Annotated in this window: 62 protein-coding genes, 1 tRNA gene, 1 pseudogene and 1 riboswitch (1 of these 65 running past the window's edge); of the genes and pseudogenes, 36 read left to right on the top strand and 28 right to left on the bottom strand. The window is 68.4% G+C overall.

Annotated features, from left to right (window positions below):
- The 6 genes in view from ACFSKW_RS14470 to ACFSKW_RS14445 are tightly spaced (at most 30 nt apart) and all read right to left on the bottom strand, a layout consistent with a single transcriptional unit that may run on beyond the window.
- Positions 1 to 1,220, bottom strand: partial view of a protein kinase domain-containing protein gene (locus ACFSKW_RS14470; protein WP_379572737.1) — the 5' portion only. 238 nt of this gene lie to the left of the window's left edge; only the first 1,220 of its 1,458 coding nucleotides appear in the window; it begins with the start codon at positions 1,218 to 1,220; the stop codon falls past the left edge of the window.
- On the bottom strand, positions 1,217 to 2,674 hold the full coding sequence (locus ACFSKW_RS14465; RefSeq protein WP_379572736.1) for a peptidoglycan D,D-transpeptidase FtsI family protein: 1,458 nt from the start codon (positions 2,672 to 2,674) through the stop codon (positions 1,217 to 1,219). Before ACFSKW_RS14465 ends, ACFSKW_RS14470 begins: the two co-directional genes overlap by 4 nt.
- Positions 2,671 to 4,020, bottom strand: a complete 1,350-nt coding sequence (locus ACFSKW_RS14460) for an FtsW/RodA/SpoVE family cell cycle protein (protein WP_379573034.1) — start codon at positions 4,018 to 4,020, stop codon at positions 2,671 to 2,673. The genes ACFSKW_RS14465 and ACFSKW_RS14460 overlap by 4 nt, the downstream gene beginning before the upstream one ends.
- A 30-nt stretch (positions 4,021 to 4,050) precedes the next feature.
- The gene (locus tag ACFSKW_RS14455) at positions 4,051 to 5,337 is read right to left on the bottom strand and encodes a Stp1/IreP family PP2C-type Ser/Thr phosphatase (RefSeq protein ID WP_379572735.1); all 1,287 of its coding nucleotides are present in this window, start codon (positions 5,335 to 5,337) and stop codon (positions 4,051 to 4,053) included.
- Positions 5,334 to 5,804, bottom strand: a complete 471-nt coding sequence (locus ACFSKW_RS14450; protein ID WP_379572734.1) for an FHA domain-containing protein FhaB/FipA — start codon at positions 5,802 to 5,804, stop codon at positions 5,334 to 5,336. The genes ACFSKW_RS14455 and ACFSKW_RS14450 overlap by 4 nt, the downstream gene beginning before the upstream one ends.
- A gap of 17 nt (positions 5,805 to 5,821) precedes the next feature.
- A complete protein-coding gene (locus ACFSKW_RS14445) occupies positions 5,822 to 6,562 on the bottom strand; it encodes a DUF3662 and FHA domain-containing protein (protein WP_358143740.1) in 741 nt (246 codons plus the stop codon).
- A gap of 162 nt (positions 6,563 to 6,724) precedes the next feature.
- Between ACFSKW_RS14445 and ACFSKW_RS14440 the strand changes: the two genes are divergently transcribed.
- Positions 6,725 to 6,807, top strand: a tRNA-Leu gene (locus ACFSKW_RS14440).
- Positions 6,808 to 7,162: 355 nt separating this feature from the next.
- Here the strand turns inward: ACFSKW_RS14440 and ACFSKW_RS14435 are convergent.
- Together ACFSKW_RS14435 and ACFSKW_RS14430 are read right to left on the bottom strand one after the other, a co-directional pair.
- Complete coding sequence (locus ACFSKW_RS14435; protein WP_379572733.1) at positions 7,163 to 8,182, bottom strand: hemolysin family protein; 1,020 nt, start codon at positions 8,180 to 8,182, stop codon at positions 7,163 to 7,165.
- The gene (locus tag ACFSKW_RS14430) at positions 8,179 to 9,510 is read right to left on the bottom strand and encodes a hemolysin family protein (RefSeq protein WP_379572732.1); all 1,332 of its coding nucleotides are present in this window, start codon (positions 9,508 to 9,510) and stop codon (positions 8,179 to 8,181) included. Before ACFSKW_RS14430 ends, ACFSKW_RS14435 begins: the two co-directional genes overlap by 4 nt.
- A gap of 244 nt (positions 9,511 to 9,754) precedes the next feature.
- Here ACFSKW_RS14430 and ACFSKW_RS14425 point away from each other — a divergent pair, with 244 nt between their 5' ends.
- Positions 9,755 to 10,999 (top strand): LCP family protein, encoded by a 1,245-nt coding sequence (locus ACFSKW_RS14425; protein ID WP_379572731.1) that lies wholly within the window; start codon positions 9,755 to 9,757, stop codon positions 10,997 to 10,999.
- Positions 11,000 to 11,044: 45 nt separating this feature from the next.
- On the opposite strand, the gene ACFSKW_RS14420 is transcribed toward ACFSKW_RS14425, so the two are convergent.
- Positions 11,045 to 11,704 (bottom strand): GOLPH3/VPS74 family protein, encoded by a 660-nt coding sequence (locus ACFSKW_RS14420; RefSeq protein ID WP_379572730.1) that lies wholly within the window; start codon positions 11,702 to 11,704, stop codon positions 11,045 to 11,047.
- A gap of 66 nt (positions 11,705 to 11,770) precedes the next feature.
- Between ACFSKW_RS14420 and ACFSKW_RS14415 the strand changes: the two genes are divergently transcribed.
- The 3 genes from ACFSKW_RS14415 (at position 11,771) to ACFSKW_RS14405 (ending at position 13,940) form a co-directional block, all read left to right on the top strand.
- Positions 11,771 to 12,379, top strand: coding sequence for a DM13 domain-containing protein (locus ACFSKW_RS14415; protein WP_379572729.1), 609 nt, complete (start codon positions 11,771 to 11,773; stop codon positions 12,377 to 12,379).
- 10 nt (positions 12,380 to 12,389) lie between these two features.
- On the top strand, positions 12,390 to 12,995 hold the full coding sequence (locus ACFSKW_RS14410) for a TenA family protein (protein WP_379572728.1): 606 nt from the start codon (positions 12,390 to 12,392) through the stop codon (positions 12,993 to 12,995).
- 66 nt (positions 12,996 to 13,061) lie between these two features.
- A complete protein-coding gene (locus tag ACFSKW_RS14405; protein WP_379572727.1) occupies positions 13,062 to 13,940 on the top strand; it encodes an Fpg/Nei family DNA glycosylase in 879 nt (292 codons plus the stop codon).
- 7 nt (positions 13,941 to 13,947) lie between these two features.
- Here the strand turns inward: ACFSKW_RS14405 and ACFSKW_RS14400 are convergent, their stop codons facing one another.
- The gene (locus ACFSKW_RS14400) at positions 13,948 to 14,268 is read right to left on the bottom strand and encodes a rhodanese-like domain-containing protein (protein WP_379572726.1); all 321 of its coding nucleotides are present in this window, start codon (positions 14,266 to 14,268) and stop codon (positions 13,948 to 13,950) included.
- 179 nt (positions 14,269 to 14,447) lie between these two features.
- Between ACFSKW_RS14400 and ACFSKW_RS14395 the strand changes: the two genes are divergently transcribed.
- Together ACFSKW_RS14395 and ACFSKW_RS14390 are read left to right on the top strand one after the other, a co-directional pair.
- A complete protein-coding gene (locus tag ACFSKW_RS14395; RefSeq protein ID WP_379572725.1) occupies positions 14,448 to 15,332 on the top strand; it encodes a hypothetical protein in 885 nt (294 codons plus the stop codon).
- Between the two features lie 340 nt (positions 15,333 to 15,672).
- A riboswitch (TPP riboswitch) is annotated at positions 15,673 to 15,783 on the top strand.
- On the top strand, positions 15,773 to 17,113 hold the full coding sequence (locus ACFSKW_RS14390) for a purine-cytosine permease family protein (protein WP_379572724.1): 1,341 nt from the start codon (positions 15,773 to 15,775) through the stop codon (positions 17,111 to 17,113). Its footprint overlaps the riboswitch before it by 11 nt.
- On the opposite strand, the gene ACFSKW_RS14385 is transcribed toward ACFSKW_RS14390, so the two are convergent.
- A complete protein-coding gene (locus tag ACFSKW_RS14385) occupies positions 17,110 to 17,652 on the bottom strand; it encodes a methylated-DNA--[protein]-cysteine S-methyltransferase (RefSeq protein ID WP_379572723.1) in 543 nt (180 codons plus the stop codon). The two genes, ACFSKW_RS14390 and ACFSKW_RS14385, sit on opposite strands and share 4 nt — an antisense overlap.
- A 62-nt stretch (positions 17,653 to 17,714) precedes the next feature.
- Here ACFSKW_RS14385 and ACFSKW_RS14380 point away from each other — a divergent pair, with 62 nt between their 5' ends.
- Positions 17,715 to 19,553, top strand: coding sequence for a PAS domain S-box protein (locus ACFSKW_RS14380; protein WP_379572722.1), 1,839 nt, complete (start codon positions 17,715 to 17,717; stop codon positions 19,551 to 19,553).
- Positions 19,554 to 19,694: 141 nt separating this feature from the next.
- Positions 19,695 to 20,123 carry an ATP-binding protein gene (locus ACFSKW_RS14375; RefSeq protein ID WP_379572721.1) on the top strand — a complete coding sequence of 143 codons (429 nt, stop codon included), beginning with the start codon at positions 19,695 to 19,697 and terminating at the stop codon, positions 20,121 to 20,123.
- Here ACFSKW_RS14375 and ACFSKW_RS14370 read toward each other — a convergent pair.
- From ACFSKW_RS14370 to ACFSKW_RS14360, 3 genes are read right to left on the bottom strand one after another with little or no spacing between them, the layout of a single operon-like run.
- Positions 20,093 to 20,707 (bottom strand): YidC/Oxa1 family membrane protein insertase, encoded by a 615-nt coding sequence (locus ACFSKW_RS14370; protein WP_379572720.1) that lies wholly within the window; start codon positions 20,705 to 20,707, stop codon positions 20,093 to 20,095. The two genes, ACFSKW_RS14375 and ACFSKW_RS14370, sit on opposite strands and share 31 nt — an antisense overlap.
- A 30-nt stretch (positions 20,708 to 20,737) precedes the next feature.
- Entirely contained in the window at positions 20,738 to 20,959 is a 222-nt protein-coding gene (locus tag ACFSKW_RS14365; protein ID WP_379572719.1) for a DUF6412 domain-containing protein, read from the bottom strand.
- The gene (locus ACFSKW_RS14360; RefSeq protein ID WP_379572718.1) at positions 20,960 to 21,127 is read right to left on the bottom strand and encodes a hypothetical protein; all 168 of its coding nucleotides are present in this window, start codon (positions 21,125 to 21,127) and stop codon (positions 20,960 to 20,962) included.
- A gap of 59 nt (positions 21,128 to 21,186) precedes the next feature.
- Here ACFSKW_RS14360 and ACFSKW_RS14355 point away from each other — a divergent pair, with 59 nt between their 5' ends.
- From ACFSKW_RS14355 to ACFSKW_RS14290, 14 genes are all read left to right on the top strand, one after another.
- Positions 21,187 to 21,879 carry a response regulator transcription factor gene (locus ACFSKW_RS14355; RefSeq protein ID WP_379572717.1) on the top strand — a complete coding sequence of 231 codons (693 nt, stop codon included), beginning with the start codon at positions 21,187 to 21,189 and terminating at the stop codon, positions 21,877 to 21,879.
- Positions 21,876 to 22,940, top strand: a complete 1,065-nt coding sequence (locus ACFSKW_RS14350; protein WP_379572716.1) for a sensor histidine kinase — start codon at positions 21,876 to 21,878, stop codon at positions 22,938 to 22,940. The genes ACFSKW_RS14355 and ACFSKW_RS14350 overlap by 4 nt, the downstream gene beginning before the upstream one ends.
- Positions 22,941 to 23,126: 186 nt before the next feature.
- Positions 23,127 to 23,462, top strand: coding sequence for a YciI family protein (locus ACFSKW_RS14345; protein WP_379572715.1), 336 nt, complete (start codon positions 23,127 to 23,129; stop codon positions 23,460 to 23,462).
- 4 nt (positions 23,463 to 23,466) lie between these two features.
- Positions 23,467 to 24,726 carry an RNA polymerase sigma factor gene (locus ACFSKW_RS14340; RefSeq protein ID WP_379572714.1) on the top strand — a complete coding sequence of 420 codons (1,260 nt, stop codon included), beginning with the start codon at positions 23,467 to 23,469 and terminating at the stop codon, positions 24,724 to 24,726.
- 239 nt (positions 24,727 to 24,965) lie between these two features.
- Positions 24,966 to 25,457 (top strand): hypothetical protein, encoded by a 492-nt coding sequence (locus tag ACFSKW_RS14335; RefSeq protein ID WP_379572713.1) that lies wholly within the window; start codon positions 24,966 to 24,968, stop codon positions 25,455 to 25,457.
- 5 nt (positions 25,458 to 25,462) lie between these two features.
- Positions 25,463 to 26,659 (top strand): SRPBCC family protein, encoded by a 1,197-nt coding sequence (locus tag ACFSKW_RS14330; RefSeq protein ID WP_379572712.1) that lies wholly within the window; start codon positions 25,463 to 25,465, stop codon positions 26,657 to 26,659.
- Between the two features lie 38 nt (positions 26,660 to 26,697).
- A complete protein-coding gene (gvpJ, locus tag ACFSKW_RS54990) occupies positions 26,698 to 27,126 on the top strand; it encodes a gas vesicle protein GvpJ (protein ID WP_431897265.1) in 429 nt (142 codons plus the stop codon).
- Position 27,127: 1 nt separating this feature from the next.
- Positions 27,128 to 27,907 (top strand): GvpL/GvpF family gas vesicle protein, encoded by a 780-nt coding sequence (locus ACFSKW_RS14320; RefSeq protein WP_379572711.1) that lies wholly within the window; start codon positions 27,128 to 27,130, stop codon positions 27,905 to 27,907.
- On the top strand, positions 27,907 to 28,209 hold the full coding sequence (locus ACFSKW_RS14315; protein ID WP_379572710.1) for a gas vesicle protein GvpG: 303 nt from the start codon (positions 27,907 to 27,909) through the stop codon (positions 28,207 to 28,209). The genes ACFSKW_RS14320 and ACFSKW_RS14315 overlap by 1 nt, the downstream gene beginning before the upstream one ends.
- Positions 28,210 to 28,213: 4 nt before the next feature.
- Entirely contained in the window at positions 28,214 to 28,555 is a 342-nt protein-coding gene (gene gvpO, locus ACFSKW_RS14310; RefSeq protein WP_379572709.1) for a gas vesicle protein GvpO, read from the top strand.
- Position 28,556: 1 nt separating this feature from the next.
- The gene (gvpJ, locus tag ACFSKW_RS14305; RefSeq protein ID WP_379572708.1) at positions 28,557 to 28,919 is read left to right on the top strand and encodes a gas vesicle protein GvpJ; all 363 of its coding nucleotides are present in this window, start codon (positions 28,557 to 28,559) and stop codon (positions 28,917 to 28,919) included.
- Positions 28,912 to 29,700, top strand: coding sequence for a GvpL/GvpF family gas vesicle protein (locus ACFSKW_RS14300; protein ID WP_379572707.1), 789 nt, complete (start codon positions 28,912 to 28,914; stop codon positions 29,698 to 29,700). Before gvpJ (ACFSKW_RS14305) ends, ACFSKW_RS14300 begins: the two co-directional genes overlap by 8 nt.
- Positions 29,693 to 29,920 (top strand): gas vesicle protein, encoded by a 228-nt coding sequence (locus ACFSKW_RS14295; protein ID WP_379572706.1) that lies wholly within the window; start codon positions 29,693 to 29,695, stop codon positions 29,918 to 29,920. The genes ACFSKW_RS14300 and ACFSKW_RS14295 overlap by 8 nt, the downstream gene beginning before the upstream one ends.
- 7 nt (positions 29,921 to 29,927) lie before the next feature.
- Positions 29,928 to 30,230, top strand: a complete 303-nt coding sequence (locus ACFSKW_RS14290) for a gas vesicle protein K (RefSeq protein ID WP_379572705.1) — start codon at positions 29,928 to 29,930, stop codon at positions 30,228 to 30,230.
- A gap of 208 nt (positions 30,231 to 30,438) precedes the next feature.
- Here ACFSKW_RS14290 and ACFSKW_RS14285 read toward each other — a convergent pair whose 3' ends face one another.
- From ACFSKW_RS14285 to ACFSKW_RS14275, 3 genes are all read right to left on the bottom strand, one after another.
- Positions 30,439 to 30,726 carry a hypothetical protein gene (locus ACFSKW_RS14285; RefSeq protein WP_379572704.1) on the bottom strand — a complete coding sequence of 96 codons (288 nt, stop codon included), beginning with the start codon at positions 30,724 to 30,726 and terminating at the stop codon, positions 30,439 to 30,441.
- Between the two features lie 370 nt (positions 30,727 to 31,096).
- The gene (locus tag ACFSKW_RS14280) at positions 31,097 to 31,528 is read right to left on the bottom strand and encodes a PPOX class F420-dependent oxidoreductase (protein WP_379573033.1); all 432 of its coding nucleotides are present in this window, start codon (positions 31,526 to 31,528) and stop codon (positions 31,097 to 31,099) included.
- Positions 31,529 to 31,563: 35 nt separating this feature from the next.
- Positions 31,564 to 32,481, bottom strand: a complete 918-nt coding sequence (locus tag ACFSKW_RS14275; protein ID WP_379572703.1) for an NAD(P)-dependent oxidoreductase — start codon at positions 32,479 to 32,481, stop codon at positions 31,564 to 31,566.
- 50 nt (positions 32,482 to 32,531) lie between these two features.
- Here ACFSKW_RS14275 and ACFSKW_RS14270 point away from each other — a divergent pair, with 50 nt between their 5' ends.
- The 3 genes from ACFSKW_RS14270 (at position 32,532) to ACFSKW_RS14260 (ending at position 34,577) form a co-directional block, all read left to right on the top strand.
- Positions 32,532 to 32,939: a MerR family transcriptional regulator gene (locus ACFSKW_RS14270; RefSeq protein ID WP_379572702.1), complete on the top strand. Its 408-nt coding sequence runs from the start codon at positions 32,532 to 32,534 to the stop codon at positions 32,937 to 32,939.
- Between the two features lie 119 nt (positions 32,940 to 33,058).
- Positions 33,059 to 33,559 (top strand): GNAT family N-acetyltransferase, encoded by a 501-nt coding sequence (locus ACFSKW_RS14265; protein ID WP_379572701.1) that lies wholly within the window; start codon positions 33,059 to 33,061, stop codon positions 33,557 to 33,559.
- 526 nt (positions 33,560 to 34,085) lie between these two features.
- A complete protein-coding gene (locus ACFSKW_RS14260) occupies positions 34,086 to 34,577 on the top strand; it encodes a hypothetical protein (protein ID WP_379572700.1) in 492 nt (163 codons plus the stop codon).
- Positions 34,578 to 34,940: 363 nt separating this feature from the next.
- Here ACFSKW_RS14260 and ACFSKW_RS14255 read toward each other — a convergent pair whose 3' ends face one another.
- A complete protein-coding gene (locus ACFSKW_RS14255; RefSeq protein WP_379572699.1) occupies positions 34,941 to 35,198 on the bottom strand; it encodes a hypothetical protein in 258 nt (85 codons plus the stop codon).
- Between the two features lie 278 nt (positions 35,199 to 35,476).
- On the opposite strand from ACFSKW_RS14255, the gene ACFSKW_RS14250 reads away from it, so the two are divergent.
- A complete protein-coding gene (locus ACFSKW_RS14250) occupies positions 35,477 to 35,809 on the top strand; it encodes a hypothetical protein (RefSeq protein WP_379572698.1) in 333 nt (110 codons plus the stop codon).
- The gene (locus ACFSKW_RS14245) at positions 35,806 to 37,929 is read left to right on the top strand and encodes a carbon starvation CstA family protein (protein ID WP_379572697.1); all 2,124 of its coding nucleotides are present in this window, start codon (positions 35,806 to 35,808) and stop codon (positions 37,927 to 37,929) included. Before ACFSKW_RS14250 ends, ACFSKW_RS14245 begins: the two co-directional genes overlap by 4 nt.
- Before the next feature lie 54 nt (positions 37,930 to 37,983).
- Here the strand turns inward: ACFSKW_RS14245 and ACFSKW_RS14240 are convergent, their stop codons facing one another.
- Complete coding sequence (locus ACFSKW_RS14240) at positions 37,984 to 38,343, bottom strand: PRC-barrel domain-containing protein (protein WP_379572696.1); 360 nt, start codon at positions 38,341 to 38,343, stop codon at positions 37,984 to 37,986.
- A gap of 580 nt (positions 38,344 to 38,923) precedes the next feature.
- Between ACFSKW_RS14240 and ACFSKW_RS14235 the strand changes: the two genes are divergently transcribed.
- From ACFSKW_RS14235 to ACFSKW_RS14220, 4 genes are all read left to right on the top strand, one after another.
- Positions 38,924 to 39,322: an STAS domain-containing protein gene (locus ACFSKW_RS14235; RefSeq protein ID WP_379572695.1), complete on the top strand. Its 399-nt coding sequence runs from the start codon at positions 38,924 to 38,926 to the stop codon at positions 39,320 to 39,322.
- 529 nt (positions 39,323 to 39,851) lie between these two features.
- The gene (locus ACFSKW_RS14230) at positions 39,852 to 40,373 is read left to right on the top strand and encodes an RNA polymerase sigma factor (protein WP_379572694.1); all 522 of its coding nucleotides are present in this window, start codon (positions 39,852 to 39,854) and stop codon (positions 40,371 to 40,373) included.
- Positions 40,370 to 41,374: a hypothetical protein gene (locus ACFSKW_RS14225; protein WP_379572693.1), complete on the top strand. Its 1,005-nt coding sequence runs from the start codon at positions 40,370 to 40,372 to the stop codon at positions 41,372 to 41,374. Before ACFSKW_RS14230 ends, ACFSKW_RS14225 begins: the two co-directional genes overlap by 4 nt.
- 170 nt (positions 41,375 to 41,544) lie before the next feature.
- Positions 41,545 to 41,763, top strand: a complete 219-nt coding sequence (locus ACFSKW_RS14220) for a hypothetical protein (RefSeq protein WP_379572692.1) — start codon at positions 41,545 to 41,547, stop codon at positions 41,761 to 41,763.
- Here the strand turns inward: ACFSKW_RS14220 and ACFSKW_RS14215 are convergent.
- From ACFSKW_RS14215 to ACFSKW_RS14200, 4 genes are all read right to left on the bottom strand, one after another.
- Entirely contained in the window at positions 41,742 to 42,290 is a 549-nt protein-coding gene (locus tag ACFSKW_RS14215) for a hypothetical protein (protein ID WP_379572691.1), read from the bottom strand. The two genes, ACFSKW_RS14220 and ACFSKW_RS14215, sit on opposite strands and share 22 nt — an antisense overlap.
- A gap of 109 nt (positions 42,291 to 42,399) precedes the next feature.
- The gene (locus tag ACFSKW_RS14210; protein WP_379572690.1) at positions 42,400 to 42,936 is read right to left on the bottom strand and encodes a DUF6461 domain-containing protein; all 537 of its coding nucleotides are present in this window, start codon (positions 42,934 to 42,936) and stop codon (positions 42,400 to 42,402) included.
- A 528-nt stretch (positions 42,937 to 43,464) separates the two neighbouring features.
- A complete protein-coding gene (locus ACFSKW_RS14205; RefSeq protein WP_379572689.1) occupies positions 43,465 to 43,824 on the bottom strand; it encodes a hypothetical protein in 360 nt (119 codons plus the stop codon).
- On the bottom strand, positions 43,784 to 44,287 hold the full coding sequence (locus ACFSKW_RS14200) for a DUF998 domain-containing protein (protein WP_379572688.1): 504 nt from the start codon (positions 44,285 to 44,287) through the stop codon (positions 43,784 to 43,786). Before ACFSKW_RS14200 ends, ACFSKW_RS14205 begins: the two co-directional genes overlap by 41 nt.
- Positions 44,288 to 44,299: 12 nt before the next feature.
- Between ACFSKW_RS14200 and ACFSKW_RS14195 the strand changes: the two genes are divergently transcribed.
- Entirely contained in the window at positions 44,300 to 44,590 is a 291-nt protein-coding gene (locus tag ACFSKW_RS14195; RefSeq protein WP_379573032.1) for a tyrosine-type recombinase/integrase, read from the top strand.
- 1,351 nt (positions 44,591 to 45,941) lie between these two features.
- Positions 45,942 to 46,283, top strand: coding sequence for an NBR1-Ig-like domain-containing protein (locus tag ACFSKW_RS14190; RefSeq protein WP_379572687.1), 342 nt, complete (start codon positions 45,942 to 45,944; stop codon positions 46,281 to 46,283).
- Positions 46,284 to 46,337: 54 nt separating this feature from the next.
- On the opposite strand, the gene ACFSKW_RS14185 is transcribed toward ACFSKW_RS14190, so the two are convergent.
- The 5 genes and pseudogenes from ACFSKW_RS14185 to ACFSKW_RS14165 all read right to left on the bottom strand — a co-directional run bounded on the left by ACFSKW_RS14185 (position 46,338) and on the right by ACFSKW_RS14165 (position 50,485).
- A complete protein-coding gene (locus tag ACFSKW_RS14185; protein WP_379572686.1) occupies positions 46,338 to 47,291 on the bottom strand; it encodes a SpoIID/LytB domain-containing protein in 954 nt (317 codons plus the stop codon).
- Between the two features lie 36 nt (positions 47,292 to 47,327).
- Entirely contained in the window at positions 47,328 to 48,218 is an 891-nt protein-coding gene (locus ACFSKW_RS14180) for a peptidase inhibitor family I36 protein (RefSeq protein WP_379572685.1), read from the bottom strand.
- A gap of 70 nt (positions 48,219 to 48,288) precedes the next feature.
- Complete coding sequence (locus ACFSKW_RS14175; protein ID WP_379572684.1) at positions 48,289 to 49,134, bottom strand: peptidoglycan-binding domain-containing protein; 846 nt, start codon at positions 49,132 to 49,134, stop codon at positions 48,289 to 48,291.
- Positions 49,135 to 49,665: 531 nt separating this feature from the next.
- Positions 49,666 to 50,237: pseudogene (locus ACFSKW_RS14170) on the bottom strand (response regulator).
- Between the two features lie 41 nt (positions 50,238 to 50,278).
- Complete coding sequence (locus ACFSKW_RS14165) at positions 50,279 to 50,485, bottom strand: ATP-binding protein (protein WP_379573031.1); 207 nt, start codon at positions 50,483 to 50,485, stop codon at positions 50,279 to 50,281.
- 47 nt (positions 50,486 to 50,532) lie between these two features.
- Between ACFSKW_RS14165 and ACFSKW_RS14160 the strand changes: the two genes are divergently transcribed.
- Together ACFSKW_RS14160 and ACFSKW_RS14155 are read left to right on the top strand one after the other, a co-directional pair.
- Positions 50,533 to 50,826 (top strand): tyrosine-type recombinase/integrase, encoded by a 294-nt coding sequence (locus ACFSKW_RS14160; protein WP_379572683.1) that lies wholly within the window; start codon positions 50,533 to 50,535, stop codon positions 50,824 to 50,826.
- 377 nt (positions 50,827 to 51,203) lie between these two features.
- On the top strand, positions 51,204 to 51,992 hold the full coding sequence (locus tag ACFSKW_RS14155) for a hypothetical protein (protein WP_379572682.1): 789 nt from the start codon (positions 51,204 to 51,206) through the stop codon (positions 51,990 to 51,992).
- Positions 51,993 to 53,204 lie beyond the last annotated feature (1,212 nt).

The following is a 53,204-nucleotide window of genomic DNA, read 5'->3' as shown; positions in this document are numbered from 1 at the left end:
GGTGTCTTGGTCCTGCTCGGCTTCACGGACGGCGGGGTTTCGATGGTTTGTGTGGGTTCCGTCACGTTGGGGGTTTGGCTAGGGCCGTAATTGGCAATAGCAAATGTCCCGAGTCCGACGGCCGCGGCGCAGCCCGCCGTCGCGACCAGCACCGTGGTGCGCCGCCTGCGCCGCCGCGCGGGCGCGGAGACCCGTGTCATCGCCCCCTCGTCACCGTACGGCCCGGCCGCGGCGAGAGGCACGGGCGTGGGCGTGCCGCCGTACGGCCTGGCCGGGTCGGGGGTCGTGTCGGGCGTGCCGTACCCCGGATCCGTGCGGTCCCCGTCACCGAGCCGCGGGTTGACGCGGAACCCGGCGGGGTCGGTCAGCGTGCGCAGCTCGGTGCCGTAGTCGTCGGCGCTCAGCAGCGACTGGCGCAGCACGGCGGCCCTGTCCGCCAGTTCCCGCGCGCTCGCGGGACGCATCGACGGCTCCTTCGACAGCAGCGCCATCACCAGGCCGCGCACCGGCGCGGGGATCGAGGGGTCCAGCGGCGGGGGAGTCGCGCTGAGGTGCTGGAGCGCGATCGCCACCTGGTTGTCGGCGTGGAAGGGCGTGCTGCCCGCCAGGCACTCGTACGCCACCACGCCGAGCGAGTAGAGGTCGGTCGAGGGCGTCAGCGGCAGGCCCTGCGCCTGCTCGGGGCTGACGTACTGGGCCGTGCCCAGCACGGTGCCCGTCTGGGTGACGGACGCGGCCTCCACCGCGCGGGCGATGCCGAAGTCGGTCACCTTGATCGTGCCCTCGCGGGTCACGAGCAGGTTGCCCGGCTTGATGTCGCGGTGGATGACGCCCGCCGTGTGCGCCGCCTGCAGCGCCTTGGCGGTCTGGTGGATCACGTCGAGCGCCACTTCGGGCCCGAGCGCGCCGTTGCGCGCCAGGATGGCCGACAACGGCTCGCCGGGCACCAGCTCCATCACGAGGTAGGCGACATCGCTCTGCTCGCCGTAGTCGAAGACCTGGGCGATGCCGGGATCGGCCAGGCCGGCGGTGATCCTCGCCTCGTTGCGGAAGCGGGCCAGGAAGGACGGGTCGGCCGCCACCCCGCCCCTCATGATCTTGACGGCGACCTCGCGGCCGAGCAGTTCGTCCTTGCCTCGCCAGACCTCGCCCATGCCGCCGACGGCGATGCGCGACACCAGGAGGTAGCGCTCGCCGAGCCTGCGGCTGGGGGAGGTCACTTCGCGAGCACCGCCTCCATCACGGCCTTGGCGATCGGGGCCGCGGTGTGCCCGCCAGAGGCCTCGGTGCCCGCGCTGCCCGACTCCACGATGACCGCCACCGCGACCTGCGGGTCCGTGGCGGGCGCGAAGGAGATGAACCAGGCGTGCGGCGCCTTGCCCTGGACGGTCTGCGCGGTGCCCGTCTTGCCGCCGACCTCGACACCGGGGATCTGCGCCAGGTTGGCGGTGCCGTTGTTGACCACGCTGACCATCATCTGCCTGAGCTTGGCGGCGGTGTCAGCGCTGACGGCCTCCGTGAGCTCCTCGGGCTCGGCCTCGTCGACGGTGTCGTTCTTGGCGTCGGTGATCTTCTGCACCAGGTAGGGCTTCATGACCTTGCCGTCGTTGGCGATGCCTGCGGCGATCATGGCCATCTCCAGCGGCGTCATCTGGTTGCTGCGCTGGCCGATGGAGGCCTGCGCGAGAGCCGCGTCGTCCTCCTTGGGACCGATGTTGCTGTCGGACACGCCCATCGGGATCGAGAGCGGCTCGCCGACACCGAACTTCTTGGCCTGCTCGGCCATCCGGTCGTAGCCGAGGTCCATGCCGATCTTGCCGAACGGCGTGTTGCACGAGCGCTCCAGCGCGTACACCAGCGGCACCTGGCCGCCGCCGCAGGCCGCGCCGCCCGAGTTGGGCAGGTCGGCCGTGGTGTTGGGCAGATCGAGCACCTGGGGGGCGGGCACGATGGTCTGCCCGTCGCGGCTGGAGTCGTCCTCGAGGAACGCCGCCGCCGTCACCACCTTGTAGGTGGAGCCCGGCGGGTAGGTCCGGTTGATGGCCCTGTTGACGAGCGGGCCGTTGGCCTTGTCCTTGTCGAGCTTGTTGTAGGCGGAGAAGACCTTGCCGGGGTCGGTGCCCGACAGCACGTTCGGGTCGTACGTGGGCAGGGAGACCATGGTCAGGATCGCGCCCGTCTTCGGGTTCAGCGCGACGACCGCGCCCCTCTTGCCGCTCGCCGACAGCGCCTCGTGGGCCGCCTTCTGCGCCTTGGGGTTGATCGTGACCTCGACGTTGGCGCCGCGCGTGGGCTCGCCGGTGAACAGGTCGATGCTCCTGCGCAGCAGCAGGTCGGGATGGGACGAGTCGAGGTAGCCGTTCTCGCTGCGCTCGATCGCGGACGTGCTCTCCGGCGAGAAGTAGCCGGTGACGTGCGCGAACACCTTGCCATCCGGGTACTCGCGGATGAAGCGGAAATCGCCCTTCTTCTGCTCGACCGACTGGGCGAGGATCGTGCCGCCGGCCGTGATGCGGCCGCGCTGCACCTCGTAGCGGTCGAAGAAGTTGCGCTTGTTCCTGGCGTCGGAGCTCAGGCTCTCGGCCTTGAGCGCCTGCACATAGTTCACGTTCAGCATGAGCAGCCCGAACATGACCAGGCATGCCACGGCCGCGCGCTTGAGAGGCCCGTTCATCGCTGGAACACCTGCGTCAGTCCTTCGTCCTGGATCGCCTGGGGCGGGGGGCGTCGGGCGGCATCAGACATGCGTACCAAAAGGGCGATAAGGATCCAGTTAGCGAGCAGCGCCGAACCGCCCTGCGACATGAACGGCGTGACGAGGCCGGTCAGCGGGATGAGATTGGTGACGCCGCCGACGATGATGAAGACCTGCCAGGCGAGGATGAACGACAGGCCGCCCGCCAGCAGCTTGGAGAACGGGTCGCGGGCCGCGATCGAGGTGCGCAGGCCGCGCTCCACGATGAGCGCGTAGATGAGCAGCAGCGCCATCAGACCCGTGAGGCCGAGCTCCTCGCCCGTGGCGGCGAAGATGAAGTCGGAGAAGGCCAGCGGGATCAGCTCGGGGTGGCCCTGGCCGAGCCCGGTGCCGAGGATGCCGCCCGCGCTCATGCCGAACAGTCCCTGCATGAGCTGGAAGCTGCCGCCGAACGGCCGGTCGTAGAACTCCGTGCTGCCCGGGTTCAGCCACACGTCGAACCTGTCGCCCACGTGGCTGAAGAGCTGGCCCGCGATGAACGCGCCGCCCACGAACAGCAGGATGCCGATCAGCACCCACGAGGTGCGCTGCGTGGCGATGTAGAGCATCACGACGAAGCCGCCGAACAGCAGCAGCGAGGAGCCCAGGTCGCGCTGCAACACCAGGACGCCGATCGCGACGGCCCAGGTGATGAGGATGGGCCCGAGGTCGCGGGCGCGCGGCAGGTCGATGAACAGCAGCCGCCGCCCTGCCAGCGCCAGCACGTCGCGCTTGGCCACCAGGTAGCCGGCGAAGAAGACCACCAGGGCCAGTTTGGCGAACTCGGCGGGCTGGATGCTGAAGCCGCCGATGCCGATCCAGATGCGGGCGCCGTTGATGGTGCGTCCGAGGCCGGGAGTGAGCGGCGAGATCAGCAGGACCAGGCCGACGAAGCCCGCGGTGTAGGTGAGGCGCTGCAGCGCGCGATGGTCGCGCAGCACGATCAGTGTCACGGTGAAGAGCACGACACCGACGCCGGTCATGACGATCTGGTTGGTGGCCGAGGCGCCGTCCTGCCCCGCGGCTTCCAGCCGGTAGATCATCACCAGGCCGAGGCCGTTGACCAGCGTGACGAGCGGGAGGATCAGCGGGTCCGCCCATGGGGCGAACTTGGCCAGGACGAGGTAGGCGGCCAGCATGATGCCGCCGAGGCTCAGTCCGTACGTCAGCATGCCTGCGGGGATGGCGCCGTCGACGGCCAGGCCGACGTTGGCGTAGGCCCCCATGACGATCGCCACGGCGCCGGCCAGCATGAACAGCTGTGCCGCGCGCCGTTTGGCGGGCATGGGGACGGGGGTCGCGACCACTTCGCTCACCTACTGGGACCTCGTCTTGGTCGGGGAGGAGGACGGGGTGGCCGAGGCTTTGGGCTCGCTGGCCTTCTGCTGCTCGGTGGCGTTGAACTTCAAGCTGTTGATCTTGGTGACGCCTTCGAGCTCGCTGGCGACCTTGATGCCGTCCTTCACCAGCGCCTGCTCGGTGGAGGACAGCTCGGAGAGCTTGCGGCCGGTGGGCTTGATCACCTCGAAGAACTGGATCGGGCCCACCTCCTGCTGCACTCCGCGAAAAACGACCACCTCGTCGCCCCTGGCTCCGACGAAGTACTGGTCCTGAACCCACTGCCAGCCGAAGTAGCCGCCGGCACCGGCGGCAACAGCGGCCACACCAAGCACGGAGACCAGCACGGGCCACACGCGACGACGTTTGACGCGACGCCCTGACGCCTCGGCGCCCGGGTAGTCGTCATCGTCGTCGGTGATCACCGGCTGGGGTGCGGTCACCGCGCTCACTCGCCCCGCCGGTTCTCCTGGGGAGCTCGATCGGCGGCTCATGCCCGCCGCGCCGACCACCGCCGCCTCGGTGGGCACCTGAGGGCTCTCGGCGAGATCGACCACGTCCGCGAGCACGCACGTGATGTTGTCGGGGCCACCGCCCCTGTTCGCCAGGTCGATGAGCTGGCGAACGACCTCTTCAGGGTCGTCGATGTTGGTGAGCGTCGCGTGCAACGTCTCGGCGCTCACCACCCCCGACAGCCCGTCGGAGCAGAGCAGATATCGGTCGCCGAGCTGGGCCTCGCGCAGCGTGAGGTCGGGATCGACCTCACCGCTCCCGTCGAGCGCTCGCAGGAGGATGGACCGCTGCGGATGCGTCGCCGCTTCCTCAGGGGTGATCCGCCCGTCGTCCACCAGCTGCTGGACGAGCGTGTGGTCGTGGGTGATCTGGTAGAGCTCCCCGCGTCTGAGCAGGTAGGCGCGCGAGTCGCCGACGTGCACCAGCGCGACCTGGGTGCCGTTCCAGAGCATCGCGGTGAGAGTGGTGCCCATGCCCTTGAGGCTGGGATCCCGCCCGACCATCTCGTGGAGCTTGCGGTTGGCTTCGCGCACCGCTGCCTCGATGGCGTTGAGCAGGTCACCCCCCTGTTGGCTCTCTTCCAGAGAGGCCATTGCGGCGATGGCGACGGAGCTCGCCACCTCGCCGTGTGCGTGCCCGCCCATGCCGTCGGCGACGGCGAGCAGGCGGCCGCTAGCGTACGCCGAGTCCTCGTTCCCTTCGCGAAGGAGGCCGACGTCCGAGCGGGCGGCGTAGCGGAGTGCGATGGTCATTTGCGCAATTCAATGACTGTCTTGCCGACACGGATCGGAACACCGAGCGGTACCGGAGTCGGGCGGGTGACTTTCGAGCGGTCGAGATACGTGCCGTTGGTTGAGCCAAGATCTTCCACGATCCACTGACCGTCCTGAGGGAAGAGTCGGGCATGCCGGCTGGAAGCGTAGTCGTCGGTCACGACCAGCGTGGCGTCGTTGGCCCTGCCGATGGTGATGGGCGTCTCCGTGAGATTGATGGTGGTGCCCTGCAGGGGGCCGCCCGTGACGACCAGCTGGCGCGGCTCCCCCTTCTTGCTCTTGGGTTTGGCGACCGGTTTGGGACTCGCCGCCTTGGCCCGTGGAGCCGCGGGAGCGGTGCGTGAACCGAACAGGTCTGTCCGGATCACCCCTACTGCGGCAATGACAAAGAACCACAGCACCGCCAGGAAGGCGAGCCGGATCAGCAGCAGCGTGAGCTCGGACATGGACCGTTTGTCTACCCCTAATCGCGCCGGAACACCAGAGTCGTGCGCCCCAGGGTGACACGAGTGCCGTTCTGGAGCTCGATCCTGCGTACCGGCTGGCCGTTGACGAAAGTGCCGTTCGTGGACCCGAGGTCGACGAGAACGACCTGCGGACCCTCGACGCGCAGCTCCGCGTGGTGCCTGGAGACGCCTGGATCGACAAGACGAAGATCGCAGTCGGTGCCCCTTCCTAGCAAGGTCACCGGAGTGGTCAGCTCGTAGGAGCGGTCGCCCTGCGGGTCGTCCTGCGTCGAGACGAGCAGTCTCGGCCTGCCCCCGAACGCCCCCGGCCTCGAGGCCGGCAGGTCGCTCTTGGGCTGGCGGATCTCGTCCTGCTCGACCGTCGCCCCCCTGATGACCCCCGAGCGGATGCGGAACAGCCCGACCGCGAGGTCGTTGGCCGTTTCGAAACGAACCCGGACCGGTCCCACGAAGGAGTAGCCCTGTTCCTTGGCGTACTCCCTGGCGAGGTTGGCCAGCTCGTGGCTGATGCTGTCGGCGTAGACCTCGAGCCTCTCGGCGTCGGTCGTCGACAGCTCCACCACGAAGTCGTTGGGCACGAGCGTCCGGCCCTGAGCCACGATGGCGGCCCGCTCGTCCATCTCCCGCTGTACGGCGCTGGCGACCTCGACCGGCTGAAGGTCAGATTTGAACGCCCGCGCAAAGGCCCCCTCAACCAAGCCTTCGAGCCTTCGCTCGAAGCGCTGAAGGACTCCCACCGGGTACCTCCCTTCCTCCGTGCATATCGTCGCGGTCGCTGGGGTGCCGGTGGCTCCTGAGTCGCTCTCTTGCACCCAGCTCTTCTTTCCGCGTCTTGATGCGATCGTATCCGGGTTCGGTACCAGCGTCTGATCCGTGCTACTGTTTCTCCGCACCCACAAGGGCGGGTGGCGGAACGGCAGACGCGCACGGTTCAGGTCCGTGTGTCCGAAAGGACGTGAGGGTTCAAATCCCTCCTCGCCCACTCCGGTCACCGAGGTAATTCGGTGGACCCACATTGACGAAGCAGAGCCCCGGTTCGCAAGAGCCGGGGCTTCTTTTTTGGTCGCGGCCTGCGCCTGCGTGGGAAACAGTACCTGACGCCCCTTGCAGCCCGCTTTCATGTCGCTTACAAGACCATTTCGCGGTTTTCGCTGTTTCGCTGAGAGCTGAGCGATTGGTGTGATCCGCGCGTCGCGAGGGTGGCAAGCCTCACTTCTCTCGCATGTGCCATGTATCCGACACTCTTCGCTGATCGGTCATGTCAGTGTGTAGCCATCCAGAGGTGCGGGCAACGGACACCCTCCGGCCTCCCGCTTCGGGAGGCCGGAGGGCTCACGTCATGCCGCTCTGGTGTCCAGCAGCTCGCCGAGCAGGTCGCTGAGGCTCACCATGCCGATGACCGACCCGTCGGCGGCGGTGACCAGTCCCAGGTGCGCCCTGGCGTCCTGAAGGGCGGCCACGGCCTCCGGCACCTGCGTGACGCACGGCAGGCGCGGCAGCGGCCTGGCCAGCTCCCCGGCCGTCGCGTCGGAACGGAGCACGGCGTCGCGCGCGTGCAGCGCGCCCTTGACGTCGGACGGCGTGCCGACCGGCAGCCGCAGGTGCCCGCTCTGGCCCGCGACCCGCTTGATCTGGTCGGAACGCGCGCCGGCCGGCACCATGACGACCCTGTCGATCGGCACCATGAGGCGCTCGATGCCCTCGGCCTCCAGCCGCAGCGCCCTGGTCAGCAGGTCGTGCTCGTCACGGTCGAGCAGGCCCATCCGGCCCGACTCGCCGACCAGCAGGGCCAGCTGGCGGGGCGTCCTGGTGGTGGCCAGCTCGTCGCGGGCGTGCACCCCGAACAGGCGCAGGATCACGTTGGTGAGCCCGTTCAGCGCCCACAGCAGCGGGCGCATCAGCCACGTGAAGGCGCGGAAGGGCGCTGCCAGCAGCATCGCGGCCGCCTCGGGGTGGGTCAGCGCCCACGACTTGGGCGCCATCTCGCCGACGACCATGTGCAGGAACGTGATCAGGGCCAGCGCGATGGTCAGCGAGATCGGCACCCGCAGGCCCGCGGGCATGCCCATCCAGCCGAAGACCGGCTCCAGGTAGTGCTCGATCGCCGGCTCGGTCACCATGCCGAGGCCGAGCGTGCAGAGCGTGATGCCGAGCTGCGCGCCCGCCAGCATGAGCGACAGCTGCTTGGCGCCGGCGACCGCCGACTTGGCGACGAACCTGGTCAGCCTGCCGCTGCCGGAGGCGATCTCCTCCAGGCGGTGCCGGCGCAGCGACACGAAGGCGAACTCGGCGGCCACGAACAGCGCGTTGAAGACCAGCAGCGCGACGCTGACGACGATCATGGTGAGCGGGTTCACTTGCCCACCTCCGCCGGGTGCGGGGCAGGGGCGAGCCGTACCCACTCGGGAACGCGGCGCTGCAGGGACAGCACGGTGAGGACGGCCTTCGACTCGGGCGTGTCGTCCTCGAACGGGTCGGGGTCGTTGACCAGCTCCACGGTCACCCTGTCGCCGGGCTCGGCCATTCTGCCCAGCCGCGCGAGCACGAGGCCCGCGACGGTGTCGTAGTCGTCGCTCTCGGGAAGGGCGATGCCCGTGGCCCGCTCGACCTCGTCCAGTCTGAGCGTGCCGGGCACGTCCCAGACGCCGCCGGGGCGCTCGATCGCGCCGACGGGCTCGGGGTCGTTCTCGTCGACGAGTTCGCCGACCAGCTCCTCGGCCAGGTCCTCGATGGTCATGACACCGGCGAGCCCGCCGTACTCGTCGATGACGCAGACGAGGTCGTCCTTGGCGGCGCGCATCTGCTCCAGCACGAGCGGCAGGGGCAGCGAGTCGGGGACGAGCAGCGCGGGCCGGGTGATGGCGCTGATGAGGCCGTCCTCCAGGCCGGAGGCCAGCAGCTCGCGCACGCCCGTCACACCCACCACGTCGCCTTCGGGGCCGAGCACCGGGTAGCGCGAGTGGCCGTACGCCCTCATCGTCCGGATGAGGTCGGCGATCGTGTGGTCGTCGCGCAGCACGATCACGCGGGGCCTGGGGACCATCGCCTCCTCCGCGATGCGGTCGCCGAACTCCAGCGCCCGCTCCAGCAGGTCGGACAGCCGCGGCGGCAGCTCGCCCGCCTGGGTCGACTCGGCGATGATCCTGGACAGCTCCTCGGGGGTCGCGCCGTGCTCCACCTCTTCCACCGGCTCGACACCGACGCGGCGCAACAGGCCGGTGGCGGCGGAGTCGAACAGCTTGATGACCGGGCCCGCGATCGTCAGGTAGATCAACGTCGAACGGCTGAGGAACTTGGCCACGGGTTCGGGCCTGGCGATGCCCAGGTTCTTCGGGGTGAGCTCGCCCAGCACCATCTGGACGACGGTCGCAACGAAGACGCCGATGGCCACGGAGACGGCCACGGGCAGGTCGCCGAGCAGCGGCCGGACGAGGGTCGCGATCGCGGGTTCGGCGAGGAAACCGACGAGCAGGGCCGTGACGGTGATGCCGAGCTGCGCGCCGGAGAGCATGAACGACAGACGTGAGGTGACCCGCAGCGCCCGTTCGGCGGCCGCGTCACCGGCGTTGGCCTGCTCGCGCAGCTGCGCCCTGTCGGCGGCGACGAAGGCGAATTCCTGGGCGACGAAGTAACCGGTCGCGGCGGTGAGGAGAAACAGGGCAAGAAGGCCGAGATAAGCGCTCATTTCGAGCTCTCAGAGGGTCCCGTGCGGATGCACGGGCTAGTACTCCACGGGTCCGGAGCGGACACGATCATCCTTTCGGTCGAGGTCGTCCATGAAACCGTAACGACCGAGGTGGCGTCAGATGTTTCCGGAGGGACTCAGGCTCTTGTCTGCGTACTTTTCCATGGGAAAACCTTGGTGAGCAGTCTGCACTGGTGAGAGCTACGAAGTACCGTCGAATCCATAGCGAGGGGGAGAAAACGACGTGACCGAGGACGATCGCACCAGGGCCATGCGCTCGCCAGGTGATGCCCGCCCGCTTCCCAGACGGCAGGACGGCCCGCTGCGCTCGGGCGGCGCTCCCGCACACCAGATGCCCGGCTCGGAGCCCACCAGGGTCAACGAGCAGCCGCCCACGCCCGAGCAGCCGCGCCCCTCCTCCTCCCGCGTGTACGGCAAGCCCCGCTCGGGCGGCGGCCCTGTCCGGCCCCTCGGCAAGCCGCCGAAGGAGCCCCGTGAGCCGCGTGAGCCACGAGGACCCCGGCTGCGCGGCAGGATCAGGGGCGCGACGATCCTGAAGATCATCGCTGCCCTGGTCGCCGTCCTGCTCGTGCTGGCCGTGGTCGGGTTCTTCTGGATCAACGGGCGGATCAAGACCGTCGACCGCGTGCTCGACGATTACACGGGCCGCCCCGCCGACACCCCGGGCACCAACTGGCTGCTCGTCGGCTCCGACAGCCGCGAGGGCCTGTCGGCGGCCGACCGCAGGAAGCTCGCCACCGGTCGAGCCGTCGGCCGGCGCACCGACTCGATGATGCTGCTGCACATCCCCGACGGCGGCGACCGGCCCACCCTGGTCAGCCTGCCCCGCGACTCCGCCGTCAGCATCCCGGGCCAGGGGCGCAACAAGCTCAACGCGGCCTTCGCCATCGGCGGGCCGCAACTGCTGACCCGCACGGTCGAGAACGTCACCGGCATCAGGATCGACAACTACATGGAGGTCGGCTTCGCCGGGTTCGTCGGCATCGTCGACGCGGTGGGCGGCGTGGAGATCTGCGTCAAGAACGCGATCAACGACCCCAAGGCGGGACTCAAGCTGAAGAAGGGCTGCCAGGAGATGGACGGCGGCACGGCGCTCGGCTACGTCCGCACCAGGAAGGGCGGAGCGCTGCCCGACTTCGAGCGGACCAAGCGGCAGCGGCAGTTCCTCAGTGCGGTCGTGAAGAAGGCGGCCAGCCCCGGCGTGCTGATCAACCCGTTCACCTCGATCCCGCTGGCGATCGGCGCCACGGACGCGGTGCAGGTCGACGGGTCGACCGGCGCGTTCGACCTGCTGTCGCTCGGGCTGGCGATGGGGGGCGACCCTGTGACGACCGTGGTGCCGTTCGGCGGCAACGAGAGCGTCGCGGGCGGGCAGGCGGTCAAGTGGGACAGCGCACGGGCCACCCAGCTGTTCGACGCCCTGAAGGAGGACAAGCCGGTCCCGAAGGACGCCCTCGACAAGGGCTGAGCGAGCCCGCCCCGGCGACCTCGCGGGGCGGGTGCGCCATCGGGGTCAGCCCGAGGCGGCGCTCGTGGCGGCGCTGATGGCGGCTGTGGTCGCGGCGATCATGATGACCGCGTTGATGTCGGCGATGGTCTTGGCGACCGCCTCGCCGGCCCACTCGCCCTCGGTGATCTCCTTGATCCGTTCCTTGCTCGCCCCCGGGAAGGCCTTGCGGTCCAGCTTGCAGGCGTGCATGACCGCGATCAGCACCGCCGTACGCGCGTCGGGGTCGGCGCCGGCCAGCGCGCTCGCCACCCGCCCGCGGACCTCGGCCTCCACGCTGCCGTCGGCCTCGGGCCAGCGCGTCGTGGGGAAGACGCCGAGCACCTTGCCGCGCTCCTGCGTCAGGACGCCGGTGTCGGCCAGCTTGGTCAGCAGGCGGTTCTTCAGCTTGCTGGTGCCGATCTTGGCGACCCACCAGGCGGGCTTGCGCTCCTTGCCGTCCTCCGCGATGCGGGCCAGCGCGGCGTCGAGATCGGTGTCGCCGCCTCCGGCGGCCTCCTTCACGACGACCTTCTTCTGCGACAGCTCGATCCTGCCCTCGACGGCCAGTTCGGCCAGTACGGCACCGCCCAGCGCGGCCCCCAGCTCGGTGGAGCCGATCAGCTGCCTGCCGTCTTCCTCGCGGTAGGCGAGCAGAAGGATCTCTTCGGCGATGGTGACGGTCATGGCTCGACCCTACGTCGTAAGGGGTCCGTAAGCGTTGCGAGCGCCGTCGCGTGGTCATGTGGATACATGAAACTCCTGCGCAATCCGCTGACCTGGACCGCCGTGGCGGTGGTCTTCGGGGTCGCGATGTATCTGTTCCAGCCGTGGCGGCTCTTCACCACCGTCGAGGTGAACGAGCCCTTCCCCGTCGGGGGCGCCGTACCGTCGGCGGGCTCGCCACCGGCGGCGTCGAGCCGGCCGTCCCAGGGAGCGCGACCGTCCCAGGGATCGGGGCCAGAGGGGCAGGCGAGCCTGAGCCCCGGCCAGGCCGGCGCGGCTCCCGAGGCGACCGTGCTCCGGTCCGGAGCCTTCGTCACCCATGAGCACAGGACCTCGGGTGTCGCCAAGGTGCTCAGGCTCCCTGACGGGAGGCGGGTGCTGCGCATCGAGCGCCTGGCCACCTCCGACGGCCCCGACCTGCGCGTGTGGCTGAGCGACCAGCCCGTCACCGACTCGTGGCGCAACTTCGACGACGGCCGGTACCTGGAGCTCGGCCATCTCAAGGGCAACAAGGGCAACGCCAACTACGCGATCCCCGCCGGCGCCGACCTGGACAGGCTCACCAGCGTGTCGATCTGGTGCAAGCGGTTCAGCGTGTCGTTCGGCGCCGCCGCTCTCACCGTGGAAAACCGGTAGCTTGCGCCATATGTCGATTTCTGCGGAACTGCACGCCATTGGCCGGCCCCTGCTCGAGGCGCAGCTCGCGCATCCCACCGTCGTGGGCATCGGCAGGGGAGACCTCGAGGAGAAGGTCTTCAGGTCATGGCTCGAACAGGACTGGCTGTTCCTGCACGACTACGTGCGCGTGTTCGCCAGGCTGGCCTGGCAGGCGCCCGCCGCGCACCTCGGAGACCTGGTGGACCTGGCCCACACGACCTTCCACGACGAGCTTTCGCTGCACAGGTCGCTGTCGGCCGGGTTCGGCGCCGACCTGGACGGCGCGGTGAAGGGGCCGGCCTGCGCCGCGTACACGGCGTTCCTGCTGGAGTCGGCCGCCGACTACGCCGAGGGTCTCGCCGCGCTCTACCCGTGCATGTGGGGGTATTCCACGCTCGGCCGGATCCTCGCGGAGAACAAGCCGGAGGAGCCCCGCTACCGTGCCTGGGTCGACACCTACGCCGACCCCGGTTTCGCGGCCCTGACCGGGCGGATCGCCGAGATGATCGACGAGGCGGCCCCGGACCTCTCCAGGGCGACGGCCCTGTTCGCCGAGGGCATGCGCCACGAACTGGCCTTCTGGGACGTCCCCTGAGCGCCGCCCTTCGTTGATCAACCGTTTGGTTGCCCGCCAGGGGAGGGCGCGCCTTAATCTGGACGCATGCCGGAACTTCCCGAAGTGGAGTCGCTCGCCGAGTTCCTGCGCGAGCGGGCGGTCGGCCGCACGGTCCTGGCCGTCGACGTGGTCGCCTTCCAGGCGCTCAAGACCTTCGATCCGCCCGTCACCGCGCTCGGCGGGCTGACGGTGACCGGCGTGGCGAGGCACGGCAAGTTCCTCGACCTCGACTGCGACGGTCTCCACCTGGTCACGCACCTGTCCAGGGCCGGCTGGCTGCGCTGGCGCGAGGATCTGTCAGGCGCCAAGCCCGTCCGTCCTGGCAAGGGCCCGCTCGCCGCCCGGGTACGGCTGGCGCCCGGCGACGACGGCGCGGCGCCAGGCTTCGAGCTGACCGAGGCCGGCACGCAGAAACGCCTGGCCGTCTACGTGGTCAAGGACCCGATGGAGGTGCCCGGCATCGCCTCGCTGGGGCCCGACCCGCTCGTGCCCGAGTTCACCGTGCAGGCGTTGAAGCGGATCGTGGGCGGTAACCGTACCCAGATCAAGGGCCTGCTGAGAGACCAGAAGATCATCGCGGGCATCGGCAACGCCTACTCCGACGAGGTGCTGCACGCGGCGCGGATGTCACCCTTCAAGATCGCCGCGACGCTGACGGACGCGCAGATCGCCGACCTGCACGAGGCGATCGTCACCACGTTGAGAGACGCGATGGAGCGGGCCCACGGGCTGGCCGCCAAGGACCTCAAGGCGGAGAAGAAGTCGGGGCTGCGCGTCCACAACAGGGCGGGGCAGGCGTGCGACGTGTGCGGCGACACGATCCGCGAGGTGTCCTTCGCGGACTCGTCCCTGCAGTACTGCCCGACGTGTCAGACCGAGGGCAAGATCCTCGCGGACCGGCGCATGTCGAAGCTGCTCAAGTAGGCGCCCGTCAGGCGACGAACGGGGGCCGGCCGGTCTCGCTCACCAGGGGCCTGCCCGCCATCTCCCACGACTGCATGCCGCCGCCGATGTTGACCGCCTCGCGGCCGATGTGGTTGAGCCACGCGGCGGCGTGCGCGGAACGGCCGCCGACCCTGCACACGACGTAGACGGGGCCGGAGGGCAGCTCGTCGACACGGGCCTGGAGCTCGCCGAGCGGGATGTGGGTGGCGTCCGGGGCGTGGCCCGCCGCCCACTCGTCGTTCTCGCGGACGTCGAGCAGGAAGGCACCGGCGGGCATGTCGGTCACGTTGATCTCGGGAACGGTCATACCTCCATTCTCGCGGACCCGCCGCACCACGACCTCCCGTGGAGGACGAGACTCCCGGAAGGGCGGCCACGTGCGAATCCGGGTCGTCCGCGTTGGCCTTTCCCGGTGGGGGGCTCTCTTACGTGTCCTGAGCGTTGGTTCTCAGGCGGACCCCGGGAGCAGTGTGAAGGGAATCACCCATGATCGGGGCGGTCAGCCTCAAACCGGTGCAAGATCTGGGGATGAACGCATTACTCCGGGCCGCGCTCGCGGGGGCCGTGATCGGGCTGCTGGAGAGCATCTTGTGGTCCCACGGGCCGGAAGACGACGGCACCGGCGCCATGTTGATGCTCTTCGTGCCCTTCCCCTTGGGATTGCTGCTGTGCAGGCTGGCCGTCTTGCCGCTTTGGGGCGTGGTCGCGGGCGTGGCACCGTTCATCATCATGCTGCTCTTCGGCGCCTGCCTTGAGCGGCTGACCATGCCTGAGATCATGGACTTCGGTATCGTCCAGGGAACGCTGATCTTCATGGGCATCGGGGCTAGCGGCTATGTCGCGGCGACCGCGCTGGTCATGCCGGGGAGGAAGGTGCTTAGCCTCTCCACGACCGGCGCCGTGCTCGTCCTGTACTGCGCGGTGGCCGTCCTCCAAGGCAGCATCGACGAGGCGGCCAGAGCCGTCAGGATCGATCGCTCTGGTCTGCCGCTGGTTGCGGTCGACGGCTACCGGCCGGCCTGGGTCGACGAATGGGGACTCCCCTCAACGCTGAGGCTCACCTATCAGCACGAGGGAGATGGCTCAAACGTCGAGGTATTCGTCAGGAAGGCGAAGGCTGCGACGCCCAAGGCAGCTTGCGCCCAACCCGACCCGGAGTCGGACGGGCGCCCGGGCGCGTGCCGTCGTGTCTCCCGGGACGTGTGGGCCCGCACTGACGGCGCTCGTGCGATCGTCGTGACCAGGCGCGGAATCGCGTTGGTGCGGCTCGTCAGCGACAGTGCCGGCGAGGCCGCATTGGTCTCCCTGGTGCCGACGCTTCGTTCGATCACCACCAGCGAGTTGTCCGGGGTTCCAGGTTCCGCGATGTGAGGCGTCGACCTTGCTGCGCAGCCTCGGCTTCTTGATCGGTCGCCGCTTCACGGCCAAGTCTTCAGGCGTCCTACAGTGCGCCCAACGATCGCTGCTTAGAGGCACATGCATGCGTTGCGTGCGCAGCTCCTGATGACGCGGCAGGAGAGGTATCCCCCTCCTGTTCAGTGGGGCATTCGTACGGTTGGAAAGTACAGCCACAGCCGTGCATGGTTGTTCTTTGATGGACGTCCACGGACGCCGGTCCAAGACATGGCGCGTCGAGACGCAGGGGTGGTTGAACGCGGACAAATGGTGCATCATTGGGGCGCGAGCTGGGCAGACCCCGGCCGCACTCACAAGTCCAAACCGCGGGAGCTCGGGGCAACCGGGCTGAGAGGGCAACTGCCGTTGCCGACCGCATGAACCTGTCCGGGTAATGCCGGCGTAGGGAGCGTGTGATGACGCACGTCGTCGATCCGAAGCATGCCGAAGTACCGCTGACCCTCGACGAGGCCCCGCCGAGAACGCTGGGCGTCCTCGACCAGGGCGCCTTCTGGGCCAACCTCGGGGTCAGCCTCCTCGGCTTCTCCTTCGCCCTCTTCCTCATCAATCCGCTGCTCGACGACAACCCGCTGACCATGACCGCCGCGGTCACCGCCACCGTCGTCGGCAGCCTCGTCGGAACCGCCATGGTCGGTCTGGCCGCCATCCCCGGCGTCCAGACGGGGAAACCGGCGATGGTGCTGCTCAGAGGCCTGTTCGGGGCCAGGCTGTCCTACGTCCCGACCGTGCTCAACATCATCCAGATGCTCGGATGGGGCGCGTTCGAGCTGTGGGTCATCTCCATGGGCGCCCAGGCGATCTTCGGTGACGCCGTGCCGTACGCGGTCTGGGTGGTCGTCGCGGGTGCGATCACCACGGGACTGACGATCTACCCGCTCGGCGCGATCAGGCTGATCAGGCGGGTCGTCACGGTCGGGGTGATCATCTCGACCGTCTGGTTCGCGGTGACGCTCCTGCAGAGCGCCCCCGTGCAGACCGGCGGCAGCTGGGACGCCTTCGCTCCCGCCGTCGACTTCGTCATCGCGCTGTCGGTCTCCTGGGTGCCGCTGGCCGCCGACTTCGCCAGGCACTCGCGCAGCAGCTCGGCCGCCTTCACCGGTGTGGTGAGCGGCTACACGATCGCGCAGGTCGCGTGCCTGGCCATCGGCGTCTACGCGGTCGCGATCGCCGGGCACGACGCCGTGCTCAACGACCCGACCGCGGTCTTCGGCCCGTTCGTCGCCGCACCCCTGGGCGCGCTGTTCTTCGGCGTCCTGGTGCTGCGCGAGACCGACCAGTCGTTCGCGAACGTCTACTCCGTGGCCATGTCGCTGCAGAACCTCATGCCCCGCGTCGACCGGCGCCTGTTCTCGGTGGCGATCGGCGTGCTGACCATCGGCGTGGCGCTCCTCGTCGACGTCAACTCCTACAGCGCCTTCCTCAGCATCATCGGCGCCGTGTTCGTGCCGATGCTCGGCGTGCTCGTGGTCGACTACTTCGTGCTCGGCACCGCCAGGACCTGGGACACCAGCGAGAACGCCCCTTCCCGCTGGCTCATGATCATCCCGTGGGCGCTCGGGTTCTGCGCGTGGTGGCTGCTGGCAGCGCCGTCCACGATCCCGTGGTGGGCGGCGATCTGGGACGGCGCCCGCGCGGCGCTCGGCTTCACCCGCCAGCCGTGGATGAGCGCGGCCGTGGGAGCCTTCCTGGTCGCGGGCCTGGTCACCCTGGCCATCGGCCGGGTACGGCGGCGCTAGCCCTCGACGCGCAGCAGGCGTTCGAGCGCGGTGGCGCCTCCGGGGTAGCCGTCGCGATCGGCGACCCGGTGGCAGGGCACGATCACGCACACCGGGTTGCCGTTGAGCGCGCTGCCCACCGCGTGGAGCGCCTGCGGCCGTCCGATGCGGGCCGCCAGCTCGCGCGTGGTGGTGCCGGTGCCGTACGGCACGGCCATCGTCATCTGCAGGAGGGTACGCGCGAACGGTGTGGCCAGCTGTAGGTCGACGGGGGCGGTGAAGGCGCGCAGGCGCCTGGAGAAGTAGGCGTCGAGCTCGCGCCGCACCGGGTCGAGGCGGCGCGGGTCGGGGCCCACGAGGCCGCCGACCGCCCGAGAGACCCGCTCGAAGACCGCGTGCTCGTCGTCGAAGCTGCAGGCGACGACGCCCTTGCCCGTCACCGCGAGCACGAGCGTCCCCACCGCGCCGTCGTAGGTTCCGATGGCGACATCCGGCGGTCGCTCGGCGCGGTAGGTGGGTGAGGTGATCCTCACCAGGGCATCGAGCTCGCCAGCCGACATAACCCGCAGCGTATCGGACGGATCAGGCCACGGAGCGACCGCGCCACCGGCACTATGGAAAGGTGGGTGACGAGGAGATCACCGCAGCCGTACTCTCCAGCGCCCCCAACGCGGTCGTCGTGCTCGACAGGGACCAGGCCGTGCTGGTCTGGAATCCTGCGGCGGAGCGGTTGTTCGGGTGGAGCCATGAGGAGATGGTCGGGCGGCGCGCGCCGCTCGTCCCCGCTGAGCTGACCGCCGAGCACAACGCGGTGCTCGAGAGGGTTCGCACGGGCGGCCAGGTCTCGCTGCGCACCAAGCGCTTCCGCAGGGACGGCACGCTCCTCGACGTGCGGGTCGACACCAGCGCCCTGCTCCAGGGCAACGCCGTCGTCGGCTACGTGCACGTCCACCACCCGACGGAGGACGACGTCGCCGCGCGCGACAGGGTGGCGCGCAGGGCCAGGCTGGTGCGCAGGCTCACCGACGTGGTCGGTGACATCAACGCCGAGCTGGAGCTGCCCGCCGTACTCGATCGCATCGCCGCCAGCCTCACCGAGCTGACCGGAGCCGACGCGGGCGGCTTCGTGCTCATCGAGAAGGAGCGGCTGCGGCTGGTCAGCGCCCACCAGATGCCGGAGACGCTCAGGGACGCCACCGCCGACCTGCGCAGCAGCCTCGTGGGCAAGCTGATGCGCACGGGCAAGACGGTGATGCTGGAGTCGACGGGCCTCGACGATCTCATATGGGCCGCATTACCAGGACTGCACACGATCGCGCTCGGCCTGGCCGCCGTGGGCGGGCGCCCCTATGGAGCGCTCTACGCCCTGTTCGCCGACCGAAAACCGGGGCACGTCGAGCTGGAACTGCTGGAGCTGCTGGCGGGTCACGCGGGCATCGCGGTCGGCAACGCCATGGCCTACCAGGAGGTGCTGCGCCAGCGGGCGCACGAGCGGGCGGTCTTCGACGCCAGCGCCGACGGCATCGCGGTGCTGGACGAGGACGGGCGGGTGATCCAGTGGAACCCCGCCGCTGGGGAGCTCACCGGAGTCGCCGCCGACGAGATGATCGGCAGGCCGCCGCCGTTCCCGCTGCCCGCGCCGGGTGAGAAGCTCACCTTCCAGCTCGAGAGCGGGCGCTGGCTCGACGTCGTCAGCGCGAAGATCGAGGAGACCGGCGAGATGGTGATCGACTTCCGCGACATCACCGCCGCCAAGGAGCTGGAGGAGGCCAAGGACCTATTCCTGGCCACGACCAGCCACGAACTGCGCACGCCGATCACGATCGTGCGGGGGTTCGCCAGCACGCTCGACTCCCGGTGGGACAAGCTGACCGACCCCGAGCGGCGCTCCGCCGTCCACACCATCGCCGAGCGGGCCAGATCGCTCGGCCAGCTCATGGACCACCTGCTGCTCGGTGCCCGTGCCGGAGCCGAGGAGCTCAAGGTCCGCATCGAGACCTTCAGCCTCGCCGAGCGCATCCACGCCGCCACGCTCGGCCTGCCGGTGCTGTCCGACACGCACAGGGTCGAGGTGGTCATCCCCGAGGACCTGCCCGACGTCAGGGGCGACGCGCTGGCGACCGACATCGTGCTCGGCCAGCTCCTGGAGAACGCCTTCAAGTACTCCCCGGACGGGGGGCTGATCAGCGTCGCGGCGTGGGCCGAGGACGAGCGCGTGGTCGTGGTCGTCGACGACGAGGGCGTCGGAATCGCCCCCGCCGACCGCGACCGGATCTTCGAGAGATTCGTCCAGGCCGAGAGCGGCGACCGCCGCAGATTCGGCGGTGTGGGGCTCGGTCTCTACATCGTGCGGAGCCTCGCGAGGGCGCAAGGCGGCGAGGTCACGGCCCATCCGCGCCCCGCAGGAGGGACCCGAATGCGGCTGGTTCTTACTATCTCGCCCGACACACCGAGGCAGTAACGAGCCGGTCACGGATGAGCTGATCTATCGTCCAATGTGTACAAGCTGTGATCGAGACACGGTTTCTGGGACCGGGTAACGGGGCATTTCGGTCGTACCGGGGGCGTTCCTCTGGGGGGATCTGGGAGCGGGGAGGTGGGTGTGTCGAGCGTCGTGATGTTGCCGTACGCACTGTCCAGCGTCGCCGTCGCACGCCAGCGTCTCTGCACTGACCTGCAGGAGTGGGGGGTCTACGCCACCGCGATCGATGACGCGGTTCTGGTGGTGAGCGAGCTGCTGAGCAACGCGCTCAGGCATGCGCGTCCGCTGACCTCGGGCATGGTCAGGGTGGCGTGGCTGTGGAGCGACGACCATGTCGAGGTGGCGGTGAGTGACGGAGGTGCTGCGACAGAGCCGCGCGCGGGCCGTCCGACACTGTCATCACTCGGCGGGCGGGGGCTCGGGATAGTGGAGTACGTCGCGGAGAGCTGGGGCGTGCGGCACGACGGGGAGACGACCACGGTATGGGCCGTGCTCCCCGCCCCGCACACGGTCAACGGTCAGGTGGCGGCGTTCAAGGAGGCCGGATAGAGCAGACGGCGCTCGACCGCCGTCCAGGCGGTCGAGACGAGCAGGTAGACGCCCGCGGCCAGCGGCAGGAAGGCCGCCGCGGCCACCGTGCCGAACGGCAGCAGCTTCAGGATCCTGAACTGCCCCGCCTCCATCCTGCGCGAGGTGTACCACGCGATCAGCGCGATCGCCACGATGACACCCACGAAGGCCAGTGCGGGAGCGCTGATCAGCCCGTACTGGGCGATGACCGCGGCGATGTGCTGGCCGAGCACGTCGGTGCCGATCAGCGGATGGGTGGCCACCTGGTACATCAGCCACAGGAAGGGCGTCTGCGCCAAGGCGGGCCCGATGCCCGCGAACGCCGACGTGCCCTCCTTGGCGTAGAGGGCGTTGACCTCCTTGCTCAGCCGCTCGGGGTTACGGGCATGCCGTTCCTGCAGCTTCTTCAGCTGGGGGGCGAGCCTCTGCCGCACCTTCGCGGCCTTGGCCTGGCGCATGCTGAGCGGAAGCAGCAGCAGCCGTACGGCCAGCGTGAACAGCACGATCACCAGCGCGGTGTTACCGCCGAACCCGGTGATGAACATGACAAAAGAATCGATCATCACAACTCCTCATAGAAAGGTCTCTTTCGCTTATGAGGAGTGCGATGACGGAGCTCTCGGCCGCGGTCTGCCCGCCGCGTCGGGGTCGCGCTGGCGAAGGAAGGCCGTCCTCCTGGCGTAGGCCATGGGAAAACTCGGCGTGCCGCCCCGCTGGGCGAGGAACACGCCGCCGGCCCAGGCCGCCAGCAGGAGCAGGATCAGACCGGTGATCAGGACGAGACCGGCGGGATCCACCAGCGCGAGATGGAACACCTATCGAGCCGTCCTGCCCACCAGGGCGACGGCGACGAAGACGACGACGGCGATCACAGCGATGATCAGTGCGAGCTTCAGCAGGCCCATGACCATGGGCAGGATGAAGGCAAAAAGTACCCACAGCGCCAGCAGCACACCGGCAACGAGCATGACCATTCGACCCATATGACCACCGTACGACGTGGACCATGCGTCCGCGAGGAAATTAGCCGTACCGTGACGGTGTGAGCACTCGCATCCTCGTGGTCGACGACGACCCGACCGTGGCCGAGGTCGTGGCGCGCTATCTCGAGCGGGACGGCCACCGCGTCGAGTGCGTGGGCGACGGCGCGGAGGCGCTGCGGCGCGCGCTCGCCGACCCGCCCGACCTGATGGTGCTCGACCTGATGCTGCCCAAGGTCGACGGCCTGCACGTGTGCAGGAAGCTCAGGGAGCGCTGGCCGGTCCCGGTGATCATGCTGACCGCGCTCGGCGAGGAGATCGACCGCGTGGTCGGTCTGGAGACCGGCGCCGACGACTACGTGACCAAGCCCTTCAGCCCGCGTGAGCTGGCGCTGCGCGTGCAGTCGGTGCTGCGCAGGGCTCGCGGCGCCGCCGCCGTCAGCGGCGGCACGGGCGTGCTGCGCGACGGCGACCTGGTCGTGGACGTGGGGGCGCACGAGGTACGGCGGGACGGCGAGCAGGTCATGCTGACCGCTCGGGAGTTCGACCTGCTGACCTACCTGATGCGCAACCCCCGCCAGGCCTTCAGCAGGGCCGCGCTGCTCGACCAGGTGTGGGGGTGGTCGTTCGGTGACTCCTCGACGGTGACCGTCCACGTGAGGAGGCTGCGGGAGAAGGTCGAGCCCGATCCGACCGCTCCGCGAAGGATCGTCACCGTGTGGGGCGTCGGTTACAGATACGAGCCCCTGTCATGAATTTTCTGGAGATCGTCGCAGTCACGGCCGGGCTCGGCACGGTCGTGGCGGGTGCCGGTCTCGCGGTGATGTGGCGCCTGCGTACCCGTTCCATCGGCGTCATGCTCGCGGTCGTCGCGGTGGTCGCCGTCCTGGCCACCGTCGCGGGCGTCACGGCGATCACCCTCAAGATGCTCATCGACGTGCCCGCCAGGGACCTCGTGCTGAGCGTGGTGGCCGTCGGCGGACTGGTCGGCCTCGGCGTGGCGTTCGTGCTCGCGCGGCAGGTGGTCGGAGCCAGCCGGCGGCTGGCGGCGGCGGTGCGGGAGCCGTCCTTCGTCACGCCCCACGGCCTGCCCGCCGAACTGCGGGACATCGCCCGTGCACTCGAGGAGTCGTACGCCAGGGAGCGGGCGCTGGAGGGTGCGCGCAGGGAACTGGTGGCGTGGGTCAGCCACGACCTCCGCACACCGCTGGCGGGCATGCGCGCCATGGCGGAGGCTCTCGAGGACGGCGTCGGCGACCCGCGCCGGTACCCGACCCAGATCAGGGTGGAGGTCGAGAGGCTGTCCGCGATGGTCGACGACCTGTTCGAGCTGTCACGCATCCACGCCGGGGCGCTCCGGCTGACCCGCACCAGGATCGGGCTCGGCGACCTGGTGGCCGACACCGTGGCGGGGGTCGAGGCACTCGCGGTCGCCAAAGGCGTGAAGGTGCGGGCCACCTGCGAGATCGTCCCGGTGACCGCCGACCCTGGGGCGCTCGGGAGGGCGCTGCGCAACCTGGTGGTGAACGCGATCAGGCACACGCCTGTCGGGGGCGAGGTGGTGATCCGCGCCGCCGTACAGGACGGCGAGGCCTCGCTTTCCGTCACGGACGCCTGCGGAGGGATCCCCGAGGAGGACCTGGGACGGGTGTTCGAGGTGGCGTTCATGGGGGAGAAGGCGCGCACCCCGACCAGGGAGGGCGGCGCGGGCCTCGGCCTGGCCATCACCCAGGGGCTCGTCAGCGCCCATGACGGGCGCGTCACCGTGGCCAACGAAGGGGACGGCTGCCGGTTCGACATCCGGCTCCCCCTCTAGGTCCATCGGTTCGAGGGGGTCAGGTCCGCTGAGGTGAGAGGCGGCGGCCATGCTGGTGGCGGCACGGCCCCTCGCGGCGGGCGGCTCCCCGCGTTTGAAGTCGTCGGCACATTTTCGAGGAGCCGGTGTCCGGATGCGGACCGCCCGTTCGTCATCGTGGTGAGTGCACGACACCGAGGAGCCAAGATGAAGTACATGATGTTCGTCTGCACGGACACCGCGCCCGACACCGACAAGTCGGACGAGCCCGACATCGACGTGTGGGTGTCGGAGAACGACGCGCGCGGCCGCCGGTTGGAGGGCAGCGTGCTGGCGCCGACGTCCGCGGCCACGACGGTCCGGGTCCGCAACGGCAAGCTGCTGGTCTCCGACGGCCCGTTCACCGAGACCAAGGAAGTGATCGTGGGGTACGACCTGCTGGAGTGCGCCGACCTGGACGAGGCCATCGAGGTCGCCCGCGCCCACCCGATGGCCCGAGCAGGACGGCTGGAGCTGCGCCCGCTGGTCGACCTGGACGGCTGACGGCATGACCGATGCGCCTGCGGCCGCGACGGCCGACGCCGTCGCGGCCGCGAGCGCGGATGCGTACCCGCGGATCGTGGCCACGCTCATCCGCGTCACCGGCGACTGGACGCTGGCCGAGGACTGCGCCCAGGAGGCGCTGACGCTCGCCCTGCAACGGTGGCCGCACGAGGGCGTGCCGGGCAACCCCGGCGGCTGGCTGACGACGGTGGCCCGCAACCGGGCGATCGACGTGCTGCGCCGCGCGTCGGTCGAGCGCCGCAAGCTGGCCGAACTGGCGGTGCTCGCGAGCACCGATCCGGACCCCGCCCCGGCGGAGGGGGACGTCGTGGACGACCGGCTGCGGCTCATCTTCACCTGCTGCCACCCCGCGCTCGCTCTGGAGGCGCGCGTGGCGCTGACGCTGCGAACCATCGGCGGGGTCCCGACCGCCGACATCGCCCGGGCCTTCCTGGTCAGCGAGTCGACCATGACCCGGCGCCTGACCAGGGCGAAAACGAAGATCGCGGATGCCGGCATCCCGTACAGGGTGCCGACGGGCGCGGCGCTCACCGAGCGGCTCCCCGGTGTTCTGGCGGTGCTGTACCTGCTGTTCACCCACGGCTACAACGCCGACGGCCGGCCGGCGTTCGCCGACGAGGCCATCCGCCTGGCCCGGCTCCTTCGGCAGCTCATGCCCGGTCAGGGCGAGGTGTCCGCGTTGCTGGCGCTGTTCCTGTTCCAGCACTCCCGGCGCGACGCCCGCCGCGACCGGCGCGGCAACCTGCTCACCCTGGACAGGCAGGACCGGCGCCGCTGGGACCACGCCGCCATCGCCGAGGGACTCCGCGTCCTTGACGGGACGCCAGAGGACGGGCCTTACGCGCTGCAGGCCAGGATCGCCGCCTGCCACGCCACCGCGGACTCCGCCGACACCACCGACTGGCCGGCGATCGCCACGTGGTACGACCGGCTCGCCCAGGTCCAGCCCTCACCGGTGATCGAGCTGAACCGTGCCGTGGCGCACGGCTACGCGTACGGGTCGGCGGCCGGGCTGGCCCTGCTCTCCCAGGCCCGCGCCGGCGGCGCGCTGGACGACTACCCGCTCGCCATCGCGGTGGAAGCCGACCTCACCGCTCGCCGCGGCGACCACGACCAGGCCGCCGCGCTGTTCCGACAGGCGGCCGAGGTGGCTCCTTCCGAGCCCGAACGTCGTGCGCTGCTCGACCGCGCCGAGGAGTCGCTCCGCGCGGCCGGCCCACGCGGAGACCGGCCCCGGGCGTGAAGCTGCCCTGGTGAGGGTGGGGAGCGCCACGGTTCGCGCACATCGCGGTCAACACTCTCGCTCTGGCCGGGCACCACGCCGCGACGGCCCGGGTCACAGCCGTGCCCGTAGCGACCTCCCCAACGTCAAGTTTGTCCATCTTTTTCGCTTTTCAGGATGATTATCCGTTTTCTGGGGGAGATGTCGGACCGATTCGAAGGCAGGCGCCCTCGAAACAGGAACGGCAAGGAGTGCCCATCATGAAGGACCGAACGCGGATAGCGCTTGCCGTCGCCGCCGGGTACTACCTCGGACGGCGGCACAAGTTGCGCCTGGCGGCCGCGGTGGCCGCTGCAGGGCTGGCGAGTCGTATGAGGCGGGGAGAGGGTGGCGGCCTCCTGGCGCAGGGCACCAAGCTGCTCGGCTCGTCCCCTGAACTGCAGCAGCTGACCAACAGGCTGCGCGGCGAGCTCGTGGACGTCGGAAAGGCCGCGGCCGTGGCGGCGACGAGCAAGCAGATCGACACGCTGACCTCGCGGCTGCACGACCGCGCCGAGGCGTTGCGCAAGCCGGGCGGCGCCAGGAAGGCGGACGAGGAAGAGGCCGACGAGGTCGAGGAGTACGAGGGCGACGAGTACGAGGAGGAGCCCTACGAGGAGGAGGAAGAAGAAGAGAAGCCACCACCGAGGAAGCCACCGGCGAAGCCGAGGGCCAAGCGTCCCGTGCGCTCGGTCACCAGGGCGAGGGGATGAGCACGATGGCCGCACCCAAGGCCGCGGGAAAGGTCACAGGAAAGGTCACTGAGAAGGCCGCAGGGACGGTCGCCGAGAAGGTCGTGCAGGCGCTGCCGACCGACAAGCTCGCCCAGGAGCTGCAGAACGTGCTGACGGCGCTCGCCGAGCGGGCGTTGCAGTCGCTGAACGGCAAGGTCGAGGGGGTGGCCGGCCGGTTGACCGACTTCGCGGAAGGCGGCGGGACCAGCCTGCTCGGCGCCATCACCGGGTCGAAGGGATCGGGCGACGGCCAGTCCGGCTTCGGGCTGTCCATGGCGAAAGGGGCGATCACAGGAGCGATCAAGGGCGCGCTCGGCAAGTCCAAGTCGAGCGGAACGCTGAAGGTGACCAACATCGTCGAGGCGCTCGACATCGGCGCTCCTCTCCAGGTCGTCTACAACCAGTGGACGCTCTTCGAGGAGTTCCCGAGCTTCATGAAGAAGATCGAGAACGTCCAGCAGGAGTCGGAGGAGACGGTCACGTGGAAGGCGCAGATCTTCCTGTCACATCGTGACTGGAAGTCCAAGATCCTCGAGCAGGTGCCGGACAAGAGGATCATCTGGCGCTCTGAGGGGAAGAAGGGGTACGTCAACGGCGCCGTGACCTTCCACGCGCTCACCCCTGACGTCACCCGGGTGCTGCTCGTCCTGGAGTACCACCCCCAGGGCCTGTTCGAGCACGTCGGCAACCTCTGGCGCGCGCAGGGGCGGCGGGCTCGCCTCGAGTTCAAGCACTTCCGGCGCCATGTCATGACGCAGGTGCTGCTCCATCCCGAGGAGGTCGCCGACCGCGGCTGGCGGGGCGAGATCCACGACGGCAAGGTCGTCAAGGCCCACGAGACCGCCCTCGGGGAGGAGAAGGAGGAGCGCGGCGAAGACGAGGAGCGGCCGGACGAGGAGGCCGAGCTGGACGAGGAGGAGTTCGAGGAAGAAGAGCCCGAAGAGGAAGAGGAGCCCGAAGAGGAGGAGGAAGAGGAGGAAGAGGAAGAAGAGGAAGAGCCCGAAGAGGCGGAACTCGAGGAAGAGGAGGAACCCGAACAAAAAGAGGAGGAGGAAGCAGCGCCCGTCGTCGCCAGGGAACGGCCCAAGAACGCGGGTGTGAAGCGTCCGGTACGGCGACGCCGCACAGCGGACGAGGGCGACAGGCCGGCCCGAGCCACGCGGAGCACGCGCGCGCGGTGACGGGGGCCGATGAAGCGATCAGCAAGGAGGACCCAGGTATGACGGTGCAGCCTGCGGCAGGCGGTGGGAACCGCGGGTCCGCGACCAGCCTGGCGGACGTCATCGACTCGATCCTCGACAAGGGGCTTGTCATCGACGCCTACGTCAGCGTCTCACTCATCGGCATCGAGATCCTGAGCATCGACGCGCGGATCGTCGTGGCCAGCGTGGACACCTATCTGCGCTTCGCCGAGGCGACGGACCGGCTGGACCTCACGAAGTCCAGGAAGCCAGGGGTCCCGGAAATGCTGGAAGGGGTGACCCAGGGACAGGAGATGGGGGAGGCGGAACAACTGGAGCAGATCGAGCAGGTCCGGAGCGGCGACGCCCGGGGTTCGCTCGAGGCCGCCGGTGACAGGTTGCGAGACTTCGCAGGCGACCGCGAAGAGGCGCCGAGGAAAGCGCGGTCGCGAAGGGAGGAGGCGTGACATGAGCGAGAACCCTCCCACCGAGCAGGTGAACGGGTACTACATCTACGGTGTCGTGCCGGCGGAGGTCGAGATCGACCCCGAGGCGAAGGGCGTGGGGGACCCGCCCGCCTCGGTGCGGGCCGTACGGCACGGGAAGATCGCCGCGCTGGTGAGCGAGATCCAGCTCGACCGCCCGCTCGGCACCCCCCAGGACCTGATGGCGCACGAGCAGCTTCTCGACGCTGCGGCGGCGGAGGTGCCCGTGCTCCCCATCCGCTTCGGCGCCGTGCTCGCGAACGGCGACGCGGTGCTCGAGGAGTTCCTCGAGCCGTACCACGACGACTTCGCCGCCGCCCTGGCGGAGCTGGAGGGGCGCGCGCAGTACGTGGTCAAGGGGCGCTACGTGGAGGACGTGGTGCTCAGCGAGGTGCTCGACGAGAACCCCGAGGCGGCGCGGCTGCGGGAGGAGATCCGCGAGCTGCCGGACGACGCCTCACGCGACCGGCGCATCCAGCTCGGCGAGATCATCAACGGGTCGATCACGGCCAAGCGGGATGCCGACACGCAGGCGCTGGTCGAGGGGGTCGAGGGCGTCAGCGTCATGGTGTCCGAGCGGCCGCCTTCGCACGAGCAGGACGCGGTACACGTGGCCCTTCTCGTGGAGAACGGCCGGCAGGGCGAGCTCGAGCGGGTCGTGGACGAGTTCGGGCGGCGCTGGTCAGGCCGGATCACGTTGCGGCTGCTCGGCCCGCTGGCGCCGTACGACTTCGTCGTGTCACAGAACCAAGAGGCACGGTGATGGGACTGATCACCGGCATCCTGGGCCTGCCGCTCGCGCCGCTCAAGGGGCTGATCCGCCTCGCGGAGGTCATCCAGGAACAGGTCGATCGCGAGCTTCACGACCCCGCGGTGGCCAGGCGCCAGCTGGAGGAGATCGAGGCGGCGCAGGCGGAGGACGTGATCTCCGAGGAGGAGGCGCATGAGGCGATGACCCAGGTCCTCGAGCGGATGACCGATCAGTCGGCGGCCGAGCCGGAGGACACGGTGCCGGAGGACGCCGCGCCGGAGGACGCCGAGCCGGAGGACACGGAGAGGAGGTGACCCCGTGCCCGCCAAGCGCAGGGTCGCGCGTCCGGAGGAGGACCAGGCCGACAGGCCCATCAGGCGTCGTGACCGCGAGCTGACGGCCGCGACCGCGAGCGAGGTCGGGCTGCGCCACATCGTCGACCTGACCTCGAGAGAGGCGGAGAGCGTCACGCTGGTGGAGCCGGTGGAGGACGGGTGGGTGGTGGTCGTCGAGGTCGTCGAGGACCGGCGCATCCCCTCGTCCGGGGACATCCTGGCGCTCTACGAGGCCGATCTCGACCTGGAGGGGAACCTGCTGGCCTACCGGAGGAAGGGCCGCTACCGGCGAGGAAGCGGCGACAATCCGTACGAGGGGTCATGACATGACGGAAGCCTCACGATTCGCGCCCAGCGTACGCCCGCGCTCCTCTGTCGCCGCACCGGGCCGTGAGCCCGCCAACCTGGGCGACATCCTGGAGCGGGTGCTCGACCGAGGCGTGGTGATCGCGGGCGACATCCGGGTGAACCTGCTCGACATCGAGCTGCTCACGATCAAGCTGCGCCTGGTGATCGCCTCGGTCGACACGGCCAGGGAGATGGGCATCGACTGGTGGGAGCACGACCCGTGGCTCACCGGCGACAACCGCGGCCTCCTCGAGGAGAACCGCAGGCTGCGCGCCCGGCTGACCGCGCTCGAGGAGCGGCAGTCCCTGGAGGCCGGACGATCGGATGATCACCATGACTGACGAAGGGACCTACCTCTACGCGGTCACCTCCGACACCGGCCTCCCCTGTCCCGAAGGCCTGGCCGGCGTCGGCGGCACCGAGGTTCGGGCCATCTCGCACGCGGGGCTCGTCGCGTACGTGAGCACCGTGCCGCTCGACCGGTTCGGCGCGGAGCCGCTACGGGAGTCGATGGAGGACCTCGACTGGCTCGGCGAGACCGCGAGAGCGCACCACCGCGTGGTGGAGGCGGTCGCCGAAGGCAGGCCGGCCGCGCCGGTCAGGCTCGTGACCGTGTACAGCGATGACGAGCAGATCAGGCGCCTGCTGAGCCGGCGGCACGACGACTTCATCGAGGTCCTCGCCCGCATCGCCGACCGGCAGGAATGGGGCGTGAAGGCCTACGTCGACCTGGCGTCCGCCCCTCCCGCCGAGGAAGGCGCGACGACGGCGGGCGGCCCCGGCGCCGCGTATCTCCGGCGGCGCCAGGAGAGCATTCGCGGCCGGGAGGAGGCGTGGCGCCAGGCCGCCGCGCGCGCGGAGGCGATCCACGACGCCCTCTCCTCCTTCGCCATCGCGAGCCGCCGTCACCGCGCGCAGGACCCGCAGCTGTCCGGCCGCAAGGAGCTCATGATCCTCAACGGCGCCTACCTCGTCGAACACGACCGCGGGGAGGCGTTCGACCGCCTGGTCGAGGAACTGCGCGAGCCGGGCGTCGACATCGAGATCACCGGCCCGTGGGCGCCCTATTCCTTCACCGACCTGGCCGACCCCGCGGAGCCCGAGGTACTCGGCGATGACTGAGCAGTCCCGCGGCGCCGCCCTGGCCAGGGAGGGCAGGCTCCCGCCCGAACGGGTGGCGCTGGTCGACCTCCTGGACCGGCTGCTGGCGGGCGGCGTGGTCGTGAGCGGCGACCTGGTGCTGTCCATCGCGGACATCGACCTCGTACGGATCTCCGTACGCGCCCTGATCATGTCCGTCCGCGACTGCGACCCGACGGCCGGCGGCACCACCAGGAGGTGAGATCACGATGGAGACCGGCCGGACGGCACGGACCAGCAGGCTGCGCATCGAGACCGACGCCGAGGCGATGGAGCGCGACCTGTCCCGCCTGGTGCTCACGCTGGTCGAGCTCGTCCGGCAGCTGGTGGAGCGCCAGGCCGTACGGCGGATGGAACAGGGCGACCTGTCCGAGGACCAGATCGAGGTGCTCGGCCTGACACTGATGCGCTTGGAGGAGGCGATGACCGAGCTGTGCGACCGGTTCGGTCTGACTCCGGCCGACCTCAACCTGGACCTGGGGCCGCTGGGAACACTCCTCCCCGAGGACTGACCCCGCCTCCTTCCGAGCGGACGGCCCCCTTCCGAGGCGCCTTTGAGCGGGCGCCTTTTGAGTGGGGGGGCCTTGTTTTGCGGGTGTCCGCCATCCGAGTGGGGGGCCTTGTTTTGCGGGAGTCCGCCATCCGAGTGGGCGGCCTTCTTTGCGGGTAGCCGCCTTCCAGGTGGGTGGCCGCCGCCTCCAGAGGCGCGGGCGTTCCGGTCTAGTGCTCGGTACGGGAGGCCCCCGCCTTGATCGCCGCCGCCTTGACCGCGAGGGCGTCGGCGAGTTCCCTGCCCTGCGCGAGCGCCTCGGCCCGCACCTGCTTGGCCATGGCACGGGCATCCGCCTGACTCTGCCTGGCGACGGCGGCGGCGTCGCGCTCGGCCTCGGCCACCCTGGCGGTCGCCCGCTCGACGGCCTGGCGCGCCGCGCCGACCGACTGCTCGGCGTCCGACATGGCCAGCTTGATGCGAGCGTCGACGAGGTTGGAGAGCGTGGTGTCCGACATGACGTTTTCCCTTTCCGCTTCACTGGTGTGACGCCGAGGTCATCGGGTTCGCTTTGCCGTGACCTCTGGCGTGCACCCAACGATGCCCAGCACCGCTGTCACCGGACTGATGTCGCGCTGACACGGCCCGCGGGGCACTCGTCAGCCCGGTCATCGGTGACGCGGACACCGATGGCGGATCATGCTGATGAGCGGTCGCACCAGCACGCCGGCGACGCCGCGGCGGCCGCCGCGCGTGACGCCGGGTCGGCGGTGAGCGCGCGGCCTGTGCCGGCACGGGGTGTCGTGCGCTGTTGAGCTCGCCTGACACCGCGCACCCCGCCAGCCGCACCGCCTGCTCGCCGTCGCCGGGGGACCCGGACGAAAGCTGTCAGCGGATCGTCGCGCCGTACACGTGGTCGACCGTCATCGTCATGAGCACTCGACGGTCGGACACCATCACCGACCGGTACTCCTCCCAGTCCGGGTGCTCCCCAGCGGCGAGGCGGTAGTAGTCCACCAGCGCCTCCACCTCGGGACCGTGAGGGTCGGTACCCGGCCCGGTGAGTGTCACGGCGCCCTCGGCGGTGGCCCACTCTCGGCCGTCGGGGCTGGTGACCTCCAGCGCCGCTCGCGGGTCCCGGCGCAGATTCGCCGTCTTGGCCGCTCCCTCGTTCATCGCGACGTGGATGACGCCGGTGTCCTGGTCGTAGAAGGGCATGACGGGGGACAGCTGGGGGCGGCCGTCCGACTTGATCGTTGCGAGCACGCCGAGCCGGCTTTCCGCGAGCAGGGTGCGTGGCTCGAAAGAGGTGGCGGTCAGGTCCGGGGCCGGACGGTGGTCCGTCCGACCGCCGGTCACGGCCGCACCCCTGCGGGCCTGCGGAACTGCTCGATCATCGCCGCGTAGCCGTCGCCGCCGTGCCCCTCGGCTACTGCTCGGTCGGCCAGGGCCTTGACGAACCTCGGAAGTTCGGCATTGACACCGAGCGACTCGCTCTCCTGGACGAGGTGCTCCATCGCGGCCAGGTGAGTGTCGATGGTGGAATCCAGGGCCGGGTACGTGCCGTCGTCGATCTGCCGGGCGTACCCGGAAAGCCAGTCGGCCACGGTCCCGATCCCCGTCTTCGCGACCGGGGCGAACGTCGCGGCGTCCACCCCCGCCGTGCCGAGCAAGGCGGCGCCCTGGAGGAAGCCGTTCAGAATGTTCCACATCAGGCTCAGCACAGCCACGTCGTACAGCGACGACAGGCCATGATCCTCGCCGAGGTACGTCGTACCCGCGCCGAGGCTCCTCAGCGCCGGCGCGTGCAGGTCGAAGGCCGACCGCGGCCCGCTGTAGAGGATGACGGCGTCCGCTCCGACGGCGGCAGGGGCGGCCATGATCGCGCCGTCGAGATAGGCGCTGCCGCGCCGCGCCGCCCACTCGGCGGTCTCCCGGGCCGCCTGCGACGTGCCCGAGGTCAGGTTCACCAGGACCCGGCCGTCGAGAACCGCGCCCAGCGGATCGAGCAGTTCGCGCGCGGCGGCGTAGTCCGACACGCAGACGACCACGAGCGGGCCGGCCGCGACGGCGTCGCCGACCGAGTCCGCCGGCTTCGCGCCCTGGGCGACGAGCTGGTCGGCCTTCGCCGCCGTACGGTTCCACACGGTCGTCGGATACCCGTCGCGCAGGAACGCACCGGCCAGCGCCTGGCCCATCAGGCCCAGGCCGATGACCGTCACGGGAGTGTGGTTCTGCATCATGTTCCCCTCGAGGTGAGTTGAGGTGGTCATGGCAGAATCATCAACGTTCACACCGATATGAAGGTCAAGGAGGAGTGGGCGTGCTGATCGGGGAGCTGAGCCGGCAGACCGGAGTCAACGCGCACCAGCTGCGCTACTACGAGGCGCAGGGCCTGCTCGAGCCCGACCGCGGCGCCAACGGCTACCGCGAGTACACCGACGATGCCGTCCTGACCGTGACGCAGATCAGAAGGCTGCTCGAAGCAGGACTGTCGACCCAGGAGATCGGGTACATGCTGCCGTGCGCCACCGGCGCGGCCCCCGACCTCGAGTCCTGCCCCGAACTGCTGGCCGTCCTGCGAGCTCGCCTGCACGGGCTGGACGAGCACATCGACACGCTCAACCGTTCGCGCCAGGTCCTCCACGACTACATCGACGTCACCGAACGGCGGGTGGCAGGGCGGTATCGGCCTTGCGACTCTACCGCGCCGGATCAGACACCGGCGTGATCCCGCTCCGGCGCGGGCTCCCCCGTTGGGGGGTTCGTGCTGGGCGTCCCTGGTGCGGACGGGCCGACCCTCGACGGTGCCGCCGATCAGGAGCGAGAGCGTGTGGCTAGAGTGACATGATGATCTTCACCATTGCGCAGGCCGCAGCCGCCGACGGGGACGCTCTGGGCGAGATCCACGCAGAGGCATGGAAAGTCGCCTACGTCCCCTTCTTCGCACCGGACTTCGCCGAGCAGGCGGTACGGCGCCGCCGTACCCAGTGGCACGAACGCATCGTCCAGACCAAGGACACGATCATGCTGGCGAGGGGCGACGGGCGCCCGCTGGCCCTGTCGTGCTTCGGCCCCTCCAGGACGAAGCCGGGAGTAGCGGAGATCTACAGCTTCTTCGCCCACCCGGACGGCTGGGGCACGGGAGCCGCCGGAGCCCTCATGACCGCCACGCTGGAACGACTCAAGAAGGACGGCTTCGACCACGTCCACCTGTGGACGCTGCACGACACTCCGCAGTCCCGGCGCTTCTACACCAAGTGCGGCTTCACGGAAACGGGCGTGCTCCGCGATCACGACTTCGGTGACGGGCGGCCGCTGGCACAGGTGGAGTTCGCCATCCACCTCTGAACCGGCCCCGCGTGACCTCGCCCGAGAAAAGGTCCCGGCCGTACAGGTTCAGGCTCAGGTCGCGCACGCCGAGCATCGATCCATCGGGTGAGAAGGCGCAGTCGGTGAGCACGGCGCCCGGGCATGGCGGGGCCGTGGACGTTCCACGGACTCACCGTACGAGCCGCGCTCGATGCCAGGATCCGCAGTGAGATGCTCACCGAACGCCTGCCGTTACGTATCCACGCGATGATGACCATGGTCGCCGCGCCGATCAGGCCGGGCGTGAGTCCCACTGAGGGCGTCGTCGGGCGCCTCGCCTGCCTGGATCCGAGCGGAGCCCGGCCAACCCTGGCTCGTCGACGAGCCGGCAACGCAGGAGAGCGGGCCTACCAGTGGAGCGGATATGACTCTGAACGCGGAAGCCGTGACCGCTGTTGACCAGTACTTCGCCCGGTACGGAAGACGGCGCCACGCACCTCGCCCGTCCCCATGGGGCGTCCCGCTGGCAGGTGAACCGGAACCGCCTGGCCGACGTCCTAGGAACATGACGCGTAAGCGCTGGGCCGTCGTCATTGCCTTAGCCGCTGTGCTGAGTCTGGTGGCTCTGGCATGGGTCACAACCGAGCACGACCGGCGGCTCGACAGGCACGTACGGCAGACTCTTGAGCGCTATGAGCAGGCCTTCGCCAGAGACGGTGCCCGGGCTGCTCCGGCACCGGCCGCCCCCGTTCTCCAGGTTCCTTTCGTGCCTTTCGTGGAGAAGGTCATCGTCCATCATGACGGGAGGACGCTCACCGCCGAGTTCACCGGGGCAAGGGCCACCGGTCCTTGTGGCGCGGACTACCCCGCCCGAGCCGTCGAGTCCGAACATGCCGCCGTGATCGTGGTGGAAGAACGCCCGCACGAGGGTGGACGGGTGTGCTCAGCGATGGGATACCTCAGACAGGTCACGGTACGACTCAGCAGCCCCCTGGGCAGCCGCACGGTACTGGAGGTCAAGTCAGGGATGCCCGTTCCTGTCGATCTTGCGGAATGAGCAGGAACAGGGGTCGCAATACAGGCTCACGCGTTTCCCCAGGCCCGGTCCCGATCTATGGATCGCGACCGTTTGGTCGCCTTCCTCTGCGACGGAGGCCTCGTCGAGGTCCTGGGGGAGAGCCGAGCCACCCGTAAGGCCAAGATCTTCGCTTGCGCACCGTGGCATCCTGGATGCATGCTCACGGTCGTGAGCCGCCTACCCGACCCCTTGCCCGAGTTCTTCGACTGCGGCTGCCCGGACGTCTACTACTGCCCGCGAGCAGGTGAGGTCGAGTGCCCTCGGCACAGCGGCTTCGACGTCTGCTGCGACGCACTTGATCAGCACATCCCGATCCGTGTGCGATCACTGGAGAGCGAGCAGCTACTCGATGGCTTTGTCCGCCCAGCGCAGCAGGAACGACACTCCATCCCAACCTGAGTACGCGATGTGCCGCAGCAGCTCGGGACCGCGGTGCACGGCTATGTGGGCGACGAAGTCAGGGTCGCCCACGGTGCCCATGAACGCGACCGAAGTCTCGTCTCCAGGGTGGAGACGGACGTCTGGCCACGCCAGGCGGGCGGCGTTGGCGGACAGCCGATTCAGCAGCGCCTTGACGATGGCGATGTCGTCGTCGGTCATGGGGGTCAGCCTGCCAGCGGGCTGGGCAAGACGTGGCAAAGCTGGCGGCGTCGAATCGCCCCACGTTCTTCGCGCTCGGGCTCGCAAGCCTTTCGCCGTACTCCGAGCGATCACGCCCTTGAACCCAGGAGTTTCCGGCGGCCGAACGTTCCAGGTCCGATTCGGCGAGAGAGTGATCGGCGGGGTTGCGACGCGCGGCCTCGAGCCGCAGGTCAGCGCGGTGTTTCAGCCACCTGTACCCGGGTAGCGTCCGGGGGATCTGGAGGCAGGAGCCGCGGATGTCCAGGATCACACTCACAACTGCCGCCCGCGAGGCGCTGCGCGCCGATGAGGTGGTCTTCTTCGACTGGCATGCCACCGGCCTGTGCTGTGCGGACGCGGGGGAGTTCTCGGTCAGGGCGCTGCGGCGGTCCAGCCTGCCCCGGCGCGCGCGGCCGCTCGGAACCGATCCGGTGTACGCCCACCCCATCGCCTGGACGCACCTCGCCGACATCCCGGTCACGATCGACTGCCGCCCGCTGTGGCGCTGGCGGCGCTTCACGACCGATCTGCCGCCGGACGCCGGGCTGCGGTGCTGCCTGGGCAGGCCCGTACGGGGAGGTGAGCGGTGAAAGTCCGTTCCGTCATCATCTGGACGGTGGTCGCCGTCATCAGCGCGGCGGCATGGGGTGTGCTCGCCCTGTCCAGGGGCGAGAAGGTCAACGCCGTCTGGCTGCTGGCCGCGGCGCTCGGCTCCTATGCCATCGCCTACCGCTTCTACGCCCGGTTCATCCTGCACAAGGTGCTGGGCGCGGACAACCGCCGGGCCACACCCGCCGAACGGCTGAACAACTCCATCGACTACCACCCGACGGACCGCCGCATCCTGTTCGGCCACCACTTCGCCGCCATCGCCGGGGCCGGGCCGCTGGTGGGACCGGTGCTCGCGGCCCAGATGGGCTTCTTGCCCGGCACCATCTGGATCATCGCAGGCGTGATCTTCGCCGGCGCCGTGCAGGACATGGTCATCCTGTTCTTCTCCATGCGGCGCAACGGCAAGAGCCTCGGGCAGATGGCGCGCGAGGAGATCGGCCCGGTGGGCGGGGCGGCGGCGCTCATCGCCGTCTTCGCGATCATGATCATCCTGCTGGCGGTACTGGCGCTGGTCGTGGTGAACGCGCTGGCCAAGTCCCCCTGGGGTGTCTTCTCCATCGCGATGACCATCCCGATCGCCCTGTTCATGGGGTTCTACCTGCGCAAGATTCGGCCGGGCCGGGTCGTGGAAACCACCGTGATCGGCGTCGCGCTGCTGGTCCTGGCGATCGTTGCCGGCGGTTGGGTTCAGGAGTCGGACTGGGCGTCCGCCTTCACCCTGAGCCCGTCGGCGCTGGCACTGTGGCTGATCGCCTACGGCTTCGTCGCCGCGGTGCTGCCCGTGTGGATGCTGCTGGCTCCCCGCGACTACCTGTCCACGTTCATGAAGATCGGCACCATCGCGCTGCTGGCCGTCGGCGTGGCCATCACCATGCCCGTACTGCAGAACCCCGCGTTCACCGAGTTCGCCTTCAACGGCAAGGGGCCGGTCTTCGCCGGATCGCTGTTCCCGTTCGTGTTCATCATCATCGCCTGTGGAGCCCTGTCGGGATTCCACTCGCTCATCTCCTCAGGCACCACGCCCAAGATGATCCAGAAGGAGACCCAGGTCCGGATGATCGGCTACGGCGCCATGCTCATGGAGTCGTTCGTCGCCGTCATGGCCATGATCGCGGCCTCCCTGCTGAGCCCCGGGCTGTACTTCGCGATGAACTCGCCCGCGGCGGTCGTCGGCACGACCGTCGAGTCGGCCGCGCGGGCCGTCAGCAACCTCGGCTTCGTCATCACGCCCGAGCAATTGCAGGCGGCGGCGCAAGCCGTACAGGAGGAGACGCTGATCGCGCGGACCGGGGGCGCGCCCACGCTGGCCGTCGGCATCTCGCAGATCTTCTCCGGCTTCCTCGGGGGACCGGCGCTGCAGGCGTTCTGGTACCACTTCGCGATCATGTTCGAGGCGCTCTTCATCCTCACCACGGTCGACGCGGGTACCCGAGTGGGCCGCTTCATGCTCCAGGACACGCTGGGCAACCTGTGGAAGCCCCTCGGCCGGGTGAGCTGGTGGCCAGGGCTGACAGCGGTCAGCGCGGTGGTCGTGGGCGCCTGGGGATACTTCCTCTACCAAGGGGTCAACGATCCGCTCGGCGGAATCAACCAGCTCTTCCCGCTCTTCGGCATCGCCAACCAGTTGCTCGCCGCCGTGGCACTCACCGTCGCCACCACCCTGCTGATCAAGAGCGGGCGGCTCAAGTGGGCGTGGGTGACGGGGATACCGCTGGCCTGGGACGCCGCCGTCACGCTGACCGCGAGCTACCAGAAGGTCTTCTCCACCGATCCGCAGCTCGGCTTCTTCGCCCAGCGCGCCCGCTTCCAGGAGGCGCTGGACCGGGGGCAGATCCTGGCTCCGGCCAAGTCGATGGACGCGATGCGGCAGATCGTGATCAACTCCACTGTCGACGGGATCCTCGCGGCCCTGTTCGCCATCCTGATCATCATCGTGATCCTGGACGCGGCCCGCTTGTGGACGCAGGCCATTCGGTCCAAGGAGCCGCTTCCGAGCACCGAGGCGCCGTTCGAGGAGTCCAAGCTCGTCGCCCCGGCCGGGCTCATCGCCACCCGCGAGGAGCGCAGGCAGATGGCCACCACGGCGGAGAGTCGGTAAGGCACGTGGCGGTCGTCTCGATCATGATCGGCTGGGCAGCGGGCGGACGAGGGCCTACCGGCCGTAGGGCTGATAGGGGTAGCGGCTGTAGTAGTCGCCGAGCTGCTGGCGATAGGTGGGGTCCTTGTAGGTGTTCTCGTCGAACTCCGGAGCGTCCTTGATCTCTTCCTTCGTGCGAGCGACGTAGACCTTTCGCTCTTGCTGATCGATCCGGGTGATGGTGCCGGCGGGCAGAACGACCTTCTTGCCGAAAATCCAGAACCCGGTGTCGACGACGATGTAGCTCTCGCCGACCGCACTACTCTCCTCGTCCACCGTACCGATCTTGCCGTCGGTGGCCTCGACGTCGAAGCCCACCAGGCTGACGTCCGTGCCGGAGTCGATGCCTTCGCGGTAGCTCCACGGTTCACTCATCTCGCCACCCCCTGGTTGTCGACGCTGTGGCCGGTCAGCTACCCGGCCAAGCCGCACCAAACGCTCAGTCCTGGGGGCGCCGTGGCGCCCCGCCCGTTCGTGAGGAGCGATCAAGTGGCCGCCCACGCCGCCTTCGGCCAGACAGCGGAAGCCCTGCCGGAACCGCGACGACGGCGGTGTGGCGCGTCCCAGTGGTTGAGGTCGCCCACGACCGAGATCGGGCCGGGGAGGTCGGCGGGCAGGGTGAAGATGACCTCATGGAGGGTCTCCTATCGCGTCTGCTGGGCGGGCGCGGGCCTGGGCGGGGACGGATGTCGCGCCGGCGCCGGTGGAGCATCCGGTCTCGCTCGTCGGCCACGGCAGGGCACCGCGGGCGCTGACGGCAAGCCGTGTGACATCGGGTGAGGCCGGCTTGATCAACCCTTGCGCGTCTGCCTGGCGACGCTCCACATCGGTGGAGGCATCTGGATCCCCGGCTGAGCCGCAGGCAACGAAACCTTGGCGGTTCGCGCGCCGTGCCGAGAGCGTTTGTCCTGGTGGTGAGGGAAATTGTCTGGTAGGCGAAGAAGGGGCGGTCGTCATGGGCGAGATCGGCGTGCCGGGGGCGCAGGCGTGGCCGCTGCGCGTCTCGATGCGCAGCGGCTCTTCGGCTGTCGTGATCGCCCTGCAGGGGCAGTTGGACCTGTCTACCAGGGCGCTGCTGACCGGGGAGGTGGTCATGGCGCTGGCCCAGCCGGCGTCGCGTCCGCCCGCCGTGATCGTGGATCTGTCCGAGCTGGTGTTCTGCGACTCCTCAGGGCTGAGCGCGCTGATCGGCGCTCGTTGGCGGATGGAGGCCGCCGGGGGTCGCCTGGTACTGGCTGGGGCGCGCGGCATGGTCGAGCGGCTCCTGCGCCGTACGTGCCTGGACCACGTCTTCGACTGCCACCAGACGGTGTCCGACGCCGAGTTCGCGCTGGCCGCCCCTTCCCCCGCCTGAGCGCACATACCCGCGCAGAAGGCTGCGGCTCGTGCGTATGTCCGGAGCCCACCGGCCGCGGTGCCGCTCCCTGATGGATCACCGCGGACCCGGCCGAAAGCAGGTCGTGATCACCACGACCAGGATGGCTCCAGGCACGCCATCCACAACCGCCGCTCGACCTGCGAGCCTGGCTGCCCTGCTACAAGCAAGCGGCCGTACCCGAAGGACTGCACTGGCCACGTGGACAAGAGGCCCAGGTGGACGGGTGGCGGGATCGTCTTCCGCAGGTGGAAGGGCAAGGCCAAGCTCACCCTTCAATGGACCGACCCCGCCCTCCAGCCCGAGGAACGCCTCGAAGCGAAGCAGCGGGCCATGCAGGCATACGCCGAGTGGATGACCGACCCGCTCACGTGGCGGCTCGCCGGGCTCCCGCCAAGCTGCCGGCGCAGCAGCCGCCCCGGCATGGACGGCCCAGCACGATCTTGGGCCTGTGCCCGCACAATCTCTCTGCGACAACTACTCAAGATTTCTTGGAAGGATCGCATGCTTGCGGGCAAACAACGGTGTGATCACTGCTTCCGACGTCTTCGAGGCCGTCTTCGAAGCTCATTACGAGGAGATCCGGCGCTACATCGGGCGCAGGCTCGACCTCGACGTGGCCGAGGATCTCGCCGCGGAGACGTTCCTCATCGCCTTCAGGCAACGTGAACGCTTCGACTTGGCCATGGGCGGGGTCAGGCCGTGGCTGTACGGCATCGCGACCAACCTCATCGGCCGCCACCGGCGCGCCGAGGTGCGCAAGTACCGCGCCATGGCCAGGACGGGGCCGCCACCTGACGACGAGGGACACGACCAGCGGATCGTGGACAGGCTCAGCGCGAGCGTGACGGTCGACCGGCTGGCGGGGGCGCTGGCGCGGCTGTCGAAAGGGGAGCGCGATGTGGTGCTCCTCATCGCGTACGGCGGGCTGGGCTACGACGAGGTGGCGGCGGCGCTCAGGATCGCCTCGGGGACGGTCGCGTCCCGGTTGAGCAGGGCCAGGACCAAGCTGCGTGAGGTGTTGGGATGAACGAGTTCCAGGTCATCGACTCGGTGATGCCCGATGTGCCGCCCTCGTCGGCCGATCAGTTGGCGGCGGCGCGGGAGAGGGTATTCGCGACTGCACAGGTTCTCCCGGCTTCCAGGGCGCGGGCGGGCGGAAGGTCGTGGACGGGGACGGCGCTCGTCGCGGCGGCTGTCGTGCTCGTGGCCGGCGCGGTGGTGGCCCTCGTGCCTCGACATGCGGTGGAGCCGGTCGCGGTCACGCCCATGCAGAAACTGGAAGCCGCGGCCGCCAGGCTGGCGGCGGCGCCGGAGGCGAAGGGCCGCTACTGGCGACGTGACACCGAGGACGTCATGCGGACGAAGAACGGCCCTCCCTACAAGGTCGAGGAACGGGCCATGGAAGTGCTCGCCTTCGGGCCCAACCGCGAGGTCTACGGCTGGCGCGAGCCGATATCGTCGAAGCCGTACACGGCCGAGGGTCTGAAGGCGTGGCGACGGGACGGCTCCCCCCAGCTGTGCCCCGCCCGGGGGTGCGACAAGAACATGCCCGCATATGCCTCGGCGGACCTGGATCTGGGGCTGGAGCTCGCCGATGGGCTGAAGCCGACGCTGACGGAGCTGCGGAGCCTCCCCAAGGAGCCGGCGGCGCTCAGGGCGCAGCTGCTGGAAAGCTTCGACTCTCAAGTGGCCGCCGAGCGCGAGGCGTGGCTCAGGACGGCCGCCTCGCGGCTCATCACCTCACCAGCGACGCCTGGCACCAGGGCCGCCGCCTATCTTCTCCTGGCGAATTCGCCGGACGTCAAGGTGGTCGACGACATTCCCGGAACGTTCGGGCTCGACGGGCTGGCCATCCAATTCACGGGAGGGCAGATCGTGATCGACCGCAGGACCGGCCAGTTGCTCGGGGAGCAAGGTCTGACTCCCGAGGGCGTTCCCTGGCGCGCCGAGATCGTCAGGAAGGTGGGCTGGAGCGATGTGCCGCCGGTGCCGCCGGCGAAATGCGTCCGCTGTACGGCCCGGCTCTAGAACACGCAGACGCTGCTGACCTATTACCAACCCGAAAACGACAAGAACGCGCCCGCCTGCACTGGCGGGCGCGTTCAGAGTGCTGGTGGTAAAACCCGCGGTGGCCGGGCCGCAGGTCGTGCCAGCCACCGCGGGCAGAGAACGCCACTTTGCTGGGGACGGGTGAGCGGGTGCGCGAGCACATCTGCCTCATCGCAAGACGGTCCCCGCCGAGCTGGGGCATCACGCTGCGCTACTACGCCCTCAACGGCGCCGATCACCGCAGCCACGACGAGCAGAACGCGGCGATCGGTGCCTACGTGCGCTGGCGCAACGCCCGAGCCCAGCTCAAACGAGCTTCGCCGCCAGCTCACCGATCAGAAACTGGTTACCCGGCCAAGGTTGCCTGAGGGGCCTGGAAATACTGAGTGCGCTGCTGCAGCAACCAACGCTCGACATCCTCATCCGTGGCATCGACATACGGCTCTTCGGCCAGACACTCCAGGAGTTCGTCGCGCTCCGGATGATCACTTGCCGCCACCATCGATCGCACCGCGACCACACCGCCAGCGAGAACAGCCCACAGATCCAGACCCATCTCCGTGTCGAAGTTAGCGATCTTCGCGCTCCACTGCAGCCAGGCATCATCGACGCAGCGATGCTCGGCCAGCAAAAACATGCCAAGTCTCAGCCCGCCGGACACACCCCAGAACTCTTCAGCCTCCCGAATATCCTGCTGCAGCAGGAACTTCAGCAAAGCCCGATCAGCAGCCCGTGGATCGAACAGAATCGCAGCCAACACCGCCACACGACGTTCGGCGTTGGCGTCCCAGGCGTCGTCATCCTCGGCGGGGGCGAAGCCCAGACCGGACCAAGACTCCGGGTCAGCCCGCAGGACCTCCAGCAACTGCCGACTCTCCGCATCAGGCTCATCCATCGCGCGTCATCCTAGGCCCCGGAAGCCGGCAGGATGCCAGCCCCCTCGTCAGCGCGTTGGGCCGGCTGCAACCCGCCAAGTCACGGCGACCGCTCTCGGAGCAGCCCGGTCAGTACAGGTGATCAACCGATCCGACGATGGCGGGGACCGCATAGTGGGCAGGTGACAGGTGTACCGAGGTAGCCCGTTCCGCGAGAGCGAGCGCCCTCGTGATCCGCATCCGGTAGTAGTCAGGAGCCTCCTCTTCGACAGGCATGCCCAGGTCCCGCATGTGAGCCAGGAGCCGGTCGGGGTCGCTGCCCTGCCGCCAGTCGGGAAGGTATGGCTCGAACCGGGTGACCACCACACCATTGGCCATATAGACGAAGTCCTCGTCGTTCAAGCCGGCGAACACCGTCGCTGCTTCGGTACCTCGGGAAAATGCCTCCGGCAGTTCGGCGTACCCGTAGTCGACCAGAACGACCCCTCCATAGGCCGCATAGGCTGCGACGCCCCATTCGCCAGAGATGTCCCCTGGGGTGGCACCGATCCGGCGCAGAGCCTCCTCAGCGGACAGATTCCGCACGAACGTGGCACAGATTCCGTCGCTCTCCTTCGCACACGCCTCTACGAACCAGGCGTAGTCCTCCGCCGGCCTATCGCTCATCGGCGCGGCACCGACCGGGTGGTCATACCAGGTGAGCAGAGACCGGCGACAACCGCCGCGACAAAGGGCAGCCCGACGACAAGAGCGCTGATCCATGACCATGGGGTTTCGAATGGAACCCGGGGCACCGGTTCCCAGTCGATCGAGACCGTCATCGGCCACACCAGCAACAGGCCGATAGCGCACCCAGCAGTCGCGCCCATCCCCGTGCCGCAGGCTGCGCTGAGTCCAGCTCGGCACGCGGCGAACAACCGCAGGCTCGCGGTGGAGCCGCCGCCGACCCGTAGAAGTACGCGTCTCGACCGGGAACTGGCGGCCGCCCTGCCGGTCGCGGCCAATGCGCCACCGAGGGCGACGACGACGTTGAGCAGAAGTTCCCCTTCAGGTGTGTGACGGCCGATGTCCCACATAGGCCGGATCGGCGTTGCACGGCCCCCATCTTCGGCGGGCAACGGGCGAAGTTCAGCTAATGGCCCGCTAGTGGCCCGACGATCATCCCGGCAGGGCATGCCGCTGTCATGCTTGCGATCACTCTCCGAGGCTGTTCACATCCCATGCCAGCCGGATCGATGGCTTGGTTTGGAGCCTGACGGGCTCCTTGCTCGGGTCCCTGAACCACAGCACAAGACCTTCATAGTCTGGCTGATGCTGCTCAACGGCGAGCCGTCCGAGAGGACGAAGTCTGCTCACGTAAGCGATTTCTTCCTCGTCCGCGTAGAGGCTGATGTACGCCTCACCCGCCACGGGGTCGATGGAGAAGAGGACCGACGTCGCACCTCGGTTGAGGTGAAAGGAGTGGAGACCAACCGGCCAGTGCAGGTCGTCATGCTGGCGTTCCGGTTCGCCTTCAAAGAGCCAGATCAAGTCGGCGAGCTCGGGGATCTCCATGCGGTGAAGATACTTTATGTCGTTCGATCAACGGCCAGCGCTCATATGGAGAGCCGCGGCGACCCGACGCACACCTCGCCGGTCTGATCATCCTCAGACGTTCGGTAGCCGCCAGCGCGCCCTCGGTAGGCCAGGGCGTCGCCACGAGTGCCGTCGCGATCGAGTAGGAAGCCCATCCGCGCCACTTGTCGCGAGCAAAGCGCCTTACCAGCACGAAACAGGCGGCAGGGAGGGCGATGAATACGATCGGACTCGTGAGGTTGTGGATGGAACCGCCCAGGCTCGCGACAGCGGGCGTCGCCGTAGGGTAGCCGAGGGCCGGGTCCGTCACGAAGGACCGATGGCGATAAGGCCGAGCCCGACGATGAAGAACAGGATCGGTCCCCAATAGGGAGCCGGCCCCAGTCCGCAAAACGCGCCTGAGGCCCTCCGCGAAGCACAGCGTGAGCAATCCGTAGAGCATGAAGTTGACGATCTGTATCCAGCAGGAACTCCTTCGCTTGGCCGAAGTCGAGAAAGACGCCCGCGTCCACGACGCCCGCACACCGCCGCGACTCTCCTCATCGAACGGGGCGTGGACATCAGCGTCGTCCAGGAAATCCTCGGTTACTCACAACTGACCACGACCAGGCGCTACACCCACATCACAGCGACACTTTCAACAGAGGCAGCAGCTCGCATGGGCCGGACTCTCTGGGGCCAAATGCGACTGGGCGGGCTTCCAGATCATGGAGATCGGGGAGTCCGCCCAGGTCGTTGGTGGTAGGGCGCTCGGGGCTCGAACCCGGAACCTACGGATCAAAATCCGACAGAAATTATGCCGGGCCCTGCCGCACCGTATTTTAATTTATCGCTCTGTCTGCACATGTCGGTACCCAGAATGTCCAAGGATGCCGCCCGGTGATATGCCATATCAGGTACCGACGGGTGGCGTTCCTTGATCGTTCCTATTCGCATGAGATTTACGAGCTGTTATCCTCGCAGCCCGCAGGAGGGTTTGATCGGGCACTCGGCCCATGCCGCTCGCTGCCTGGCCCGGGCCGCTCCGCTGCATACTGTCTCGGTCTCGGTCACGGACCCCGGGCGAATCACCGACCTGAACATACGCCGCCGAGACCGGCTCGGCTGAGGATGTTCAGGTCAATGTGGTGTCCGGGTTGTCGCAGTGCCCCGACTCATAGGCGTAATCGTCTATGCCCATCATTATCGGGTGGGGTAGAGGTGGCTTCTCGGGTCTCCTTCGTCGCGTTCGACCAGGATAAGGGCCTGTTCGGCCTGGTGCGCGGCCGCTTCCAGTCGTAGCGGGGATGAGCCGTATGGCTATTGTGTGTTCATCTCGCCTGGTTTCGCACAGATTCCGGTTCGGGTTGAGCGAAGACCGTGGGTGCTGTTACCTTCGCACGGTGGACGACAGGCGTGCACGGGCGGAGATAATCGAGGATTTCGCAACTACCCTGCGGGAACTGCGCAATGCGGTCGGTAATCCGCCTTTCCGGGAGATGTCCGGCCGGTCGGGGGCGATTTCTCACACGACGTTGCACGAAGCCACGAAGGGTAACCGGCTCCCGAGTTGGGAGACCACCGTCGAGTTCGTCAAGGCGTGCAACGCGGACCCGGCCACGTACCGCGAACTCTGGGAGAGAGCGAACAGGGCGATCAGATCAGCGAGCGCCGGGAATCCCTCAATGCGCGTGGACACATCGGGGGACCGTCCGTCTGGTGGACTCGCAGTCTCCGCCACAGGCGCCGCGGAGCTTCGTACCGTGCACCTCGCCAGCAGGCCGCAAGCGCCCCGGTCGGCTGGCGAGACCTCGGCATTCGTGCGTACGCCGCCGCCACCGTCCGACGAGCTCGCGGGCGACGTCCAGCCTCCGCTCCCTGCACCGGGGAGCAGAAGGCGATTACGGCTGACCCGCCCGGCCGCGTTCGCGGCAGCGGCTGTCATCATGGGGGCAGCGGTCCTCGTCGTGGCCGCCGTCAATCGCGGCTCCACACCCGAGGGACACAGTCTGAACCCGACCGGCAGCCCATCGATTGCCGCGCCGCCCCCAGTCGATTGCCCAGTGCGTTCGACCAACCCGCCTTGGGCCCCGCCGCTGCACAAAGGTGATGCGGCCGTGTTCATCGAGGATGTCACGCTTGCCGACTGCACGCGCGTCCGTCCCGGCAAGACCATGACCAAGGTATGGCGGCTCAAGAACGCCGGGGCCGTGCCGTGGAAGGGATATTCGCTGCGGCGCCTCGACGTCACGCAGCAAGCTGATCAATGCCAGACCATTCCCGACGTGCCGATCAAGGACACGCAACCTGGCGAGACGGTCGACATCCGGACCGTCATCACCACGCCCAAGAAGCCGGGCTTGTGCTACGTGCGATTCAAGATGGTGGACGCTTCGGGAGCGGTCGTGTTCCCCGGAAGCCGGCCGATCAACTTCCAGATCATCGTCGATGGAAACTAGTTCCCCGCCGTGCGTGACACGGCGGGGAACTAGAGTCGTACGGTCTCAGGGGGGTCAGGAGCTGAGAACGATCCCCGTGTAGTAGTGCTGGAGGATCCTGGAGTAGTTCCAGCCCGCTCTGGCCTTATCGCGAGAGCCGTTCTGCGACATCCAGTCGCCATCGACCCAATTTCCGCACGCCGTCGTCGTAGCGCAGTATTGGGCTCGGAAGATCTTCCCGTTGCGAGTCAGCCGGGCGCCCCAAGTAGCGTCCACCGCGACGCTCGTCACCGCCTTCGCGGAGCCGGGCTTGTACACCTGACTCGACGTGTGGTCGTAGACGTCGAAGCACTGGCCGCTCGCCGTCTTGCGGTTGGAGTGCAGCGCCCAGTACCAGCCGAAGTTCTTCACGGCCATCGCCCCGGCCTTGAGGGACTCGCTCGGCCAGCTCGACACCCACTCGTTGGGCAGGACGTTCTTGACGTAGGTCTTGAACTCCACCCGCTCCACACGATCGAGGGACTTCCGGTACACGAGGATCGTCGTGGGCAGCTTGGTGTCCGTGCCGTCGGTCTTGCACCCGGTCGGCGTCGGCGGTGCGGAACTCAGGAACTGGTGCGAGGCGTTCTGGTTCTTGAGGTCGGGGTTCAGGTTGCCTTTGGTGCCTGGGGCGAAGTCCTGGTAGGTGCCGGCGTGGCCGCTGTTGAAGTAGACGCGGACGGTCTTGCTGCTGCGGTTCCAGGCGGAGGCGGCGGCGTTCTTGATGCATTCGCCCTTGCCGTTGCCGGGTCCCTTGAAGTCGTAGCAGGTGGGCTGTGTGGTGGCGTAGTCGTCGATCGATCCGGTGAAGTCGGAGACCGATCCTTGGTTGTTGCTGTTGAAGTAGTAGCAGAACTCGCCGGTATCGCAGATGCCGTCGCGGTTCGCGGCCGAGGCGGGCGATGCGGTGGCGAGGACCGTCCCGCCGAGCGCCATCGCGGCGGTCGCCGCGGCGAGCCGCGAGATCAGCCGGACATTTCGTAAAGGCACAGTTGTCGTCCTCTTCTTGTCAGTGGCCGCTAAGCGTTATCGGATGCTGTAGCCCTGGGAGTTCCAGAACGAGGTCGGGTTCGGGTTCTCCAGGTGCGGGTCGCCGACGCTCTTGGCCGCACGCGTGTACCGTCCGGGACGCATCTCGACGTGGGTGTGTGCGGATGAACGGCTCGACACTCCATGCCACGACTCGGTGGCGATGATCTGGCCGCGGCTGACCTGCTGGCCCACGCGCAAGGAGGACAGCGGAGCGGAATGCAGGTAGATCACCGTCTTGTTTAATGCGGCGTTGTAGATGGCGATCGTGGAAAGTCCCGCCCTGCCGGTGTATCCGCGTGCAACGTTGATGACCTCGCCCGCCACCAGGTTGTGAACATTCGAGCCCACACCGCGGGCGATGTCGATGCCTTCGTGCCGGCCGGAGGTGGAGGTGTAACCGTCGAACCCGCAGGTGATCGTGCCGCTGGCCGTGTAGAGCGAGAACGACATGTTGCTGCGCGACGATGATGACGGGCTGAACTGGTGCGAGGCGTTCTGGTTCTTGAGGTCGGGGTTCAGGTTGCCTTTGGTGCCTGGGGCGAAGTCCTGGTAGGTGCCGGCGTGGCCGCTGTTGAAGTAGACGCGGACGGTCTTGCTGCTGCGGTTCCAGGCGGAGGCGGCGGCGTTCTTGATGCATTCGCCCTTGCCGTTGCCGGGTCCCTTGAAGTCGTAGCAGGTGGGCTGTGTGGTGGCGTAGTCGTCGATCGATCCGGTGAAATCGGAGACCGATCCTTGGTTGTTGCTGTTGAAGTAGTAGCAGAACTCGCCGGTATCGCAGATGCCGTCGCGGTTCGCGGCCGAGGCGGGCGATGCGGTGGCGAGGACCGTCCCGCCGAGCGCCATCGCGGCGGTCGCCGCGGTGAGGATCCTGGCTAGCGTTCTCATGCTGTTCTCCTTCTGTCTGCGGAGCTGGGATTCTGAATGGTCTGCGGAGCCTGGGTTTCGGATGGACGAGTCAGCGGCGCTGGTACTCCTCCCAGGTGCGGATGGTCACCTTCGGGCCGTCGTCCGGGCCACGGCCGGCGAGTCCGTTCAGGCCGAGGTAGTAGTCACCGATCTGGTGCTGGGCCTGGCCGGAGAGACTTGTGTCGCTGATGGCAGCGGCGTGGATGTGCCACGGCCAGTTGTCTTGCTGGGGGCTACGCAGCCATGCGGCGAAGCCGACAAGGCGCAACGCGCGGACGACCGCGGTGCGGGTGGCGGAATTCATCCCCTTTACCGAGATGTCGACGACGCCGCCGCCATCGTGGGTGCCCGCGGACGTGGGGTCGCCGCCGGGGTTGTTCGAACCCTGATCCAGCTTGAGGTCGCGGCCGAGCAGCCGCTTGGCCTCCGCCAGCATGCTTCGCGTGCGGGTGTTGACGACGAAACCGCCGGTCGACACCGGGGTGCCCGGGTCGATGACGTCGGTGACCTTGAATCGGCCGGCACCAAGCTTGGTGAGCGACGTCTTGCCCGGCAGGCCGTTGGCGTCGAGACCAGTAAAGCCGAGCGACTTCTGGTAGTTCGCGTAGGCGGTGACCGTTGTGGTGCCGAAGTAGCCGTCCACCCACTTCGCGTCGAGGAAGCTTCGGTCGCGCAGCGCCTGCTCAACGAGGAGCACGCTGTCCTCGGCGCCCGGGGTCAGCGTGCTGTCGGGCCGCCGCGGGTCGATCTGGGCCGCCTTGACAGTGGCTTCCATATTCACGCTCGGAAGGGCCTCAGCGTCGGCCGCCTGTGCCGCCGACGCCCCGGACACTCCAGTCAGCGAAGCGAACAGGACGGCCGCCGTGAGGGCAGCGGCGCATGAGGGCAGCTTCATTCGTTACTCCTGGTTCAGGGGCTGGGGCGATTCCTGCGTGGCGGAATCCAACGTTTCGGTTCGCTCACGTGTCCGCTAGAAGATCGGTGTTGTCAGCCTGTTCGACAGGCTCCTCCGTACGGGCGTACGCGCCGTTTGACAGGTGATCCGATGGCGAGAAACGCCAGCTCAGACCGGGTTATGAGCGGTACATGGGCTCGCGTTCGTCCAAGATGACCCCACAGATGCCTGAGGCGGCCGCTTACGAGGGCGGCTCGGTTCTCGAACGCTCCGCGAACGGCCGGCGGGTCCCGTTGCCGCTCGATGCGGGGCTTGCGTAACTGAGGCCGATATGGCCGCACTACAGCAGGCCGACGACTTGCGGGCTCAACTGGCTGCGGTCGGGAACCGGCTGCGGAGTCCGGCCACCAGGAGCGGCCGCGGCGGCTGATGGCCGACGGCCGGCTCCGACACGAAGGGACCGGGCTTTGCGCGAGCGCTGGCCGCTCAGCTCATGGCAACGCACAACCCAGCGAGTACGAAAGACCTGCCCTAGCCGCCAAGGCGGATGATCCCCCGCGTGGCCGCCACGGTCACGGCGGCGGTGCGGTCGTCGACGTCGAGCTTGGCGAAGATGTGCAGCAGGTGGGTCTTGACCGTGGCCTCGCTGATGCACAGGTGGGCGGCAATGGCCTTGTTGCTCATCCCCTGGGCGACCGCGCCCAGGACCTCGATCTCCCGGCCGCTGAGGGCGCCGGGCGCGTCGGCGCGCGCCCACGACACCATCCGGGTCGCGATCGCCGGCGACAGGGCGCTCTCCCTCGGGCCGCCGCTCTGATGGCGTCGAACAACTGCTCGCGGTGGGTGTCCTTGAGCAGGTAGCCGATCGCTCCGGCGTCGATGGCACGGAAGATGTCGTTGTCGGTGTCATAGGTGGTCAGGACGATCACCCTGGCGCGGGGGTCGTGCTCGCGGATCCGGCTGATCGCTGTCGCGCCATCGAGCTCGGGCATCTGCAGGTCCATCAGCGTGACATCCGGCCGCAGGTCACCCGCGAGCCGTACTGCGTCCGAGCCTGAGACCGCCTCGCCGACCACCTCCAGATCGTCCTGGGTGCCGAGCATCGCCCGGATGCCGTCACGGGCCACCGGGTGGTCGTCGGCGATCAGGACCCGGATCGCGACCCGCGCGGGCGTCGCGCCACCGCCGGGAGGCTGGCCACGATCGTGGTGCCCTCCCCGGATGCGCCCTCCGCGAGGAGCGTGCCGCCGAGCTGCTCCATCCGCTCAAGCATGATCAGTAGGCCGTGGCCGGCGGCGGCCCGCTCGGGATCGAAGCCGTCGCCGTCGTCGTGGACATCCAACACGACCAGGTCCTCCGATTCGGCGGTCCGATCGAGCGAACGGAGGACTGGAAGGTGTGGAATCCATCCTCAGGCAGGCCGGTGTTCGGGACGCCAGAGTGCGTGACGCGAGACACACGGCGGCCGCCCTCCTGATCGAGCAAGGCGTCCACATCAGCGTCGTTCAGGAAATCCTCGGGCACACCAGGGTCACCACCATCGAGCGGTACACACGTCGCCACCATGCAGATGAAGGTCGCGAGCGGCCGCATGGACTCGGCCCTCTGGGGATAACTGCAACCGGGACACCAGAAAGGCCCTCACCCGGTTTCGGGCGAGGGCCTCTTTACTGCGGAGGATCGGGGATTTGAACCCCGGATGGTGTTGCCACCAAACCGCATTAGCAGCTAGGAGCTTGATCGTCCGGGGCGTTCCATGTGGTCCGATGCGGCTGGGCTGTCTTCCTGGAACCGGGTGGTACGGCGTGGAATTGCAACCCAAACTGCAACCCGTGTCGATCTTCGATCGTGCCAGCGGACACCTTGTCTCCTGACCATCCGGTCTGCCGTCGACACGCCTCTGCTCGGCTTGTCCCCGGGTCGATGGCGGGCGAGCGTCTGGCCGGGGCGCGCCGGTGTGATTCACACGAGATCTCGTGGTGCGAAGATCCACCGAGACCTCCGGCGCGGGCCGGGGACTATCAGGAGGTTTCCCCTCGATGAGGCGATGGATCGCTACGACGACCGTCATGCTGACTATGCTTCCCATGCTCTCCGGGCCCGCCACCGTGGCGCACGCCGGGCTCGCACCAGCCGACCCGGTCGAAGCGCTCAAACGGCAACTCGTCGCGAATCACGGCGTGCGGATGACGAACGTGCACACGACCACGCTGGAGGGCGAGAAGCTGAAGTTCTGGGAGAAGGGCGTCGCCGAGTTCGGCAAAGGCAAGATCATTGCCACTGACATCACGTACGACTCCGAGATGAGGACGACCCCGACACGGTTGATCACCTTCGACGGCCGTCAGTTCCGCAAGGACAAGAAGGGCAAGATCAAAAGCTGGGTGGTCAGCACGTACAAGGACACTAAGCCCGAATTGGACGTGAGCTGGCTCAAGATCGCAGACCCCGCGGTGCTGAAGGCAGTTCTCGCCACCACAAGGGTCAAGCGCCCGGCGGGCCGCTACGACGGCACTCGCACGACGCTCTACCAGGGCACCATCACATGGGGTCAGCTAGTCAAGGCGGGGGCTGAGTTCCCCTTCAACATTTCCAGAAACTGGAAGCCCACCGAGAAGGAAGCACAGATCAAGGTCGAGTGGCGGCTCTGGCTCGGGACCGACCAGCTCTTGCGCAGGGCCGTGGGCTGGTTCAGCAGGAAGACCAGCGACGGTGATGGCCCCTACACGTACGTCCACGACACACGCGTGACCGGCTGGGGATCCACAATCCACGTCACTCCGCCCCCCGCTGATGAGGTAATCACCGAGAAGGAGGCGAACGACATCCTCGCGAAGGAATACGGCTTCAGGGAGTAACCACAACCCGTGCGGCGGGCGGCCCTTCAGCGATACACGCTGTTGATGGAGCGTTTGTTGTGGAGCTTAGGAGATTCGAAGTCCTGACACCCTGCTTGCAAAGACGGACGCCGATCTTGCTCAGCATGCGAAGGCGCAGCTCAGCAAGCAGGTCGCATTCCCCGTGACTCCCCGCTATTCCCTCGGTTCCCGCTCCATCGGGCACGCAGCGGGAACGCCAGCCACATCGTCCGGTGGGCAGGGGCTGAGGAACGAAGCCCTGGACCTTCGATCGCCCCAGCCAGCTACGGCGGCCGGCCACCGAAGGGCGATCGTAAGTGCGGAACCGACTGCCGACGGTTTTACAGGGCGCCGACGTCACCTTTGATCAAAAGTGTGTGATCTGGTGATACAGCTCTCAACGGATCTTGTGTGCCCCTGGCCATCCCGCGTATATCCCGGATCTTGAGATTAAGTCTCCCGCGTGCCCCTCACGTGGCGTTCTGAGATTGGAACAGCGTTGAGGCAACGAACCATGACGAACCATGCTGTTGAGGCAGGATGAGCGGCATGCCGAAGAGTCCGCCTGAGGAGATAAGGCAGTACCTGCGTCAGCGCCTGAACGATCACGCTCGGTCCCGATGGCAGGTGGCCGGCATCGACGCGCGCTTTCGAGGAGAGTTCGCTTACATTAAGGCGCGCCTACGGGGCGGTGCCTATGCGAGGTTGTGCCGTCTGCGCTTCACTGGCCTTCCGCATACCTGGGGCTTTGCCCTCTACCTTCCTGGCGAAGACCTATACCAAGACAGCCTTCTGCCCGATGGTTCCCCCTCTGGCTCCCCCGAGGAGGCACTCGATTGCGCGTGCGCCTTTCAGTTCGCAGACCCTGATGTCCCCGCGCCGGTTCCACCGCCCTTCCACTTCCAGCGGACTGACGAGGCTCCTAGAGAGCGGAGTCGGGCCGATGGCTGGCGTCTTCTTCCACCTCAGCCACCTCCGGACCTTCGGAGATAAGCACCCCCTTAGCGATCATCCCCGAGCCGGAGCACCCCACCGGGGGCAATTCCGAGTCGCGGGTCAGTCACTCGGGAAGGGCAAGTCCATGTTGCTTGAGCGCCGTACGGGCCCGGCGGAGGCATTTCCTCTGCGGACTCCGCGTCGACACGAAACGAGGTCACGTCCACGGACGTGGTGTATGAATCGATCTTCGCGTGATCCTGTTTATGCAGGTTA

It is taken from the genome of Nonomuraea mangrovi (assembly GCF_042681425.1).
In the GTDB taxonomy this organism is placed as follows: domain Bacteria; phylum Actinomycetota; class Actinomycetes; order Streptosporangiales; family Streptosporangiaceae; genus Nonomuraea; species Nonomuraea mangrovi.
Note: the sequence above shows the minus strand (reverse complement) of the source record. Positions and strands in the feature narration are given on the sequence as shown.

What these genes read in the sequence shown, in the direction of transcription:
- ACFSKW_RS14405 (WP_379572727.1), top strand. Translation starts at nt 13,062, where the DNA reads ATGCCGGAACTTCCCGAAGTGGAGTCGCTCGCCGAGTTCCTGCGCGAG.
- ACFSKW_RS14240 (WP_379572696.1), bottom strand. Translation starts at nt 38,343, where the DNA reads ATGAGTGAACCGTGGAGCTACCGCGAAGGCATCGACTCCGGCACGGAC.
- ACFSKW_RS14460 (WP_379573034.1), bottom strand. Translation starts at nt 4,020, where the DNA reads ATGCCCGCCAAACGGCGCGCGGCACAGCTGTTCATGCTGGCCGGCGCC.
- ACFSKW_RS14260 (WP_379572700.1), top strand. Translation starts at nt 34,086, where the DNA reads ATGACGCGTAAGCGCTGGGCCGTCGTCATTGCCTTAGCCGCTGTGCTG.
- ACFSKW_RS14430 (WP_379572732.1), bottom strand. Translation starts at nt 9,510, where the DNA reads ATGAGCGCTTATCTCGGCCTTCTTGCCCTGTTTCTCCTCACCGCCGCG.
- ACFSKW_RS14340 (WP_379572714.1), top strand. Translation starts at nt 23,467, where the DNA reads ATGACCGATGCGCCTGCGGCCGCGACGGCCGACGCCGTCGCGGCCGCG.
- ACFSKW_RS14385 (WP_379572723.1), bottom strand. Translation starts at nt 17,652, where the DNA reads ATGTCGGCTGGCGAGCTCGATGCCCTGGTGAGGATCACCTCACCCACC.
- ACFSKW_RS14315 (WP_379572710.1), top strand. Translation starts at nt 27,907, where the DNA reads ATGGGACTGATCACCGGCATCCTGGGCCTGCCGCTCGCGCCGCTCAAG.
- ACFSKW_RS14290 (WP_379572705.1), top strand. Translation starts at nt 29,928, where the DNA reads ATGGAGACCGGCCGGACGGCACGGACCAGCAGGCTGCGCATCGAGACC.
- ACFSKW_RS14410 (WP_379572728.1), top strand. Translation starts at nt 12,390, where the DNA reads ATGTCGATTTCTGCGGAACTGCACGCCATTGGCCGGCCCCTGCTCGAG.
- ACFSKW_RS14360 (WP_379572718.1), bottom strand. Translation starts at nt 21,127, where the DNA reads ATGGGTCGAATGGTCATGCTCGTTGCCGGTGTGCTGCTGGCGCTGTGG.
- ACFSKW_RS14200 (WP_379572688.1), bottom strand. Translation starts at nt 44,287, where the DNA reads ATGCTCTACGGATTGCTCACGCTGTGCTTCGCGGAGGGCCTCAGGCGC.
- ACFSKW_RS14285 (WP_379572704.1), bottom strand. Translation starts at nt 30,726, where the DNA reads ATGTCGGACACCACGCTCTCCAACCTCGTCGACGCTCGCATCAAGCTG.
- ACFSKW_RS14250 (WP_379572698.1), top strand. Translation starts at nt 35,477, where the DNA reads ATGTCCAGGATCACACTCACAACTGCCGCCCGCGAGGCGCTGCGCGCC.
- ACFSKW_RS14400 (WP_379572726.1), bottom strand. Translation starts at nt 14,268, where the DNA reads ATGACCGTTCCCGAGATCAACGTGACCGACATGCCCGCCGGTGCCTTC.
- ACFSKW_RS14390 (WP_379572724.1), top strand. Translation starts at nt 15,773, where the DNA reads ATGACGCACGTCGTCGATCCGAAGCATGCCGAAGTACCGCTGACCCTC.
- ACFSKW_RS14395 (WP_379572725.1), top strand. Translation starts at nt 14,448, where the DNA reads ATGATCGGGGCGGTCAGCCTCAAACCGGTGCAAGATCTGGGGATGAAC.
- ACFSKW_RS14155 (WP_379572682.1), top strand. Translation starts at nt 51,204, where the DNA reads ATGCTGACTATGCTTCCCATGCTCTCCGGGCCCGCCACCGTGGCGCAC.
- ACFSKW_RS14420 (WP_379572730.1), bottom strand. Translation starts at nt 11,704, where the DNA reads ATGACCGTCACCATCGCCGAAGAGATCCTTCTGCTCGCCTACCGCGAG.
- ACFSKW_RS14180 (WP_379572685.1), bottom strand. Translation starts at nt 48,218, where the DNA reads ATGAGAACGCTAGCCAGGATCCTCACCGCGGCGACCGCCGCGATGGCG.
- ACFSKW_RS14415 (WP_379572729.1), top strand. Translation starts at nt 11,771, where the DNA reads ATGAAACTCCTGCGCAATCCGCTGACCTGGACCGCCGTGGCGGTGGTC.
- ACFSKW_RS14330 (WP_379572712.1), top strand. Translation starts at nt 25,463, where the DNA reads ATGGCCGCACCCAAGGCCGCGGGAAAGGTCACAGGAAAGGTCACTGAG.
- ACFSKW_RS14465 (WP_379572736.1), bottom strand. Translation starts at nt 2,674, where the DNA reads ATGAACGGGCCTCTCAAGCGCGCGGCCGTGGCATGCCTGGTCATGTTC.
- ACFSKW_RS14265 (WP_379572701.1), top strand. Translation starts at nt 33,059, where the DNA reads ATGATCTTCACCATTGCGCAGGCCGCAGCCGCCGACGGGGACGCTCTG.
- ACFSKW_RS14235 (WP_379572695.1), top strand. Translation starts at nt 38,924, where the DNA reads ATGGGCGAGATCGGCGTGCCGGGGGCGCAGGCGTGGCCGCTGCGCGTC.
- ACFSKW_RS14255 (WP_379572699.1), bottom strand. Translation starts at nt 35,198, where the DNA reads ATGACCGACGACGACATCGCCATCGTCAAGGCGCTGCTGAATCGGCTG.
- ACFSKW_RS14175 (WP_379572684.1), bottom strand. Translation starts at nt 49,134, where the DNA reads ATGAAGCTGCCCTCATGCGCCGCTGCCCTCACGGCGGCCGTCCTGTTC.
- ACFSKW_RS14300 (WP_379572707.1), top strand. Translation starts at nt 28,912, where the DNA reads ATGACTGACGAAGGGACCTACCTCTACGCGGTCACCTCCGACACCGGC.
- gvpJ (WP_379572708.1), top strand. Translation starts at nt 28,557, where the DNA reads ATGACGGAAGCCTCACGATTCGCGCCCAGCGTACGCCCGCGCTCCTCT.
- ACFSKW_RS14450 (WP_379572734.1), bottom strand. Translation starts at nt 5,804, where the DNA reads ATGTCCGAGCTCACGCTGCTGCTGATCCGGCTCGCCTTCCTGGCGGTG.
- ACFSKW_RS14215 (WP_379572691.1), bottom strand. Translation starts at nt 42,290, where the DNA reads ATGGATGAGCCTGATGCGGAGAGTCGGCAGTTGCTGGAGGTCCTGCGG.
- ACFSKW_RS14370 (WP_379572720.1), bottom strand. Translation starts at nt 20,707, where the DNA reads ATGATCGATTCTTTTGTCATGTTCATCACCGGGTTCGGCGGTAACACC.
- ACFSKW_RS14295 (WP_379572706.1), top strand. Translation starts at nt 29,693, where the DNA reads ATGACTGAGCAGTCCCGCGGCGCCGCCCTGGCCAGGGAGGGCAGGCTC.
- ACFSKW_RS14320 (WP_379572711.1), top strand. Translation starts at nt 27,128, where the DNA reads ATGAGCGAGAACCCTCCCACCGAGCAGGTGAACGGGTACTACATCTAC.
- ACFSKW_RS14455 (WP_379572735.1), bottom strand. Translation starts at nt 5,337, where the DNA reads ATGACCATCGCACTCCGCTACGCCGCCCGCTCGGACGTCGGCCTCCTT.
- ACFSKW_RS14350 (WP_379572716.1), top strand. Translation starts at nt 21,876, where the DNA reads ATGAATTTTCTGGAGATCGTCGCAGTCACGGCCGGGCTCGGCACGGTC.
- ACFSKW_RS14335 (WP_379572713.1), top strand. Translation starts at nt 24,966, where the DNA reads ATGAAGGACCGAACGCGGATAGCGCTTGCCGTCGCCGCCGGGTACTAC.
- ACFSKW_RS14205 (WP_379572689.1), bottom strand. Translation starts at nt 43,824, where the DNA reads ATGGAGATCCCCGAGCTCGCCGACTTGATCTGGCTCTTTGAAGGCGAA.
- ACFSKW_RS14275 (WP_379572703.1), bottom strand. Translation starts at nt 32,481, where the DNA reads ATGACCACCTCAACTCACCTCGAGGGGAACATGATGCAGAACCACACT.
- ACFSKW_RS14345 (WP_379572715.1), top strand. Translation starts at nt 23,127, where the DNA reads ATGAAGTACATGATGTTCGTCTGCACGGACACCGCGCCCGACACCGAC.
- gvpJ (WP_431897265.1), top strand. Translation starts at nt 26,698, where the DNA reads ATGACGGTGCAGCCTGCGGCAGGCGGTGGGAACCGCGGGTCCGCGACC.
- ACFSKW_RS14225 (WP_379572693.1), top strand. Translation starts at nt 40,370, where the DNA reads ATGAACGAGTTCCAGGTCATCGACTCGGTGATGCCCGATGTGCCGCCC.
- ACFSKW_RS14210 (WP_379572690.1), bottom strand. Translation starts at nt 42,936, where the DNA reads ATGAGCGATAGGCCGGCGGAGGACTACGCCTGGTTCGTAGAGGCGTGT.